Genomic DNA, 57221 nt, shown 5'->3' on the forward strand with positions numbered 1-57221 from the left:
CGGCCCGGTACGTGAGGCCAGAAAAGGGATGGTAGCCGGCAACGGCTGAAGTCAACTGATTAAAGGTACGTTGTCCGCCGCGTGCGGTCAAACCGACGGAGGCCAAAGAGCCATTATCCACATCTGGATAACTCGGGGTTGGTAACGACATGCCGTAGCGAACTAAGGTTATGCACAGTCTTGATCTACGGGGGTAAATCAAGGCTTACAGCGACCCAACATCTAACCACAACCGGTGGATAACGCTGTGGAAAACTTAGACTTCAAAGGATTCGTGGGGACGATGGCAGAACAACCAGACGCGACCGCCGAAATATGGCGCTCGGTGCTTTCCAAGCTCGGCGATGACGAGCGCATCACGCCCCAACTGCACGGGTTCATCAACCTGGTCGAGCCGAAGGGTGTGCTTTCCGGCACCCTCTACCTCGAGGTCCCGAACGAGTTGACCCGCGGCATGCTCGAGCAGCGCATCCGGGTCCCTCTCCTGGGAGCGCTCGGCACCCTCGAGGGCGAGCACAATGTGCAGAACTTCGCCATTGTGGTCAACCCCGAGATCCAGCAGGACCCGTTGGATTCGCCCCAGCAGGAACAGCAGCAGCCGGAACAGCACTACATCGAGCCCACCGTGGTGTCAGCCACCCTGGACGCCGGGGTGATCCGCGGCCGATCGGACAGCCGGCTCAACCCCAAGTACAGCTTCGATAACTTCGTGATCGGTGGCTCGAACCGCTTCGCCCACGCGGCAGCAGTGGCGGTGGCCGAAGCGCCGGCGAAGGCATACAACCCGCTGTTCATCTATGGCGAGTCCGGGCTCGGAAAAACCCACCTCCTGCACGCCATCGGCCACTATGCCGAGAGTCTGTATCCCGGCATCCGGGTTCGGTACGTGTCGAGCGAAGAGTTCACCAACGACTTCATCAACTCGATCGCGAACAACCGGGCGTCGGTATTCCAGTCCAGGTACCGCGAGATCGACATCCTGCTGATCGACGACATCCAGTTCCTGCAGGGCAAGGACTCCACCCAGGAGGCCTTCTTCCACACCTTCAATACACTGCACGACCACAACAAGCAGTTGGTCATCACCAGCGACCTGCCGCCGAAGCACCTGACCGGCTTTGAGGACCGGATGCGCTCGCGGTTCGAGTGGGGCCTGATCACCGATGTGCAGGCACCGGATCTCGAGACCCGCATCGCGATTCTGCGCAAGAAGGCGCAGAGCGAGAAGCTTCAAGTGCCCGACGACATCCTCGAGTTCATGGCGTCGAAGGTGTCATCGAACATCCGCGAGCTCGAGGGCACACTGATCCGCGTCACCGCATTCGCCAACCTGAACCGCACGCCGGTCGACATGCAGCTCGTGCAGACCGTTCTGAAGGATCTGATCACCCTCGACGAGGACAACGTGATCGCGCCGGTGGACATCATCAATCACACGGCCGCCTACTTCAAGCTCACAGTTGACGACCTCTACGGTTCGTCCCGCTCCCAGGCAGTAGCGACCGCTCGGCAGATCGCCATGTACCTGTGCCGCGAGATGACCAACCTCTCGCTGCCCAAGATCGGCCAGCTGTTCGGCAACCGCGACCACACCACGGTGATGTACGCCAACAAGAAGATCAGCGAGCTCATGAAGGAGCGCCGCTCGATCTACAACCAGGTCACCGAGCTGACCAGCCGGATCAAGCAGAACCACCGCTTCAACAAGATGTGATCGCGAGTTATCCCCCATGTGGATAACTTTGTGGAGAGCCGTGGAAAACGCCGAAGACGCATGTTGATGGATCTCAGCTGCTTGTGGATTCGGCGAATGACAAATTTCTTGTCATCCCGTTAACACCCCGGTTCCACTGACAGCTCATCAACAACTCACACCGTTGTAGTTCCCAATGAATCAGCGCTATTAACAGGGTTATCCACATTGTGCACAGCGGTTAACACGATTAATCCTTTAATGAAGATCAGTGCAGCGAGATAACCTGAACAGCGCACGGCGGGCCATCTGTACGGCTGTGCAAGTATTGATCCGCCTACCCAACTTCGTCACGACAGGGGTACATACGTGAAGTTTCAGGTCAATCGCGATGTCTTCAGCGAGGCTGTTTCCTTCGCGGTCAAGCTGCTTCCGCAGCGCACCACATTGCCCATCCTCAGCGGAGTGCTGATCGAGGCAACCGCCGACGGGCTCACCCTGTCGTCCTTCGACTACGAGGTGTCTTCGCGTACCGAGATCGATGCCGAGATCGAAGAACCCGGCACCGTCCTGGTCTCCGGCCGGCTGCTTGCCGACATCGCCAGCCGTCTTCCGAACGCCCCGGTCAGCTTCAGCACCGACAGCGGCCGCATCGTTGTCGCCTGCGGTTCTGCGAACTTCACCCTGCTGAGCATGCCCGTCGAGGAATACCCGACGCTGCCGCAGGTAACCGGCCAATCCGGTTTGCTGCCGGCCGACAGCTTCGCCGATGCGGTGTCCCAGGTGGCAGTTGCCGCCTCCCGCGACGACGTCACCCCTGTGATCACCGGCGTGCAGCTCGAAGTCTCCGAAAACAGCTTGTCGCTCGTGGCCACTGACCGTTACCGCGTCGCCGTCCGCGAGATCGACTGGGACTCCGGCGACACCCCGATCGACACCGTCACCGCGCTGGTTCCCGCGCGCACCCTGGCTGAGATCGGCAAGACCTTCTCGGGCAGCGGCACCATCTCGGTCTCCATCACCGGAGGCGACGACCGCGAGCTGATCGCCTTCTCGGCTGACCGGAAGACCGTCACATCACTGCTGATCAAGGGCAACTTCCCGCCGGTGAAGCGACTGTTCCCCGAGACCGTCGACAATTACGCGGTGCTCAACACCGCTGACCTGGTCGAGGCGGTTCGTCGCGTCTCGCTCGTGCTCGAGCGGGAGGCCGCGCTGCGGTTCACGTTCAACGCCGACGGCCTCACCCTGGAGGCGATCGGCTCCGAGCAGGCGCAGGCCTCCGAAACGATCGACGCCCACCTCGCCGGTGGCGACATCGTCGTCTCGCTCAAGCCGGCCTTCCTGCTGGACGGCCTCGGCGCGGTGCACTCCGAGTTCACCCGCATCTCGTTCACCAAGACCGAGAACCCCAACAAGCCGGGTCCGGTGCTGATCACCAGCCAGACCTCTCGCGAAGAGCCCGGCGCCGACAACTACAAGTACCTGCTGCAGCCCAACCTGCTGCTGCGCTAAGGATCCTCATGCACATCGGGCTCATCGGCCTCGGCAAAATGGGCAACAACATGCGTGCCCGGCTACGCAACAACGGCATCGACGTCACCGGATTCGACCCGAATCCCGAGGTCACGGATGTCGCAACCCTCGCCGACCTCACCGCGGCGCTTCCCACTCCGCGCATCGTCTGGGTGATGGTTCCCTCCGGCGCCATCACTACTGGGGTCATCACCGACCTCGCCGGCGTACTCGATGAGGGTGACCTGGTCATCGAGGGCGGCAACTCACGTTTCACCGAAGACGCCAAGCACGCCGCGCTGCTCGCCCCGAAGGGTATCCACTACGTCGATGCCGGCGTCTCCGGCGGAATCTGGGGCCAGCAGAACGGCTACGGGCTCATGGTCGGCGGCGACCAGGCCGACGTCGACCGGGCAATGCCGGTGTTCGACGCGCTTCGCCCCGAGGGTCCGCGCGACGAGGGCTTCGTGCACGCGGGCGAAATCGGCGCAGGCCACTACGCGAAGATGGTTCACAACGGCATCGAGTACGCGCTCATGCAGGCCTGGGCCGAGGGCTTCGAGCTGCTCAGCGCCCGCGAGGACCTGATCAAGGACGTCCCCGGAACCTTCAAGGCCTGGCAGCGCGGCACCGTGGTGCGCAGCTGGCTGCTCGAGTTGCTGGTGCGCGCACTCGAGGACGACCCCGAGCTAACCGACATCGAGGGTTACGTCGAGGATTCCGGCGAGGGCCGCTGGACCGTCGAGGAAGCCCTGCACAACGCGGTCCCGGTGCCGACCATCAGCGCCTCGATCTTCGCCCGCTTCGTGTCCCGCCAAGAGGACTCGCCGTCGATGAAAGCCGTCGCGGCGCTGCGCAAGCAGTTCGGTGGGCACGCGGTGCGCAAGGCCTGATCGGCCGTGATCGTCACCCACCTGAGCCTCACCGACTTTCGTAACTACAAACAGGCCGAAGTCGAACTTCGCCCAGGGCCGAACCTGTTCGTCGGCAGCAACGGGCAGGGCAAGACCAACCTCGTCGAATCGCTCGGCTACCTGTCAACGCTCGGATCGCACAGGGTGTCGAGTGACCAGGCGCTGATTCGGCAGGGCACGGATGCCGCGATCATCCGCGCCCGACTCGAGCACGCCGACCGGCAGATGCTGGCCGAGGTGCAGCTCAACCGGCAGGGAGCGAACCGGGCGCAGGTCAACCGCTCTGTGATCAAGACCCGTGATCTGCCTCGGTACTTCTCGAGCGTGCTGTTCGCGCCCGAAGACCTGGCGCTCGTTCGCGGCGAACCATCCGGCCGCCGGCGGTTTCTCGATGAGTTGCTCGTCCTGCGCAGTCCGCGAATGAGCGGCGTGCTCGCCGACTACGAGCGGGTGCTGAAGCAGCGGAACACCCTGCTGAAATCCGCCCGATCCTCGGGAATCAAGGCGAACCAGCTGACCACGCTGGAAATCTGGGATGACCGCCTGATCAGCCTGGGATCCGAACTCATTGCCGCCCGATCGGTGCTCGTGCTCGACCTGCAACCCGAAGTCGAGCGCGCCTATGCGGCGATCGCCGGCGACGAACACGCTGCCAGTCTTGCCAGCCACCTCAGCATCCTCGCCGGGAAACCCGCAGACGACGACACCCTCCCGGACACCGCGGCTCGGTCCACCGCGATCACCGCGAAGGAGGCATCCGAAGTCTTCCGCGCCGGCCTGCAGCGGCTGCGACCGACCGAACTCGACCGCGGACTCACCCTGATCGGGCCGCACCGCGACGATCTGGTACTCACCCTGAACGACCTGCCCGCGCGCGGATACGCGAGCCACGGTGAATCCTGGTCATTCGCGCTGTCACTCAAGCTTGCCTCGGCCGAGGTGCTCCGCCGGGACTCGGTCGCCGGCGATCCGGTGCTGATCCTCGATGACGTCTTCGCGGAACTGGACCTGTTGCGGCGGGGCAGGCTGGCCGCCGCCATCGACGGGTTCGAGCAAGTGCTCATCACCGCGGCGGTGTACGAGGATGTGCCCGAGAAGCTGGCCGCGCACACCGTGCGGATCAAGGCCGGCGCCATCGTGGAGAGCGCATGATCGAGGATCCGACCAGCGAGGCGCGGAACGTCTACCTGCGATTCCGGCGAGTCTTCGGCGACCCCGCGCTGCGCACCACCGACAGCAGGCGGCGGGCGAGCAAGGCGAAGGAGCCATCGGTTCCGTTCGGAAGCGGCCGCGATCCACAGGGAGTCGGCGATGTGCTCGATGCGTTGACCGCGAAACTCGGCTGGAACTCACCGCTCGCGCAGTCCGACCTGATGTTGTCGTGGCCGGATCTGGTCGGCGCCGAGACCGCGGCGCACTCCACTCCGACCGGGATCACCGAGGGCGTACTGAACGTCAAATGCGATTCCACCGCCTGGGCGACCCAGCTGCGGTTGATGCGTTCGATGATCACCACGCAAATCATCGAGCGGTATCCGGATGCCGGCATCCAATCGGTGCGCTTCGAAGGGCCGAACGCCCCAAGCTGGAAACGTGGCCCCAGAGCAATTCCAGGGCGTGGTCCTCGCGATACTTACGGTTGACAAGCCAAATCTGATCCTCCCCAGTTGGAAAAGCCGTCAGAAGGGCGATTCTGGCCGTTACTCACAGGCGGAACCGATAAGATTTAGCAAATGGCTGATTTGACTTCTGAAGACTCTTACGGCGCTAGTGCGATCCAAGTTCTCGAGGGTCTGGAAGCCGTCCGCAAACGGCCCGGAATGTATATCGGTTCCACCGGTCCCCGCGGTCTGCACCACCTGGTGTACGAGATCGTCGACAACTCTGTCGACGAGGCTCTCGCCGGGTACTGCGACACCATCAAGGTGACGCTGCTGGCCAACGGCGGTGTCCGCGTCATCGACAACGGCCGCGGCATCCCGGTGGATATCCACCCTGTGGAGAAGAAGTCGACGGTCGAGGTGGTGCTCACCATCCTGCACGCCGGCGGCAAGTTCGGCGGCGGCGGATACGCGGTTTCGGGCGGACTGCACGGCGTCGGCAGCTCGGTGGTGAACGCGTTGTCCCACCAGCTCGATGTCGAGGTGCACCGCCAGGGTCACGTCTGGACCCAGACCTACCACGACGGCGTTCCCGACGCACCGCTCGCCCAGAGCGGAACGTCGACCGACTCGGGTACCACGATCACGTTCTGGCCGAACAGCGACATCTTCGAGACCACCGAATTCGACTGGGACACCCTGCGCGTGCGGTTCCAGCAGACCGCCTTCCTGAACAAGGGTCTGCGGATCACGCTCACCGACGAGCGCCCGACCGAAGACGAAGAAGAGCCGCGCTTCGGTGACTACCACTACGAGAACGGCCTCGTCGACTACGTCGAGTACCTCAACGCCGCGAAGAAGCTCGACCCGGTGCATCCGGAGATCATCTCCTTCGAGCTCGAAGATAAAGAGAAGCAGATCGCGCTCGAGGTGGCGATGCAGTGGACGAACTCCTACCAGGAGAGCGTGCACACCTTCGCCAACACCATCAACACCCACGAGGGTGGCACGCACGAAGAGGGCTTCCGTGCCGCGCTGACGACGCTGGTCAACAAGTACGCGCGCGACAAGGGACTGATCAAGGAGAAGGAAGAGAACCTCTCCGGTGAAGACGTCCGCGAGGGTCTCACCGCCGTCGTGTCGGTCAAGCTCGGCGAACCGCAGTTCGAGGGCCAGACGAAGACCAAGCTCGGCAACACGCTCGCCAAGTCGTTCGTGCAGCGGGTCGTCGGCGACCAGCTCGGTGATTGGTTCGAGCGGAACCCCGCCCAGGCCAAGGAGATCATCCGCAAGTCGCAGCAGGCGGCCGCGGCACGCCTCGCCGCCCGTAAGGCGCGCGAGAGCACTCGTCGCAAGGGTCTGCTCGAGGGTGGCGGCATGCCGGGCAAGCTCAAGGACTGCCAGTCGAAGGACCCCTCGATCAGTGAGGTCTTCATCGTCGAGGGTGACTCGGCAGGCGGTTCGGCGGTGCAGGGGCGCAACCCCGAGACCCAGGCGATCCTGCCGCTGCGTGGCAAGATCCTGAACGTCGAGAAGGCGCGCCTCGACCGCGCGTTGGGCAACGCCGAGATCCAGGCGATGATCACCGCGTTCGGCACCGGCATCGGTGAGGACTTCAAGCCCGAGAAGGCGCGCTATCACAAGATCGTGCTGATGGCGGATGCCGATGTCGACGGCCAGCACATCACCACGCTGCTGCTGACCCTCCTCTTCCGCTACATGCGTCCGCTGATCGAGATGGGCTACGTATACCTCGCGCAGCCGCCGCTCTACCGGTTGAAGTGGTCGAACGCTGAGCACGACTACGTGTACAGCGACCGCGAACGTGACGCCATGCTCAAGGAGGGAATTGCCTCAGGCAAGCGGATCCCCAAGGAAAACGGCATCCAGCGGTACAAGGGTCTCGGCGAGATGGACTACAAGGAACTGTGGGAGACCACGATGAACCCGGAAACCCGCACCCTGCTGCAGGTCACGCTCGATGACGCGGCCGCGGCGGACAGCATCTTCTCCACCCTGATGGGCGAAGACGTGGAGTCGCGCCGGCACTTCATCCAGCAGAACGCCAAGGACGTTCGCTTCCTCGACATTTAGAAAGCCGCGGGTTTCGATAGGCGGCCGCGCACGCTCGGCCGCTACTCACCACCTGAGGGCTCGAACTGGAGAAACACAGAGACATGGCAGATGAAGTAGACACTCCCGAGTCCACGGGCGACCGGATCGCGCAGGTCGACCTGCAGCTCGAGATGCAGCGGAGCTACCTCGACTACGCGATGAGCGTCATCGTCGGGCGCGCGCTGCCCGAGGTGCGTGACGGCCTGAAGCCGGTGCACCGTCGAGTGATCTACGCGATGTACGACGGTGGCTACCGCCCCGACAAGGCGTTCTCGAAGTGCGCCCGTGTCGTCGGCGACGTGATGGGGCAGTTCCACCCGCACGGTGACTCGGCGATCTACGACGCCCTCGTGCGTCTGGTCCAGCCGTGGAGCATGCGCTACCCGCTGGCGCTCGGCCAGGGCAACTTCGGCTCGCCGGGTAACGACGGCGCCGCCGCCCCGCGGTACACCGAGACGAAGATGGCTCCGCTCGCGCTCGAAATGGTGCGCGACATCGACAAGGACACCGTCAACTTCCAGGACAACTACGACGGCCGCACCCAGGAGCCCGCGGTGCTGCCCGCGCGCTTCCCGAACCTGCTGGTGAACGGTTCGGTCGGTATCGCGGTCGGCATGGCCACCAACATCCCGCCGCACAACCTGCGCGAGGTCGCGGATGGCGCGCTGTGGCACTTGAACAACCCGGATGCTCCGCGTGAAGAGCTGCTCGAGGCGCTCATGCAGCGCATCAAGGGCCCGGACTTCCCGACCGGCGCGCAGATCCTCGGCGTCCGCGGCATCCGGGACGCGTACACCACCGGGCGTGGCTCGATCACGATGCGCGCCGTGGTCAACGTGGAGGAGATCCAGGGCCGCACGTGCCTCGTGGTCACCGAACTGCCCTACCAGGTCAACCCCGACAATCTTGCGATCAAGATCGCCGACCTGGTCAAGGACGGCCGGCTCTCCGGTATCTCCGACATCCGGGACGAGACCTCCGGCCGCACCGGCCAGCGCCTCGTGATCGTGCTGAAGCGCGATGCGGTCGCCAAGGTGGTGCTGAACAACCTCTACAAGCACACCTCGCTGCAGGAGAACTTCGGCGCGAACATGCTTGCGATCGTCGACGGCGTGCCGCGCACGCTCGCGGTCGACGGCTTCATCACCAACTGGGTCGCCCACCAGATCGAGGTCATCGTTCGGCGCACGCAGTTCCTGCTGCGTGAGGCCGAGGAGCGCATGCACATCCTGCGCGGTTACCTCAAGGCGCTCGACGCGCTGGACGAGGTCATCGCCCTGATCCGTGCGTCGGCGACCGTTGACGATGCCCGTGACGGCCTGATGTCGCTGCTCGACGCAGACGAACTGCAGGCGAACGCGATCCTCTCCATGCAGCTGCGTCGGCTGGCTGCCCTCGAGCGGCAGAAGATCGTTGACGAGCACGACGAACTCGCCACCCGGATCGCCGACTACCAGGACATCCTGTCCGACCCGACCCGCCAGCGGTCGATCGTCAGTGACGAGCTCACCGACATCGTCGACCGCTACGGCGACGACCGCCGCACCGAGATCATGTACGGCTTCGACGGCGACATGGACATCGAAGACCTCATCCCCGAAGAGGAGATGGTGGTCACCGTCACGCGCGATGGTTACGTCAAGCGCACGCGCAGCGACAACTACCGCAGCCAGCACCGCGGCGGCAAGGGCGTGAAGGGCGCTGCCCTGCGGGCGGATGACGTGGTCGAGCACTTCTTCGTCACCACCACCCACCACTGGCTGTTGTTCTTCACCACCAAGGGCCGGGTGTACCGCGCAAAGACCTACGAGCTGCAGGAAGCCGGCCGCGACGCGAAGGGTCAGCACGTCGCGAACCTGCTGGCGTTGCAGCCGGACGAGGAAATCGCTCAGATCCTCGACATCCGGGACTACCAGGCGGCGACCTACCTCGCCCTGGCCACCCGGAACGGCCTGGTCAAGAAGACCGCGCTCAGCGAGTACGACACGAACCGCACCGGCGGGATCATCGCGATCAACCTGCGCGAGGGCGACGAGCTGGTCTCGGCGATGCTCGTCGACGAGGACTCCGATGTGCTGCTGGTCTCGCGGAATGGCATGTCGATCCGGTTCACGGCGACGGATGCCGCGCTGCGGCCGATGGGACGCTCGACGTCCGGCGTGATCGGCATGCACTTCCGTGATGACGACGAACTGCTGTCGGCGTCGGTGGTCAGCGATGACGGCTATGTCTTCGTAGTCACCGAGGGCGGCTACGCGAAGCGCACTGCGGTCGACCAGTACCGCGTGCAGAACCGCGGCGGACTGGGCATCAAGGTTGCCAAGCTCAGCGACGGGCGCGGCCTCCTGGCCGGCGCACTGATCGTCGACGAGAGCGACGAGGTGCTCGTGGTTCTTGCCAGTGGCAAGGTGGTACGCTCTGCCGTGGCCGAGGTACCGGCCAAGGGACGAGACACCATGGGTGTCGTGTTCGCTCGCTTCGCTGAGGAAGACAAGATCATCGCGATTGCGAAGAACAGTGAACGTAACCTTGTAGAGGTGGATGCCGAGGCGCCCACCGACGAGCAGACCGCCGATGCCGTTACCCCGGCGCCCGGGAAGGACACTGAACTAGATGAGTAGCGTCGCCGAGAAGTTGCAGCGCAAGGCGCAGCGTCAGCCAGCCACCAAGCAGGTGCGGTTGAAGCTCGTGTACATCGACTTCTGGTCGGCGGTGAAGCTCTCGTTCCTGGTCATGGTCTGCGCGGGCATCGTGCTGGTCGTGGCATCCATCCTGATCTGGATCGTGCTGCAGTCGACGGGCGTCTTCGGCGGTGTGGACAGCCTGCTGCAGGACGTGCTCGCCGACCCCACCTTCAGCGTCACCTCGGCGTTCGGGCTCGCGCAGGTCGCACTGTTCTCGGTGATCGTCGCGGTGTTGAACATCGTGGTCGGCACCGCGCTCGGTGCGATCATGAGCGCGTTGTACAACCTCAGCGTGCGTGTGACCGGCGGTCTGCTGGTCGGTTTCACGAATAGCTGAGTGGACTTCCCGATTACGGGAAACGGGCCGAAATAAGGTACAGTCGTATCCGGTTCGGGGGGCTATAGCTCAGGCGGTTAGAGCGCTTCGCTGATAACGAAGAGGTCCCAGGTTCAAGTCCTGGTAGCCCCACTCGCAGTTCCCCGTTCGGGGCCTTAGCTCAGTTGGTAGAGCGCCTGCTTTGCAAGCAGGATGTCAGGAGTTCGAATCTCCTAGGCTCCACAAAATTCAGTCAGAGGGTTATCTCCTCTACTTATTCCACGGTGATCCGAAGGTCTGACTCGGTTGGAACCTGCACGTTCTGCCGACCGGTCGGCCCGCCACAGTGGGCGACGATGTCGTATGAGCCAGAGGGAAGCGTCCAGCTGAACTCGCCGTCGCTGCCGGTGACCTGCGCAACTTCGGGATACGGCGGTCCGCTCACGACTTCAACCACGACCGAGCAGCGGGACTGCGGAGCACCAGCACCGTCGACCACGACGCCGCGGATCTCAGACGATGCTGACTGCGCGCACGCGGTGAGCAGAGCGACAGCAATCACTCCTGCCGACACCGGCCCCGCCACGCGTCTCGCGAGCATCCAGTGGACCTCCCTGCGGTCACTGTCGAGGAGAACTTGATCCATAGCGAGACGTTAGCTTGAATGGCCGGCGCCACTGAGCACCCAAGACGCTGTGCGAGGATTCTCGGCATGGACATCCGCGTCGCGGCCTATGCGGTCATCATCGAAGACGACCAGGTGCTGCTCTCACACTGGAACGAGAACGGCCGGTCGGGCTGGAGCATGCCCGGCGGCGGAATCGACCCGGGGGAGGACCCGGCGGAAGCCGCGGTGCGCGAGATCTTCGAGGAGACCGGCTATCACGCGGTGCTGGACGAACTGCTCGGGATCGACTCACACGTGGTGCCGGCCGAGCAGCGGACGCGAGCGAACGCCGGGCCGTTGCACGCCATCCGGATCGTCTACCGGGCGCACGTGATCGGGGGCGAGCTCACCAATGAGGTCGACGGCAGCTCAGACGAGGCGAAGTGGGTTCCGCTCGCCGAGGTCCCGCAGCTCCGCCGAGTCGGCCTGGTGGATATCGCGCTGGGGATGAACCTGCGCGCAGACTGATTTCGAGACGCGTCACTCGCTTCGCTCGCGGCGCTCCTCAATCACCGGTGAGTCCGCGGGCCTACAAGTCGTCGAGGGTGGTTGCCTCGGGCTCGTCTTCGATCCAGAGGTCCTCGTCGGCGCGCAGGGTCTGCCACACGGCGTAGGCAAGACCCGCTGCGGCCACGACGCCGAGACCGAGCAGGATGTACCCGCCCGGGCCCCTGGAGTTCTTCTTCTCGGCAGCCTTCCGGACCGCCTCACGAACGCGAGGGTCACGGGCGGCCGCCAGAATAGCCATCGCGGAACTCAGCTTGGCGGAGCTGTCCGCCTTGGCGTTGTGGACGACCTGGCGTCCGGCGGCGATGCTAGTGGCTACCGAAGGCTTGATGCGGTCCTGGTAGGTGGATGCCACGAGGGGGCTCACATCTTCTCGAGCGATGAGCTTCGCCTGCCGACTGGCCTCGCGGGCAACCCGTCCGGCGTGGTCCACGACGTCACGCTGCTCGGACCACAGGGCCTCGGCGTCGCCTTGCAGTCGTCGTAGTTCGCGCTTGCGCTTGCGTGACAATTCCATGTCAACCTCCGTCGGTGATAGCCGTGGACTGTGTCCATCGTGGCACGATTCCCCATCCAGACAAACTGTCGAGGCTGGGCGAGGGCTGGGAGCCTGCTCCATTCCCTGTGGAAGAATCAGAGGATGCACACTGCAGTAGCGACTCTCCACACGACTCTCGGCGACATCAAGGTCAACCTGTTCGGCAACCACGCGCCGAAGACCGTGGCGAACTTCACGGGACTTGCCACCGGAACCATCGAATGGACTCACCCGGCAACCGGGCAGACCACGACGGACAAGCTGTACGACGGTGTGATCTTCCACCGCATCATCAAGGAATTCATGATCCAGGGCGGCGACCCGCTCGGTCAGGGCATCGGTGGCCCCGGCTTCCAGTTCGACGACGAAATCCACCCTGAACTCACTTTCGGCGAGCCCTATGTGCTGGCCATGGCCAACGCCGGTATCCAGTTCGGCCGCGGCACCAACGGCTCACAGTTCTTCATCACCACGGTTCCGACCCCCTGGCTGCAGGGCAAGCACACCATCTTCGGTGTCGTCGCCGACGATGAGTCGAAGAAGGTCGTTGACGCCATTGAGGCAGTCGCCACCGACGGTCGCGACAAGCCGCTGGAGGACGTCGTCATCAACAGTGTGACCGTCACCGAGGTCTAGATACGGTGACCGAGGCGCCGCAGACCCGATCGGCGAACTACTGTTACCGGCATCCCGATCGGCCGAGCTGGATTCTCTGCCAGCGTTGCGGACGCACTATCTGCCCTGAGTGCCAGACGCAGGCTGCGGTCGGCGTGCACTGCCCGGACTGCATGCGGGAAACACGCGAGGGTGCCGTGCCGCAGCGACGACCCATCGGACGGATGCTGCGGCCTGCGTCGACCTCGACTCGGCCGATCGTCACCTGGTCGATCATCGGCCTGACGGTCGCGATCTTCCTGCTGCAGCAGTTGACGAACGATTACGTCACCGCGCTGTTCACCTATCGGCCGTTCCTCACCCCGTGGCTGCCGTGGACGATGCTCACCTCGGTGCTGGTGCACGCGGGCATCATGCACATTGCGCTGAACATGCTTTCGCTGTTCGTGCTCGGTCCACCGCTCGAGCAGATGCTCGGCCGCATCCGGTTCGTGCTGCTCTACGTGATCGCGGGCTTCGGTGGCTCGGTTGCGGTGCTCTGGTTGTCGCCGAATGGCGGCGTGCTCGGGGCATCCGGTGCCATCTTCGGACTGCTCGGTGCGCTGCTGGTGATTCAGCGCGGCCTCGGCGCGAATTCCCGGCAGCTGGTGGTCATCCTGGTGCTCAACCTGGCGGTCGGTTTCTTCCTGCCCGGTATTTCGTGGCAGGCGCACGTCGGCGGTCTGATCGCCGGCGGACTGGTCGCATTGATCTACATGCGCACCCGGCGGCGTGACCAGCGGACGATTCAGGTGCTACTGCTGGCGGGTCTTGCGCTGCTCATGATCGGTGGCACCGTTCTGGGCTACGCGGTGCAATTCATGTTGGCCTGAAAGTTATCCACAGGTTAATCCACACTGGGGATAATTACAGGCGTGTAGTTTGTGCCCCGGACGTGGGCCAGCCCGATCGGGCTCAGCGCCACCTGGTGGTCATCAGGAAGCCGATGAACATGATCCCGAAGCCGACCAGGATGTTGAAGTTACCGATGTCGGCGATCGGGAAGCGAGTCTCGCTGACGTAGAACACGATGATCCACAGCAGGCCGACGAGCATGAAGCCGAACATGATCGGCTTGAACCACACCGGGTTCGGCGCATCCTCAGCGGTGCGCTGTTCTGTCTGGTCGTCGGTCTTGTTGCTGCGTGCGTTCGATCGGGCCATGCCGAGGATTCTACCGTGCGACGCCTGCGGGCACCCCTCATCGGGCGCGCCTAGAATCAAGGGAGTCGCCCGGCCGCCCACTCGCGAAGGAAAGAGGTCTCGCAAGTGACCCGTGTCCTTGTCATCGACAACTACGACAGCTTCGTCTACACATTGAATGGTTACCTCCTCCAGTTGGGCGCGGAGACCACCGTCGTGCGGAACGACACGATTCCCGAGAACGATGTCGCGGCCGCGATCGCTGACTACGACGCCGTGCTGTTGTCGCCTGGTCCGGGTACCCCTGCTGCCGCTGGTGCGTCGATTCCGATCGTGCACGCCGCGCTTCACAGCGGGCAGCCGTTGCTCGGCGTGTGCCTCGGGCACCAGGCGATCGCCGAGGCGCTCGGCGCCACGGTCACCCACGCCGAAGAGCTCATGCACGGCAAGACCTCACAGGTCAGCCATGACGGCAGCGCGTTCTACGACGGCGTTCCGCAGCCGTTCACGGCGACCCGGTATCACTCGCTCGCGATCGTCGATGGCACCATGCCAGACCAGCTCGAGGTCACCGCACGCACCGAAGGCGGCGTGATCATGGGCCTGCAGCACCGGGACGCCCCGGTCTATGGCGTGCAGTTCCACCCGGAATCGGTGCTCACCGAGGGCGGTTACCGGATGCTCGGCAACTGGCTGGCCGTCGCCGGACTGCCCGAGGCAGCTGAGATCGCGAAGGGCCTGACCCCGCTGGTCGCGATCCGCTGAGCAGCTAGAACGCTGAGTTGATGGCGAGCTCGATCGCGATCTCGTCCCACCAGGCTCCAGCCTTCGGCCCTCCGTTGCAGGCGCCATCCGATGCGCCGATGGTCTTGATCCACAGGTTGGCGTCCTGGTGGCCGTGATCGGCACGTCCGGGCAGGGCGCCCAGCCCACGGCCCCGCGGATTGCACCACTCGCCGTTGTCGCCCTTGCCATTGCGGCTGGTGTCGATGACATAGTGCTTGCCGCCGAGAAACTCCGAGATCGACTCCGCGTAGTCGCGCACTTGAGCGGTGGGCTTGTAGTTCGACACGTTGGTCGCGAATCCGCGCACGTGCTCGACGCCGGCGGCGAGCAGCCGCTTCGCCATCTCGGCTGCCGGCACCGAGTACGAGGAACCGGCGTCGATGTAGACGGTGGCGCCCGCATCAGTCAGGGTCTTCGCGGCATAGCTCAGCAGGCCGGCACGGTCGCCCTGGATCTCCGGGCAGCGACCGAGTTGCATCAGGGCATCCGGTTCCAGAACGACGGCGACCCGCTTGCCCGCAATGCCCGCAGCGATCTCGTTCACCCAGTCGTCGTACTGGTCAGCGGTGAGTCCGCCGGCCGAGTGGCCACTGCAGTCACGGCCAGGGATGGCGTAGAGCACGAGGGTTCCGGTCTGGCCGGCGTCCTCGGCGTCCTGGGTGTACTTCGCGACGGTGGCGCGGACTTTGGACACCGGGTTCCAGTCGCCCACCCACCGGGTTCCCGCATGGGCGCTGATCCTGTCGACGGCGGCGGCGCCGCACTATTGCCGCGTGCCCGCAGGTCGGCAGCGGCGGCCACCGACGGGTAGGTCGGGTCGACGTACGGGGCGTGCGCGGCGAACGGATTGCTGCCGACCTCGCGGGTCGCGGGCACCATCGGCGTCGGTGAACCCTCGCCACGCCACTGGGCTGCGCTGATCGGCGTGGACACGCCGTTCACCACCTTGTGGATCTGGGCCTCGCCCACCGCTTGCGTGAAATAGGTGTTCACTCGGCGGGTGATCGTCGCCGCGTCGATGGTCTTGTACTCGTTGGCCCAGGCCTGCCGCCAATGTCCCAGGGGCGTGCGCACGAGGATCTCCTGCGGCGCCGAGGCGTAGCTGTAATACTCGATGGCGGGCATCCGGTCAACGATCTTCGGAGTGGGTGAGCCCTCGTAGACCCAGTGCCGCTCGGTGATCGGGGTGACAGCCTCATACGACACCTTGTAGAGCTGGGTTTCGCCGCGGACCTGCATGAACGCGGTGCCGAACCGTACGACGACCGCATCCGCTGGCACCACGGCCGCCTCGGCTGCCGTGAGCTTCTGCCAGCCGGCGCTGGTCTTGCCGAGCACCTCACCCGGTGCCGACGCGTACGCCATGAAGGCCGAGTAGGTTTCGGACGCGTTCGCGGCCGGCGCGTAACCGAGCACGAGCATCACCAGCACGAGCACGATCCCGATCACCTCGAGCACGGCAGTGCGTCGTCGGGTTCCGGTCGCGCCGCGGGTTCCGGAATCGCCGGATGCGACATCGGCGGATGTCGGAATGGTTGCGGTGTTCCCGCGCGAGCGCGCGAAAAAGGGCGTGAAAAGCTGCATGGTCGTGTTTCCCCCGAGACCTGACGGCCGGTCTGCGCTGCATATGCGCGACTCAGAAAATAACCGTCGCTAATCAGGATCACACCGCCTGAACGCGGCGTGAATCCTCCATTCGGGGGTGTTGTCTACCCCAAAGCGAGGGTGTCGAGAGGGTCTCGGCAGGCTCGATCAGCAGGCTGCTCGACCAGCGGGCTGCTCGACGAGCGGGTTGCTGGGTGGACTAGCCGGCGCAGTAGCGCAGGGTGATGTCCGAGCGCTGCGGCTGGTCGCCCACGACGGACTGCGCCACGATCGTCTGACCGCTGCAGCTGAAGTCCCGGGTGAGGTGCACCTGCAGGCCCAACTCACTCTGCATGGTCGAGCTGGCGTCCGCGAAACTCCGGCCGGTGACATCCGGAACCGAAACGAGCCCGTTGCTGACGACCAGGTTGATGGTCTCACCCTCACGGGCCATCGTGGCGCCCTCAGGGTCACTGGACATGACCACACCGGCGGGGACGTCCTTCGAGTAGGACTGCTCGCTCGATCCGTAGATCAGCCCGGCCTCGGTGATCGCGGCGATCGCCGACGCCTCGTCCAGGCGCACCAACTGCGGGACGGCGACCTGACGCTTGCCGATCGAGACGTAGACCTTGATCTCCATGCCAGGTGACACGGTGATACCGGCGCCGGGGATGGTCGAGACGACCTGGCCCTCGGGCACGGTGTCGCTGACCTCACTGAAGCGTTGCGCCACCAGGTCGTTACTGGCGAGGACCTTCTCGGCGTCCTCGTAGTTCTGGCCCGCGACATCCGGAACGCTCACCGACACCGCCTCGGTGAGCGGGGTCCTCTCAAGCGAGAACGTCCAGTACAGGACCGCGGCGACGATGACCGCCATCACGGCGATGCCCGCCCAGATCCAGGCGACCGGTGGGCGGTTCTGCGACCGGTTCGGGCGGTCGGGCACGACTGTCAGCTGGCGAATGGTCGCCTCGGAGCCGGCCGTGGCGTTCGGGTTGACGCCGAACAGGCTCGCATTGAAATCGGGTGCGGTGTCGATCCTGCGGGTCGGCACCTGGCCGGCGGCGGCGGCCTGAACGTCGTTGCGGAACTCGGCGGCGCTCTGGAAGCGCTCGAACCGGTCCTTTGCGAGCGCGTGCAGGACAACCGCGTCGATCGCGGGCGACACCCGCGGGTTGTAGGCGCTCGGCGGGGCCGGAGCCTCGCTCACATGCTGGTAGGCGACCGCTACCGGGCTGTCGCCACGGAACGGAGGCCGACCGGTGAGCATCTCGAACAGCACTACGCCGGTCGAGTAGAGGTCGGTGCGGGCGTCGACGGATTCGCCGCGAGCCTGCTCGGGCGAGAAGTACTGGGCGGTGCCGAGGATCACGCTGGTCTGCGCAACGGTGGCCGAACTGTCGGAGATGGCCCGGGCGATGCCGAAGTCCATGACCTTGACCTGACCGGTCGGCGTAACCATGATGTTGCCCGGCTTGATGTCGCGGTGTACGACGCCCGCTCGATGCGAGTACTCGAGCGCGGTGAGCACGCCCTCGGCGATGCGGGTGGCTTCCTGGGGGTCCATCGGACCCTCGGCGATGATGTCCTTGAGCAGTCGGCCGTCGACGAATTCCATCACGATGAACGGCAACTGCCGTTCGATGCCGTTCTGGTCGGTGACGGTCTCTTCGCCGGCGTCGAACACCCGCACGATCGTGGGGTGCGCCATCCGGGCGGCCGCCTGGGCTTCCTGACGGAACCGGGTGCGGAAGGTGGGGTCGTCGGCGAGGGTGGGCTTCAGCAGTTTGATCGCGACGCGGCGGCCGAGGCGGGAGTCGGTTCCGACGTGCACGTCGGCCATTCCGCCATGCCCGATGAGTTCGCCGACCTCGTAGCGTCCCGCCAGCTGGCGCAGTGCCTGCGTTCCGCCTTCTATCACAACCGCTTACTCCGATCCGGGTCCCACCGACAGCCGTAGTCAGTGTAACCGGCGTCGGATGCCCGACCGGTTATGTACCAGGCGGTGCAGAGGGTGTCGGAATTATCGGTTCGGTAACGTCGATCGTCAGGGTGCCGGATGGCTCGGAGATAAACTCGCCGCAGTTCGCGACATAGCTGATCGTGACGTCCTCGGTACCGCCCTGAATCTGCACGGGAGTGTCTCTGACGTTGGACTGTGCAACGTTGTTGCTCAGCTCGGGGAGTCTTCCGTTCGATGAGATCGTGAACGTGTAACCGGTCAGCGAGGTGCCGCTCGGGCACTGGTTATAGGTATCCCAGCGGATGTCGACGTCATCGTCCGGCCCGACCGGTCCGCCCTGCTGCAAGGTCGGCGCAGCCGGAGCCGGGGGCGACGGAATCTCGGAGTAGAACGAAACCCGCACGGTGGTTCCCGGCTGCAGGTTGCCGACCGGGCTGGCGTCGTAGGCGCGGCCCTGCTGGTCAACGCTCGGAGCGGTGCTGCCGTTCACCGGATCCAGGGCAAGGCCGCGATCGGTGAGCAGACCTTCCACTTCGTCGCGCGTCTTGCCGGTGATCTCGTCGCGGCTGAGAGCGACCGTGGTCGGCGCCGAGGAGGTCGGCGGCGCGCTGGTCTGGGTCGGCGGAGCCGACGTGGTCGTCCGTGACGTCTCCGCTTCCGGCGTCTGCTCTGGGTTGGCCAGCAAGGCGATCAGCACGCCGATCAGGACGATGCCAAGCAGCGTGACCAAGGCGATCAGCGGCCAGGTCCAGGGGTTGCGCTTACGCTCTTCCTCGACCGGGGTCTCCGCCGTGCCGGTGCCGACGGCTTCGTCCTGCGTCTGCAGCAGTCGGGTGGTGGCATCCGCCCCGCCACCGGTGAGGGTGGCCAGGGATGCTGCGCCCGCAATCGCGGGAACGGCGACCGCCGCACCTGCGACGTCTCCTCGACGAAGCGCCTGCGCGGCGCGGGCGAGGTGCGCCGCGGTCGACGGGCGCTCGTCGGGCCGCTTGGCGATGCTCGAGTAGACCAGGTTCTTGACCGGCTCCGAAACGGCGACCGGTAACTCGGGCGGAGCCTCGTTGATCTGCGCCATGGCGATCGCGACCTGCGACTCACCGGTGAACGGGCGGCGTCCGGCCAGCGCCTCATAGGCGACGATGCCGAGCGAGTAGATGTCGGTAGAGGGGGATGCCGGGTGACCGGAAGCCTGCTCGGGAGACAGGTACTGCACGGTGCCCATGACCTGACCGGTCGCGGTCAGCGGTACCTGGTCGGCGATGCGGGCGATACCGAAGTCGGTGATCTTGACGCGGCCATCCGGCGTGATCAGCAGGTTGCCCGGCTTGATGTCGCGGTGCACCAAGCCGACGGCGTGTGCCGCCTGCAGTGCGTTCGCGGTCTGCGCGACGAAGTCGAGTACCCGGTCGGTGGAGAGCACGCGCTCGCGTTCCAGGATCGCGCTGAGCGCCTCGCCGGGCACCAGTTCCATGACGAGGTAGGCGCTGCCCTCTTCCTCGCCGTAGTCGAAGACGTTGGCGATGCCCTCGTGACTGACCAGAGCGGCATGGCGGGCTTCGGCGCGGAAGCGCTCGAGGAAGCCGGGGTCGCCCATGTACTCGTCTTTGAGGATCTTGATCGCGACCGTCCGCCCGATCACCAGATCGGTCGCCTGCCAGACCTCACCCATACCGCCGATCGCGATTCTGGATGAGAGCTGGTACCGTCCACCAAAGGTGAGCCCGCTCGTGGGTCTCATCTGTTCAGCACCGCCTCAATGACCTGCTTCGCAATGGGCGCGGCGACAGTGTTTCCGAAGGCGTTCTGCCCCCGGCCCCCACCGTTCTCCACGACCACAGCAACCGCAACCTGTGGGTCGTTCGCTGGCGCGAACCCGGTGAACCAGAGCGTGTACGGCTCGTCCACATCGTTCTCCGCCGTGCCGGTCTTACCCGCCACATCGACCCCGTTTATTCTTGCATTCCCCGACACGCCATTACTCACCGCGGCAACCATCATTTGGGTCAAGGCTTCCGCGGTCTCGGGGGTGATCGGCTCGTTGTACACCTCGGTCGTCGGACCCTGCAGTTCGGACAGATCCGCGGCGGTGATGCTTTCGACCAGGTTGGGATACATGAGCACGCCGTCGTTGGCGATGGCCGCAGACATCATCGCCATCTGCAGCGGGGTGACCCGGACGCTCGCCTGACCGAATGAGGAGAGCATGAGCTCCGCGTCGCTGGCCGGCAGCGGGTACTGGCTCGCGGTTGTCCGCATCGGAATCTCTAGGCGGTCACCGAAGCCGAACGCCTCCGCGTAATCCGAGAGAGTTTCCTTGCCGACCGCCTGACCGATCTGAGCGAAGCCGACGTTGCAACTCAGGCGCAGGGAATCCGCAATGCTTACCGTCTCGGTGCCGCCGCAATCGCTGTCTCCCGAGTTGGTGACCACCGAGGAGGACTGCGGGAGCGTGATGCTGGGAGGGTTGGGGAACTGGCTGTCGGCGGTGAACTTGCCGGAGTCGATCGCCGCGGCGGCGACGAGCACCTTGAAGATCGATCCGGGGTAATACAGGTCACCGCTGATCGCGCGGTTCACCAGGGGGTCGGCCGGATCGGCCAGCAGCGCCTCGTAGTTCGCGATCACCTCACTGGTGTTGTGCGATGCCAGCAGATTCGGGTCGTAACTGGCTTTCGACACCATCGCGAGGATCGCGCCGGTCTTCGGGTCGAGCGCGACAACGGCGCCGGCGTTATCGCCGAGAGCGTCCCACGCAGCCTGCTGGACAACCGGGTCGACGGTCAGTTCGACCGAGGCGCCCTTGGGGGTCTGCCCGGTGAAGGTCGCGGTGAGGTTGTCGAGGAACTGGGCGTTCGCGGTCCCGCTGAGGTAGTCGTTCAGCGCGCCCTCAACACCGGTGTTGCCCTGGTTGAGCGTGAAGTACCCGGTGACGTGGGCATACAGGTTGGGCTGCGGGTAGGTGCGCAGGAACTTGTACTGGTCATCGACCGGCATGGACTGCGCGACCGGGACACCATCGATCAGGATGGGCCCGCGCTCGGCCGAGTAGCTGTCGAACAGGGTGCGAGAGTTGCGCCCGTCGGCCTTCAGCTGATCGGCCTGAAAGACCTGGATCACGGTCGTCGAGCTGAACAGGGCAAGGAACATCAGCAGGACGACAAAGCTGACGCGTCGGAGTTCTTTATTCATGGTTCCACCACCAGTCGGGGCTGGTTTCGTACAGTGTCGGACAGCCGCAGGAGCAGGGCGATGATCACCCAGTTGGCGAGCAGTGACGACCCGCCGGCGGCGAGGAATGGCGTGGTCAGACCGGTCAGCGGGATGACGCGGGTGACGCCACCGATCACGATGAACACCTGCAGGGCCAGCACGAAGGACAGACCGACACCGAGCAGGCGACCGAAGTCGTCCTGACCGAGGAAGCCGATGCGGAAGCCACGGGACACCAGCAGCAGGTAGAGCCCGAGGATCGCGAACAGGCCGACGAGGCCGAGTTCCTCACCGAGCGAGGCGACGATGAAATCGCTCTCCGCGAGTGGTGTGATGTCCGGGCGGCCGCCGCCGAGCCCGGTGCCCACCATGCCGCCGTTGGCAAGGCCGAACAGGCCTTGCACGAGCTGGTAACTGCCGTGCAGCTGGGCTTCGTAGTTGTCCTGATTGAACGGGTTCAGCCAGGCGTCGAACCGGCCGTTGACGTAGGTCAGCGCCTGGCTGGCCACGACCGCGCCTCCGACGAACAATCCGAGCCCGAGCACCACCCAGCCGGCTTGGCCGGTGGCCACGTAGATCATCACGAGGAACAGGCCGAAGTACAGCAGCGACGTGCCCAGGTCGCGCTGGAACACCAGCACCGCCATGGCGGCTGCCCAGATGATGACAATCGGCCCGAGATCGCGCATCCGGGGGAACCGCAGACCCAGGAACTTCTTACCCATCAGCGAGAGGTTGTCGCGGGCGGTAACCAGGTAGCCGGCGAAGAAGACGGCCAGCGCGATCTTCGCGATCTCACCCGGCTGGAATGAGAACGGGCCGATGCTGATCCAGACCCGAGCGCCGAAGACCTCGCGGCCGATGCCCGGCAGCATCGGCAAGATCAGCAGCACGATGCCGACGAACATGGCGATGTAGCGGTAACGGGCGAGTACCCGGTGGTTGCGAATCAGCACCACAACAGCGCCCGCGGCGACGATCGCGATTGCGGTCCATACGATCTGGCGCACGGCGCCGGCATCCCAGCCGAAATCGCCTTCAGCCAAGTCGAGCCGATGGATCATCGCGATGCCGAGCCCGTTGAGGGTGGTCGCGATCGGCAGGATGAACGGGTCGGCGTCGGGCGCGGTCAGTCGGAGGGCGACGTGCACGCCGAGGATGAGCACGCCGAGAGCGGCCGCGAGCCACAGCACGCTGGTGTCGATGGCACCCTGCGCGCCGAGCTGGACGAGCGCGATCGCGCCGCCGGCGATGGCGAACGCGAGGATGAGCAACAGCAGCTCGAGGTTGCGCAGCCGCGCCGGACGGCGCAGCTTGATCTTGATGTTCTCGGTGAACGTCGTCGACCGGGGGCCGGCTTCATGGATGACCGGGGTGCTACTCACGGCTGGCCACCTCCAATCTTTCGACGATGGCGCGGGCATCTTGCAGGTCGTCGGCGCTGATGGTCTGCTCCACCGTCATCCGCGTGTACTCGGGCAGGTCGTCCAGGTCGATTCCGGTCTCCTGGTACACGCTGGACAGCGAGATCGGTCCGATTCCTTGCTGGACTCCCTGGTAGATCGCCACTGTGCCGTCGCTTTGGCCGACGTAGAACCGGGTCTGGGTCCACTGGTAGGCCGCCACGATTCCGGTGGCGATGCCGGCGACCACGAGAGCGATCGCGACGAGCCAGGTGATCCGCCGCCGCTGAGCACGACGACGGTCTTCATCGATCAGCTCCTTGAAGTACTCCTCGCTCTCTGGCTCGAAGTGGCTGGGGTCAGGCTTCGTGGCCTTCAGCGGGTGCAGCAACAGCGTCGGCAGGCGCAGCGGGCTGCGGCCGGTCTCGCCCTCGTAGGTGAGAGGTTGGGCGGCGGAGCCGACTGTGACCGGCGGGACTGTCGCGGAAGTCGGGGTCTCGTCGATGTCGACGACGACGACCGTGACGTTGTCGGGCGCGCCCTGGTCGAGGCTCTCCTTGACCAGTCGGTTCGCGACATCCTTCGCGTTCGCCTGGGCCGCCACCGCGTTCTGGATCTTGTCTTCCGAGACGTAGCTGCTGAGCCCGTCGGAGCAGATCACCCAGCGGTCGCCGGGCTTGGTTGTCATCACCGTGGTGTCGATCTCGGGTGAAGCATCCACATCGCCGAGCACGCGCATGAGCACCGACCGGCGCGGATGCACGGCGGCCTCTTCCGGGGTGATTCGTCCGCTGTCGACGAGGCGCTGTACGAAGGTGTGGTCGGCGGTGACCTGCTCCAGCTTCCCGTCACGGTAGAGGTAGATGCGCGAGTCGCCGATGTGCGCGAGCGCGACCTCGTAACCCACGCGAATCAGGCCGCTCACGGTGGTGCCCATGCCGGTGAGTTCCTGGTGCTCGAAGACCGCCTCGGCGATCAGCGAATTTGCCGCGATCAGCGCCGACTGCAGGGCGAATTCGGCCTCATGTGCGTTGGCGTGGGGACGGTCGACCTCACGGATCCGCTTCACCGCGATCGCCGAGGCAACGTCACCGCCCGCGTGCCCGCCCATCCCGTCGGCAACGACAAAGAGGTGCTCGCCTGCGTAGCCGGAGTCTTGGTTGTTCGACCGGATCTTCCCGACGTGCGAGACGGCGGCGCTTTTGGGGATGGTGGCCATGACTACCGGCGGAGCTCGAATGTCGTCGTGCCGATCTTGACCGGAGTGTTCAGGGGGACACGGGTGGGCACGGTGACGCGGTTGCCAGCGAGGAACGTGCCGTTGGTTGAGTCGAGATCCTGCACCATCCACTCGTTGTTCCAGAGCATGAGACGTGCATGGTGGGTGGACGTGTAGTCATCGCGGATGACAAGGCCCGACTCGCTGGACCGGCCGATGGTCAGCTGCTCACTGCCGAGCTCGATCTGCTGACCGGTCCGCGAGCCTGAGGTGATCACCAGACGGGTGGCCGCGGAACCGGGCATCGCCATCGCCTCGGTTGGCACGTCCAGTGGCGGGGCAGGCGCCGGGGCGGGGGAGGGGGACGGCGTCGGCGCGGCGGCGGGCGGCGCCGCCGCCGCGGCCGGGAACGGCGACGGGGAGGGCACCTCGCTCTGCGGAAGTTTGCGGGCCTTATGCCCGAACAGGTCGCTGCGCAGCGCGTAGACGATGGCGAAAACGAAAACCCAGAGCAGCGCCAGGAAGCCCAGGCGCAGCACCAGCAGAGTCAGGTCGCTCACCGTTGCGCATCCCCGTCATGGCGCAGGTCACTGAACTGGTCGACCGACGAAGATTGGGCAAGCACTCTGAACACGATACGGGTGCGACCGATGTCGATCACGGAATCCGGCGCGAGTGGCGCGGTCTTCAGGGGTTCGCCGTTCAGCTTGGAGCCGTTCGTGGAGCCCAGGTCGTTGACCTGTCCGCGGCTGCCGTCCCAGAGGATCTCGACGTGCTTCCGCGAGGTTCCCGGGTCGTCCACGGTGATGTCGGCTTCGGATCCGCGACCGATGATGGTGCGGCTCTTGGTCAGCGGGTAACGCTTGCCCGCGACATCCAGCACCGGCGTCCATGACACCTGGCCCTTGACGCCCGCGGAGTCGATCTGCACCATGCCCTCGGCCAGGCCGTCCTGCTCGACCAGCTTGATCGAGATGCCACCCGAGAACGAGTAGTGCTGAGCGGTGGCGTGCCGCTGCACCTGCTGGGTGAGCTCGTCGATCAGCGTCGGGCCGAGCCGCGACATCCGCTCGTAGTCGCGGTGCGAGAGCTGCACGACGAACTGGTTGGGCACCAGAATGCGATCGCGCGCGACAATCGCCGCCTGCGTGTCGAGTTCGCGTCGGAGCGCGCTTGTGATCTCGAGAGGCTGCAGACCGCTCTTGAAAGTCTTCGCAAACGCGCCGTTGACGGCGCGCTCAAGACCTCGTTCGAAGTTGTCCAGTAGACCCAAGGATCTCCCCGTTCGGCCGGATGTACCCCACTGATGTTAGTGGGTTGGGCTGAGGACGCGGTTCCAGACTGTGGTAATCTCGCTGGGTTGGCTCGTGAGGGTCAACGTGAGCGCGAGTGGCGGAATTGGCAGACGCGCTGGCTTCAGGTGCCAGTGCTCGAAAGGGCGTGGGGGTTCAAGTCCCCCCTCGCGCACTCACAGAAATAGAAGGCCGACCGGGGTGACCCGGGTCGGCCTTCTTGCTTTTCAGATGTTCTCCGGCGTTCCGCGTTTCTTGTGCAAGCGGGGCTGTTCGCTCCGCGGAGCGCTGTTAGCATCCGCTCGTGCGCATACTCCGCCGGGCCGTCACAGTCGTCGCCATCGTCGTGCTCGTGCTGATTGCGGCGTTCACGGGTGTCTACCTGTGGCAGCAGCCGATCCTGCTCACCGGAACCGGGTACGCGGCCCACAACGCGTGCGCGGTCACCGTTGTCGCCGGGCGCGATGACCCCGCGACCGACCTCCCGCCGAACCCGCTCGTGCCCTACCTGCAGGTCGATGGCGCGGACGACCCGACGACCGCCAGCCTGATCGCCGGGCTCGCGCGCCAGCGGGCCTGGTTCACCGACGGATTCGGTTGTACGCTCGCCGATTCGCGTCCCGACTTCGGTGCGGCATCCATCATCGAATCCGGCGCCAACGCGTTCACCGATGCGCCCACGCCCCCGCCGAACCCGGCTCTCGACGAGGCGATCGCGCTCGCGTTCGGTGATGAGCTGTCGAGCACCGCCGCTGAGCAACTCGGCACCCGCGCTGTCGTCATCGTGAAAGACGGCGAACTTGTCGCGGAGCGCTATGCCGACGGATTCGACGCCGACACCCGGCAACTCGGCTGGTCGATGTCGAAGAGCGTCGCGAGCCTGCTGACCGGCGTGCTCGTCGACCAGGGCATCGTCTCGCTCGACGATGACCACCTGCGCGCCGAATGGACCGACCAGCGGGCCGACATCACCATCGAGCAGCTCCTGCGCATGACATCCGGCCTGGCATGGGACGAGACCTACGACCTCGGCACCCCGATCACGCGCATGCTCTACCTCGAACCGGACATGGGCGCGTACGTCGCGAGCCTTCCGCTCGCTCACGACCCAGGCGCAGAACAGCTGTATTCCAGCGGCAGTACCACCGTGCTCTGTGCGGTGCTCGCCGAGCGCACCGGCCTCGGCGCCGACCTGCCCCGACAGGCCCTGCTCGGACCGCTCGGCCTCTCGTCGGCCATCTTCGAACCGGACGCCGCGGGCACCCCGGTCTGCTCCTCGTACCTGTGGGCGACGCCGCGTGACTGGGCCACGATCGGGCAATTCGCGCTGCAGAACGGCCAATGGAACGGCGAGCAGTTGCTGCCGGAAGACTGGATGCGGCAGAGCCTGATGATCACCGACGTCGATAGGACCGACGACCCCGGCTTCGGAATGGGATGGCGCACCAACACGATGCCCGACGGATCGCTGCGCTGGCCAGAGCTGCCAGCCGACACCTTCTACGCCGCCGGGCATGACGGGCAGAAGATGCTCATCGTGCCGTCCGAGCAGCTCGTCGTGGTGCGCATGGGGTTCACCCCCGAGGCCGACGCCGAGCCGTCGCAAGTCCGGCTCGTCGAGGACGCGATCTCCGCGCTCGGCTGATCGTTCGCGGCACACGATTGGTGCGGCCGGTCAGCGCACCGCCAGCCACGCAAGCGCGGCGACGACCGCTGCGGCCGTCCCGGTTTGCAGGGTCGGCCCGGGCGCCGGCGCGAAGTCCGGCGAGTGCGGAGCCGGAATGTCGAAGTCGACGGTTCCTGACGCCTCCGCCCTGGCATACAGCTCCGGGTCGATGCATCCGATTCCCCAGTAGGTGTACGGCACCCCGAGCGCATCCGGAATCACGCTGAAATCCTCGCTCGCCGATTGGCGGTCCAGGACGAACGCGCTGTCGCCGAAGTGACGTAGGAAAGCTTCTGAGACCGTGCGCGTCGCCGCCGCATCGTTCACGGTGAACGGGTAGTGGTCATAGAACTCGAAGGTCGGCGGCTTTGGTGAACCGGACGCCGCGCATGCGGCCTCGACGATGCGCCGGACGGCGTTCAGGATCACCGTGCGGGTGGTCTCACTGAACGAGCGGATGTTCACTGCCAGCATCGCGCGATCGGAGATGATGTTGCTCTTCGAGCCGGCCTCAAGGTGGCCGACGGTCAGCACCGCGAACTCACCCGGCCTGATTTCGCGCGACACGATGGTCTGCAGCCGCAGCACGATCGACGCCGCGAGCACCACCGGGTCCACCGACAGCTGCGGCATCGAGCCGTGACTGCCCCGCCCCCACACCGTGATCCGAACACTGTCGCCGCCGGAGAGGAATGCCCCGGCGCGCGTCCCCACCCGGCCGGCGGCGAACGGCAGCACATGCTGGGCGAGCGCGACATCCGGGCGCGGAATCAGCTCGGCGAGACCGCCCTTCAACATCGACGCGGCGCCGTCGGCGAGCTCTTCGGCGGGCTGGAACAGCGCGATGTAGGTGCCGGTCCAGGCATCCGTGCTCGCGGCCAGCAGTCTGGCTGCCCCGAGTGTGCACGCCACGTGCGCGTCGTGCCCGCAGGCGTGCATCAGTGGAACGTCCTTGCCGTCGCGATCGATTACCCGGTCCGCACTCGCATAGGGCAATCCGGATGCCTCGCCAACCGGTAGCGCATCCATGTCGGCGCGCATCAGCACCACCGGCCCGTCACCGTTTCTCATGATGCCCACGACGCCGGTGGTGCCGATGTTCTCGTGAACCTCGTAGCCGGACTCGCGCAGGGCCTCGGCGATCGCGGCAGCCGTCCTAACCTCCTGGTGCCCGAGTTCGGGATGCTTGTGCATGGACTCGTAGAGGTCCAGCTGCCAGTCCGCGATCGCTGGCCACGCGGCAAGAACGCGCGCGGGAGCATCCCCATCGGATTCCGTGACCTCAGGACCGCTCCGCACAGTGTTACGTTACCCACGCCGGAGGTTCTCGACTTATCCCGTCGAGTCGCGGTCGCCGGCGCGGAGTCAGAGAGAATCGAAGCGTGGGATTTTTCCGTCGTCGTCGTTCGGTGAACGTCGGTAAGTACGTCGCTCCCGAAGAGATGCCGCCCCCGCCGGTCGACCGGGTCGTCGATGAGGGTGTGCTGATCGCGATCACCGCGGTGCGGATGCACGTGAAGAACGAGATCATCGTGCGCGCGATCAAGAACGACGCCGACTACAACGTCGCCGAACTGGCCGAGGTAGCGCGCGACGAGTTCGAGGAAGTCGCCAAACAGAACGACGGCTACGCCGCCGGTCCGGTCAGCGTGCGCCACATCGAGGTGTACAGCGCCATGGCCGCCGAGTTGCGCAAGGCCGCCCAGGATCCCGAGCTGATCGCGGCGACCGTGGAACAGGCACGTGAGGACGCCTGGCGCGAGATCAGCGGGGTCGTCGCATCCAGGCTGGAGAAGCAAACCTTCGACCCGTCTAAGGATCCACGGTACGAGAAGGAACGTGCGGCCCGGATGCGGGCCCTGATCAAGGTGGACCTGGCGACGCTGAAAGAGGAATCGCGGGACAGCTACTGAGCGGTCGACGCTGAGCCGGTCTTGGCGGAGGCCATCGAGCGCTCGAGCAGCACCATCACTTCGTGATGCTCGGTGTTCGGGAACATGTCGAACAAGCGGGCCCGGCGCGGGCGCAGCGACGGCATCGCCTTGAGGTCGCGCGCCAGCGAGTGCGCGTTGCAGCTCGAGTAGATGACGTGCTGCACTGGTGAGTCCTCCAGCCAGCGGGCGAGGTCGTCGCCGATGCCGCGACGCGGGGGGTTCACGATCACCAGGTCGGGGACGCTGTCGGATCCGAGGGCGAAGGCCGTGGCATCCGCGGCCTGAAAGGCGACCCCGGCCAGCCCCGCCTCGTCGCGGCTGAGCTCCGCACTCGCGATCGCCTCGACGCTGGTCTCGATGCCGACCACCTCGCGCGACGGGTCGGCGCAGTGCAGGGCGAACCCGCCCACGCCGCAATACAGATCCCAGACCGAGCGCGGCCCGAGCTCGCCGACCCAATCGCGGGCCTGCCGGTAGAGCGCAGCGGCGATTGCCGTGTTGGTCTGGAAGAAGCTCTGCGGCCGCAGGTGCAGCTGGATGCCGTTGAGCGGCATCGACAACGCGGTCTGCTCGGTGAGCGCGATCTCGAGAGCACCCTCGAGGGTGGCCTTGTGCTCCGGGTGCAGGTTCGCCGAGACCACCGTAAGGGTTGGCAGCGCGCTCAGCAGGGTGGCAAGGTGCTTCCGGATGCGAGGCAGCGACTCGTCGGTGCGGAGCACGAACCGCAGCATGAGCTCACCGGTCGGCGACTCGGTGAGCAGCAGGTACTTCAGCTCACCGCGCCGGGCGGGCACGTCGTACGGGGTGAGCTGAGCCCGGGTGATGAAGTTTGCGAGTTCGGGCAGGCAAGCGTGGATCGCCGTGCCGTGCAGGCCGCAGTCACGCAGGTCGATGCCAGCGCCAGCCTTGTCGAGGATGCCTAAAGTCGGCTGCTGAACGGTGCCGGAAACGACAAGCTTTGCCTTGTTGCGGAAGCCCGCTTCGGGGCTGGATACGGGCGGCGCCCAGCGCAGTCCGGCGTGCTCACGCAGCAGATCGCTGCAGAGTTGTTGCTTGCCGGCGAGCTGGCTGTCGTACGACTGCTCGATGAGTGTGCACGAGCGGCACAGGCCGGCGTCGAAGTAAGAGCACTGCATGGGCTCGGCAAGTGTACGTCAACGCAGCACCCGCGCATCCGCAGCATTGAGCCAACCCACGGGAGGGCTCGATACCGTGACGGCGGAGGAGCCGGCAGCTCTCCGATCCTCAATAGTGAAGGGGCGGCAGATGCAATCGCACGTCGAGATCGAACTGAAGTTCACGGTGGCTGACGATTTCGCATTCGGGGCCGTCACGTTGCCCGACGCAGTCCGGCTCGAGGACGGCCGCGATCTCACCCTCGAGGCCGAGTACTTCGACACGGCCGACCGTCGGCTCTTCGCACGCGGGATCACCCTGCGCCGGCGGCGCGGCGGGGACGACGAGGGCTGGCACCTCAAGCTGCCGCGGTCGGCGGGCGAGCGGGAGGAGCTTGCCGAACCGCTCGGCGAGGAGGATGCACCGCCGGTGGCGCTGCAGCGGCTGGTCGCCGTGCACGTGCGACGCGAACCATTCGTGCCGATCGCGCGCATCGCAACCCGGCGCACGGTGCGCCGGGTCGTCGGCGATGGCGGCGTGGTGCTTGCCGAGCTGGCCGACGACGACGTGACGGCCGAGGCATTCACCGGCGGTGAGGTCGAACTGTCCACCTGGCGAGAGCTTGAACTCGAGCTTGTCGACGGGGACCGGCAGCTGCTCGAAACGCTCAGCAAGAGGTTGCAGGCCGCCGGGGCACACCGGTCGAGTGATGCGTCGAAATTGGGCCGGGCGCTCGGCGATCACTCACGCGGCGCTGACCGGGACTCGGCCGGTGTCGACGGCAGCGCGGGCGAGGTCGTGCGCGCCTACCTGGAACAGCAGATCAACAAGCTCAAGGCGGCCGACCCGGGCGTTCGACTGGATGCCGAGGACCAGCTGCACCAACTGCGGGTCGCCTGCCGGAGGCTACGCACCGCGCTGAAGACGTTTCGTCCGCTGTTCGATCGTGAACAGACCGATCCGATCCGTGACGAACTGCGGTGGATCGCCACCTCGCTGGGAGACGCCCGCGACACCGAGGTGCTGCATGGGCGGCTGGTGGACGAGCTGGAAGATGACGGCTCCGGCGGCGATCCCGCCCACAGCCGGATTGATGCTGACCTGGGCAAGCAGTACCGTACGGCGCGCAAGCAGGTGCTCCGGCATCTCGACAGCGCCCGCTACTTTCGCCTGCTCGACCGGCTCGATGCGCTGGTCGAGAACCCTCCATTCACCGCCGACGCGAGTGCCGCAGCAAGCAAACGGATTCCGCGGCTGGTGCGCAAGGCGTTTCGAGCGGTACGGCGGGAGCATGATGCCGCGGCGCGGGCCAGCAGTGACGAGGAGCGCGTGATCGCCTTGCACGAGGTGCGCAAGGCAGCGAAGCGCGCCCGGTACGCGGGCGAGGCTGCCGCGCCGAGTTTCGGTAAGGATGCCACCCGATTCGCCGCCGCCTTCGAAAAGTTGCAGGACCTGCTCGGCGAGCACCGCGACAGTTTCGTGGCGCGCCAGACGCTCGGTGAAATGGCGCCGCGGGCTCACGCGGCGGGCGAGGACACCTTCACCATCGGTGTGCTCGCTGGTCGTGAGGAGGAGCGCGCGGCGGCGGTGCTGCGGCGCTACGACGCGGCGTGGGATGCGGCATCCGCGCGGAAGCTCCGCCGCTGGCTGACGTGATCGCGCTGACGTGCACCTGACCCACGTACAATTCCCGACGTGAAGGGGGCAGGGTTCGGGGTAATGGTGCTGATCGTGATCGGCGCCTGGATCCTTGCGGCGCAGGCACCACCAGTTTCCACCATGCCTGCCGCTCCCGTGTTCTCGGGCGAGGCGCCGCCCGCCGCGTCTTCGCCAATTGCGTCTTCACCGACCGCGCGAGACCGGCCGGCCGGGATCGCGGGCAGCGTCGATAGCGCCTGGCTCGCCAGCACGGCTGTCTCGACCGGAATTCCAGCGCGGGCGCTGGCTGCCTACGCCGGTGCCCAGCTGCGGCTGATCGACGAGCAGCCCGATTGCGGCATCGGCTGGAACACGCTCGCCGGCATCGGCAAGATCGAGTCGGGGCACGGCAGCCACGGCGGCGCGAGCGTTGCCACCGACGGGCAGGTAGCTCCCGAGATCCGCGGAATCCAGCTCGACGGGTCGGCGTCCGCCCGGATCAACGACAGCGACGGCGGCGCGCTCGACGGCGACTCCGAGTGGGACCGGGCGGTCGGTCCGATGCAGTTCATCCCGGACACCTGGAAGCGCTGGGGCGCCGATGGGAACGGGGACACGGTCGCCGACCCGCACCAGATCGACGACGCGGCACTCACCGCGGCGCGGTACCTGTGCGCGGCGGGCGACCTGCTGCAGCCCGATACCTGGCGGACGGCCATCCTGTCGTACAACCACAGCGAGGAATACGTGGCCAACGTCGCCGACGCGGCCAACGGGTACGCCGATCGCGTACGGTGACGCCTGCGGATCGTCGGACGGAACCTGCTCGGTTCGATCGATCCTCCGCTGCCGCGTAACGTGGCTGCATGGCCGCGCGAGCGCTCACCGCCGGCCCGGGGATTGCGGTGCGCCGGGCATTCGGTGCCGCGCGCTTGATTCTCGCCGTCCTCTGGATCATCGCGCTGGTCGGCGACATCCGGTACACCCTCGGATTCCCCACCTCGGTCGTGGGCAACTTCTTCAGCTACTTCACCGTGCAGAGCGCCATCGCCTCCACCGTCGTGTTCTTGCTCGGGGCGGTGTTCGCGGTGCGGCGGGAGATCGACCCGGGCTGGTTCGACGTGCTCCGGGTGCTGGTCACCACTTACACGGTCTCGTCCGGGCTGGTGTCGCTGGTCATCCTGAACCAGTGGGCGGCCCGTGGCATCTACGTCGACGTGCCATGGTCGGCGCAGATGCTGCACTTCTGGCTGCCCGCTCTGGCCTTGCTTGACTGGTTGTTCGCCCCGGGTCGAGTGCACGTGTCGTGGTTGACCGCAGTGCTGGCGGTGCCGTTCCCGTTGCTCTGGGGTGCTTACACCTTCATTCGCGGGCCGCTGGTCGGCTGGTACCCGTACTTCTTCCTCGACCCCGCGCAAGTGAGCGGCGCCTGGGAATCAGCGCTGTACGGTGCCGGTGCACTCGCGGTGATCACCGGGGTCGCGGCGTTGCTGGCTGCGGCGACCCGCTGGGATCCAGTCGGCAACCGCCACCGCCACCGCCATAGTCATCGCCGCCGCTAGGGCTACTCCTCGGGCTCGGGCGTGGCGGCGTCGACGAACGGGTCGAGACTGCGCTGCGCCATCGCGCGAACCTCCTCGTCAGACAACTCGGCCATCCGCTCGGCGGCATCGGCCACAACGATCCCCATCAGCATCGGTTCACCGGTGAACGGTTCCAGGTTGACCCAGGCCGCGACATCCGATTCCGCACCAACCCCCCGCCAGATCGGCGCTTCGGTCTGCCAGAACGGCTCGTCGAACCGCAACCAGATCACCTCGAGCGCGCCAACGCCCAGCGCATCGATGGCCTCCCGGTGCCGGAACGGCAGCGGCGGGTCGAATTCGATGGTGCCCGCCTTGAGTACGCCCAGCGGCACCGTGACCACCACGCGCTCCACGGTCAGGGTCTGCCCGTTGCCGAGACGCAGGCTGACGCCGTCTTCGGCCTCGGCGACGTGGCTGACCGGGCTGGAAACCGCAATATCCAGCCCCTCGGCGAGGCTGTCGATCAGCGTGCTGAAGTTGCCGAGCACGAGGGCCGCCTCGCCCTCCTCCGGCTGTTCCTCGACGCCGGTCACGCCGGTGGTTCCGTACCAGGCGGATATCCGGTCGGCCTCGGCGCCGGTCGCGACGGCCAGTTGGGTGCGCAGGAAGTGCTCGAGCCACGCGGCATCCGAGATGTCACCGGATGTCCCGAGCGCACCGGCCCCGGACCCTTCGAGCGCTTCAGCCACCGACAGGTCGCGCGGCTGCCCGGCCGCCCATGCGACCGCCGAGTTCAGGGCATCGGGACCCACGGCAGGCTCTTCGACGACCACGCCCTCGGCGGTACGGGTCTCGGCTTCGGCAACGGGGAGCGGCTGGGTGGCGATGCCCAGTTCGGTGAGCTGGTCGGCCAGCGAACTGCCTGCTTCCACGATCGACGCGCCGAGCTCGATCGGCTGCGGCCAGTCGTCATTCGGGCCGATGGTGAGAATGCGGCCACCGATGCGATCCCGCCCCTCGATCACCACGACCTCGAAGCCTTGATCGGCCAGCGCCCGCGCGGCCGTGAGCCCCGCCGCGCCCGCGCCGATTACGGCAATCCGGTCACCCTGCGCGGCGGTCGCGGACACCTGTCCGGCGACCCGACGCCCGGAAAGGATGGCGCCGGCGACAGTGCCGGGGAAGGAGGAGGCCGCCTCGCCGGCGAGAAACAGCCGACTGTCAACCGGCTCGGCGAGGGCCTGCCGGTCCTCCGGGCTTGACCCGACCGCCATGAAACTGATCGCCCCGCGCGCAAACGGATCGTCCGACCAGGCACTGCGCCGGAATGCCGTCGGTGTCGGCACTCTGCTGGGCTCGGGGGAGCGGGTCGGCGACGGTGTCGGGGTCGGGGTGTCGCCGGTGCACGCGGTCAGCCCGAAGAGGATCAGGCCAGAGGCTGACCCGACCAGAAAGGTGCGACGGTCGATCGCTGGCACGTGACTCCGGTTCCTCCCCGTCAAACTCCGGACCTCTGCGGCCAACCTACTCCGTCGTGGTCAGGACCCGATGTTGCCGCGTCGCTTCAGCCATTCACTCCTGCGCGCTTGGGCCGTACCCTGTTGCCAGGGAGGTGGGTTCCATGAATGCGAAGCCGGGCGACCGAATCATCATCCGCGGCAGGACTGTCGAGTCTCATGACCGCCATGGCGAAATACTCGAGGCGCGGGGTGCCGACGGCGGGCCGCCGTACTCGGTGCGTTTCGACGATGGCCACGAGAGCGTCGTCTTTCCGGGCGGCGACTTCCAGATCGAAAAGGCCGCCGAGCACTAGGGCGCCGAGCACTAGGGTCAGAGGGTGAGTCCTCGCCCGCGTCGTGTTCCGCCGAGCGATTCACTGGCCGATTGGCCGAACGTGGCGAGCGATGATCCGGTGGTCGATGCCGTCCGGCGTTTCGCGGTGAACCTGCGGGATGCGATCGGGGACCGCAGCCTGCGCGAGATCGCCCGGCTCAGCGGGGTCGATCGCACCACGATCGCCGTGGTGCTCGCCGGTGAGGCGTGGCCGGATGTCGCCACCCTCGCCCGGCTCGAGGTTGCACTCGAACGGCCGCTGTGGCCGGTGTTCGGCCAGGACTGAGCACTCCAGACCGTCAGGGCTCGGGCGTTGTCCCGGCGAGCCGGGTGTGGATGCGGGCGCTGGCCTCGTTCAACCCGGTGATCGTGGCCACCTTGCCGTGCCGCTCGTACTTGGTTGTGATCGCGTCGAGAGCGGCGACGGTGGAGGCATCCCAGATATGCGCCCTCGAGAGGTCGATGGTCACCTCGGCGGGGTCGTCGGCGTAGTCGAACTGCGTGGTGAGGTCGTTGCTCGAGGCGAAGAACAACTCGCCACTGACTCGGTAGTGCGCCGCGTCGTCGGTCACGCTGCGTTCGACGCGGGCGAAGTGGGCGACCTTGCGGGCGAACAGCACCATCGCGGCGATCACGCCGACGACAACGCCGATCGCCAGGTTGTGGGTGATCACGACGACGGCCGTGGTGAGCACCATGAGCAGGGTCTCGCCGACCGGCATCCGCTTCAGCGTCTTCAGCTGCACGCTGTGCCAGTCAAATGTGGCGACCGAGACCATGATCATGACCGCGACGAGCGCCGCCATCGGGATGATCGCGACGAAGTCGCCGAAGACCACGACGAGCAGGATCAGGAAGACCCCGGCGAGGAAGGTCGAGATGCGGGTGCGCGCGCCGGAGGCCTTCACATTGATCATGGTCTGGCCGATCATCGCGCAGCCGCCCATACCGCCGAAGAAGCCGGAGAGCACGTTCGCGGTGCCCTGGCCGAGGGCTTCGCGGGTCTTCCCCGAGCCGGTGTCGGTGACGTCGTCGACGAGCTTCGCGGTCATCAGCGATTCCATCAGGCCGACCAGCGCCATCGCCAGGGCGAACGGGCCGATGATCGCGACAGTCTCCCAGGTGAGCGGCACGTTCGGCAGGAACAGGGTGGGCAGGCTGTCGGGCAGGTCGCCCTTGTCGCCGACAGTCGGCACGTTGATGCCCATGGCGACGACCGCGACGGTGAGCAGCACGATCGTCACGAGTGGTGCGGGCACGGCCTTGGTGAGCATGGGCAGCCCGACCATGATCAGCACGCCGATGGCCACCAGAGGATAGACCAGCCAGGGCACGCCGATCAGTTCGGGAAGCTGCGCGGTGAAGATCAGGATGGCGAGGGAGTTGACGAAGCCGACCATCACGCTGCGCGGGATGAAGCGCATCAGCTTGGCGACTCCGAGCAGGCCGAGGACGACCTGGAGCACGCCGGCCAGGATGACGGTGGCGATGAGGTAGTCGAGGCCGTGATCGCGCATCACCGGGGCGATCACCAGGGCGACGGCTCCGGTCGCCGCGGAGATCATCGCGGGGCGTCCGCCGAGGAAGGCGATCGAGACGGCCATCACGAACGACGAGAACAGGCCCACCCTCGGGTCGACGCCGGCGATGATCGAGAACGCGATCGCCTCGGGGATCAGTGCGAGCGCGACAACCAGACCGGCGAGCACCTCGCGGGTGAGCAGGCGAGGGGAGCGCAGCGCGCTGAGCACGGTGGGGGCGGAGGCAGACATCGACGATCCGATCGGGTGAGGGAAGCGGACGCGTCGTTGCGAGGCATCCGGACCGATCGGATGCCGGTGCGAGTTTACCCTCGCGCCGCATCCGCTGGTCGAGCCTGCCGAGACCTGGGGATCTCGACAAGCTCGATCAGCGGTTAGGCGGCTCCGAGCACCATCAGCGCGGCCTGCAGGTCGAGTGCGAAGTGCACGATCAGCAGGTACGGCAGCACGCTCGGACGCCAGCGCAGCAGCGCCGACACCAGCAACGCGAAGGGCACAAACATCAGAGCCCGCCAGAGGATGAACTCGATGTCGAAGCTCAGCGGAAGTGCCGCGTGCTGTACCGCGTGCATGAGAGCAGGCACGAGCACGACCAGCCAGGCCGAGCGGGTGAGCTGGGCGAGGCGCGGCTGCACGTAGCCGTAGTAGTTCGGCAGCTCGGCCAGAGCCGTGGTGATGGGGAACAGCACGACAGCGGTGATCGCCGCCCACATCGGCAGCGGCTGGACGAACAGGTCGAGGGCGATCTGCGGGTCTCCGAACAGCCAGGTGGCGAGTCCGATACTCGGCAGCGCGGCCAGGGGAGCCGCAATCAGCACCGCCACGAGGGTGGTCAGGATGTCGCGCCCGCGCGCGCCCCGCTGGAACCGGTACAGCGCGCCCAGCGACGAACCGTCGAGTCGGAGGTAGTGGGCAAGCAGGCCAAGGTTGACGAGGTTCGCGGCCGAGGCGGCGAGTGGCCACCAGGCGGCGGAAGCTGCCCAGGCGTTCTCGGTGCCGCCCAGGGCAAGCAGACCGGCGATCACCGCCTGGAACACGGCGAACAGTGCCAGGCGCACGAACAGCAGCTCGACGATCCGGCGCCCGGGAACGCGGACAGTGTCACGGGTCGGGGCAGCTGCGGTCAGGGTGGTCATGGTTCGGGTAGTCCCTTCTCTCTGTGTGGGGCGGTCGGTGTGCGTTGGTTGGTGCGGGTCGTGGGTCTGGAGGGCTAGTCGGGGTTGGGTTCGAACATGTCGAGGGCGGCGCGCCAGGTGGCGTCCAGATCGGCGTCCGCCGGGAATCGGCCGGCCAGCTCGAGGTCGACAAGGCCGTGGGCGAGTGCCCAGAGTGCGCGGGCACGGTTGATGTCTCCGTTCACTGCCGTCAGTAACGGCGCGGCAGCGGCATCCTCGACTCCCGGAGCCAGCCGCTCGCGGTCCAGCGGGTGCCGGGTCACCAGCGCATAAGGCTGCGGGTGGGCGAGCGCCCAGCGCCGGTAGGAGGTTGCGAGGCCCCGCACGCCAGGCTCAGCACCAGCGAGTTCGGCGGCCATGGCGCGCAGCGCGCGCTCCTGCAGGGCGGCGATGATCTCCTCTTTGCCGTGCACGTGCTTGTACAACGAAGGTGCGCGGATGCCGAGCGCCTCGGCCAGCCGCCGCATCGACATCGCCGCGGGGCCTTCGGCCTGCAGCAGCTGCTCGGCGGTGTCGAGGATCTCATCGCGGCGGCTCACAGCGGCGCCACCATCGACTCGGCGCGATCCCGGAGTGCCTTGTTCATCAGGTGGAACCCGGCCTCGGTCTGCACGAACATGCCGGGCATGAGGGGAACCAGCAGGCCGCGGAAGGACTCGGCGTGGGTGAAGAGGCATCCGCCGTCCTCGAGCGGTTCGATCGTGAACGAGTGTTCGCCGTCGAACAGGCCACGGATGCCGAGCGAACCCAGCCAGGCGAGCTTGCGGTTCGGGGTGGCCGCGGTGACCCGTGGACGGAAGGTCATGCCCTTGCCGCCGGGGGGAGAGATGCGGATCCGCAGTTGCTCGCCGACACGCAGTGTGCCTTCGACCTCCGAGACGAACGGGTTCCATTCCGGGAAGCGGGCGGTGTCGGTGAGTGCGCGCCATACGGTCTCGGCGGGGGCGTCGATACGGATTGACGTGGTGATGGTCTTCATGGTCTTCCCTTCGGCTAACGGTGTTAGCGAAACTCTATGGCTAACATTGTTAGCCGTCAAGAGCTGGGCCACGATCACCGCAGTGAGGGCCGTCCCGAGGCCAAGCAGCTGCAGCGGAGCGAGGGCCTGGCCGAGGATCCACCAGCCGAGCAGCGTGGCGACGATTGGGCTGAGCAGCCCCAGGAAAGCGGCGCTCGTCGCGGTCAGCCGGCCAAGCCCCCAGAACCAGATCGAATAGCCGAACACCGAGTTCACCAGCGCGAGGTAGCCAAAGCCGACGAGGTTGGTTGCCGAGATTGTGGTCGGCAGTCCCTCGAGCAGCAGCAACGCCGGCAACAGCATCAGACCGCCCGTGGTGAGCTGCCAGGCGGTGAATGCGGACAACGGCACCGGCCGACCCCAGCGCTTGACCAGCACGAGGCCGGCCGCCATCGAGGCTGCCCCGCCCACGCCGGCGAGCACGCCAACCGGATCGAGAAGGGCCTCGGCCTGCAGTACCAGCAGGCCAACGCCGGTCACCCCGGCAAGGCCGGTGATCGCTGTGTGCAGGCGAATCTTCTCCTGCAGTACGAGCGCCGACAGGATGAGCACGATGATCGGCTGAAGTGAACCAACCGTCGCCGCGACACCGCCGGGGAGCCGATACGCCGAGATGAACAGGAGCACGAAGAACACGCCGATATTGAGCGCGCCGAGCACCGGAGCCTTCCACCACCACGATCCGGTGGGCAGCTGTCGCGCCAGCGCCAGTAGCAGCAGTCCGGCGGGCAGGGCTCGAACCGTCGCGGCGAGGAGCGGCCGGTCGGCGGGCAGCAACTCGGTTGTCGCGAGATAGGTGGTTCCCCAGAGGGCGGGTGCCACCCCGGTCAGCAGCGTGGCACGGAGCGTGTTCATCAGACATCCAATCAATCAGTGATTGCTTAGTAGTAAGCTAAATCTAAGTCAGTCGAATGTCAATGGGCGAGTGAACACTCTCTTAGTCGTAAGCGGGTTAGGGTCAGAGGATGAGCGACGCGGTGGACGACATCCTGAGCCAGTGGCAGCGGGAACGACCGGATCTCGATGCGTCTCCGATGGGGGTCTTCGGCCGGATCGCCCGTCTGGCGGTGCTGCAGCGGGAGGCCAGCGAAGAGCGACTTGCCCCGTTCGGCATCAACGCCGCCGAGTTCGACGTGCTGGCGACCTTGCTGCGCAGCGGCTCACCGTACAGCCTCACGCCGGGGCGCCTGGCGAAATCGGCCATGGTCACCACCGGCGGCATGACCGGCCGGATCAACCGGCTCGAAGCCAAGGGGCTGGTCGTGCGTGACGGGAACGACGCCGACCGCCGCAGCATCCGTGTTCGCCTCACCGAGGAGGGGAAGCGAACGACGGATGCCGCGGTGGCCGCGCATCTCAGCGCGGAGTCGAGCTTGCTCGAGCCGCTCAGTGAGCCTGAGCGGGCTCGGTTGGCAGCGCTGCTGGCGAAGCTGACCGGCGGGCGCTGACCGGGTACTGCCTGGTGACCACCAGGATGGCGATGAGCACAGCCATCACGATCCACCCGGTGTAGCCGAGAGTGCCGGCCGCGGCGGGGTCGATCGGGTGGCCGGCGGCCACAATCAGTGCGCCGAGCCCGGCCGTGCCGTTGATAAAGGCGTGGGCGAGGGCGGCCGCCCAGACCGTGCCCGAGGCATCCGTGATCCATCCGAGCAGCACCGACATCAGCACGCAGGCGACCACCATGAAGGCCAGCGCGGCGACCGCGGGGTAACCGGGGTAGTTGTAACCGAGCAGGACCATGGGTGCGTGCCAGAGTCCCCAGATGACGCCGGTGATCACGGCGCCCGTCCACTGGCCGTAGCGCTCGGACAGGCGCGGCTGCAGCCAGCCCCGCCAGCCGAGTTCCTCGCCGAGGGCGGGAATGACGTTGATCAGCGGCGCGACCAGCATCGTCGCCAGTTGCGCGAAGACGAGCGTTTCAACGGGGAGGGCCTGGGCGGCCGCGGCCGCCGGGACGGGCTGTGAGGCCGCGCCGGAGACGGACTTGAGGACCTCCGCGAACCCGCTGAAGCCCACCAGGTCGGCCTGGAACACGCCGAGCGCAGCGGCAAGGGCGAACACCGCGACGGTGAGCGCGATCGGGCCGAGCCAGGCGATCACGTAGTACGGCAGGGTGCGCCGGAACTTCCGCCGCGGGCGTAGCGTCGTCAACCGGGTGAAGCGCTCACCACTCGGCGCCACCCACTCGGTGATCCGAGCGGCGAGGGCGGGCGCGAACATCAGCACCACGCCCAGGGCGAGGGCGCCCGGAGTGGCGAGGCCCTGGCCGCTCAGCCAGAGCGGCAGGACGATGAGCCAGGCGAGCCCGTAGGCGAGAAGAACGAACAGCACGGTGGGGTTCATACGCCCGATTTTTGAGCGCACTGAAGGAAGGTTTGTCATGGCATGTCCTTAGGTAGGTAGGAGGTGCGTGTACGGAGTGGTGCGGGTTAGTGCGTGGTGCGGTTAGAGCAGAGTGAGGGCGAGACCCGCGCCGAGGGCGAGAGCGCCGACCGCGAGCAGTGCCAGCTCGGTCAAGACGATGTGCGTCTTCGCGAACCGCACGGCGAGCATGTTGGTCACCGAGTGCACTGGAAGCGTGAGCAGCACGAACCACGGCGAGGCGAACAGCAGCAAGGTGAAGCCGATGTGAAGTGCGGTGGCGCTCCCGCGCTCGAGTGCTCCCCAGAAGCCGTTCTGCGGCTCGGTCATGCCGAGGTCGCGCAGGGCCTGCTGAGCCTCAAGCGATTTCGGGTCGTCCTTGGTCATCAGGTTGGCCAGCACCAGCAGGTTGACTACGACGACCAGCACCTCAATGGTTGCCCAGCCGAAGCCGGCCCAGAGTGCGTCGTCGAGCGTGTCGATGACCAGGAGTACCAGGGCGAGCCGGACGAGCTCCTCGGCCGGGCCGGATGCCCAGCCGACGACGGTCATCGCCTTGTCCTTGCCGACCAGCTTCATGGCGATCAGGGCGACGGGCTGGCGCAGCACGAGCGCGAGCAGCCAGCCTGCTGCGCCGAGGGCGAGCGGCAGCCAGTGCGGCGCGCCAATGGCGGCGATCAGGACCCCGGCGGCGATGATCGAGGCGATGAGCAGGGGCGGTGTGTTCCGTCGAGTGTGGGTAGCGAGTACGGCGAGGTCAGTCACGGGATTCTCCGTTCGGGCGGTCGATCGGCATTGATACGGTGCCGATGAGGCGAGGGGTGCGGTCGGCGGTGCGGGGGTTGTCGAGTCGCGCGTGCAGAGCGCCGCGCACCTCGGCGAGAAGTTCAAGAAGTTCGGAGTCGGTGAGGTTGAGCACGATCTCGCGGTAGCCGACGCCGTCGGCGACCAGGTCGATGTCCGGGCGGTCAAGGTAGTGACCGAACTCGCCGAGCAGGCCGGCGAGGAAGGTGGCGAAGTAGCGGAAGTGATCCTCGCGGGTCGCGTTGGCGAGATCCTCGGCGGTCAGGATCGCTGCGCCGCGGGCCATCGCGTAAGTGCGTTCAACGGCCCCGCGAACCTGCGTCTGTTCGACGACCTCGATCAGGCCGGCTTCGAGCATGGCGTTCAGGTGCCGGTACAGGGTCGCCTGCGGCAGCGTTGGCAGCGCCGCGGCGAGCTGCTTAGTGGTGCGAGTCGCGGATCCGAGCTCTCGCAGGATCGCCATGCGCTGCGGGTGCAGCAGCACGTCGGCCTTCTCCAGTGGTTTCGCTCTCATGATTGAGAACGTTATCACGAACGATAATGGTCGTGTCAAGCATCCGTTTTTTCGCTGCCGCTAGCGTTTCGGCCATCCGCGCCGGAACCTTCGCTAGCGCCGGGCCGAAAGGCTAGCGCCACGGTGGGTGGAGAGCTCGGCAGAGGGTCGGGCGAGAGGGGTTGGACGGGACTGCCCGGGCTGGACAGCGGCTCGTCAGTTGACGACGGCCTTCTCCTCCTGCTCGGCGAAGAGCAGTTCGGCGAGCTCAGCGGGGGTCGAGACGACCGCGATGGCGTCGGCGAATTCCTCGGGCGAGCCGTAACCCCAGTCGACGCCGATGGTCGGGATGCCATGGGCTGCTGCGCCCTCCACATCATGGATGCGGTCGCCGACCATCACCGGGTTGGAGACGTCAGCACCGACACTCTCCAGCCGGACGAGCGCCTCGGCGATGACATCAGCCTTCTCGCTGCGGGTCTCGTCGGCGGAGGCGCCGGTGATCACGGTGAAGTGATTGGCCAGGTCGAAGTGCTCGAGCATCAGCGTGGCCGGCAACTCCGGCTTGCTGGTTGCCAGCGAGAACGGGATGCCGCGGCGGTGGATGTCGCGGATGAGCGCAGGCATGCCGGGGAACAGCGTGCTGTCGTAGGCGCCGTCGTCGAGGTACTTGGCCCGGTACACAGCAAGCGCCTCATTGGCTTGCTCGAGGTTCAGCCCGGCGAAGTCGCGGAACGAGTCCATGATCGGCGGGCCCACCCACTTGAGCAGGTCCTCGGCCGGCGGTACCGGCTGCCCGATCTGCTCGAGTGTCCACTTGAGCGTGGAGATGATCCCCGGCGCGGAGTCGGTGATTGTTCCGTCGAGATCGAGCAGGATGCAGCTGTACATAGTGGGTTCAGCCTAGGCCGGTTAGTGCTGCATGGTGTCGTAGCGGGCGAGGGCATCGGCATCCATCGCCCTGGTGGACGCCCGGCGCGCGGCGTCGAGCGCGGCAACCGGGTCGGCCTCGTCGCGGGCCAGCGCAAGCTGGCGTTCCGCCTCGGCCAGTCGGGTGCGGGCATCCGTGCGCACCCGTCCCCGGTGCGCGGCGATGTAGTCGGCCGCGGCTGCGATGTGGCTCTCCGCCTGGCGCATCGCTCCGGTCAGAGCGGCGCGTGCCTGCTCCAGGCGGCGTTCCGCGCTGCGGGCACCGGCGAGGGCGGTGTCGAGCCGGTCGCCGACGCGCTGCAGGCGGTCGATCGCGGCGCGCGGGCCGTGGCTCGCGGCGGCGCTGTCGGCGGCTGCGAGTTCGGCCTCGACCTCGGCGATCGCCTCGTTCACCGCGTCGCGCTGGTCGGGTTCGGGATGCGTGTCACGCACCTCGCGGGCCTCGACCAGGCTCGCCCTCAGCTCGTCGATGAGCGCGTTCAGATCGAGCGTTGCCTGGGCAGCGTCACGCTCGGCGCGGGCGGCCGCGTCGAGGATCCGCGCCGCCCGGGCCGCGGACTGCTCGGCTTCGCGGATGACCGGCCCGACCGGGGCGCGCCCACCGAGTAACTCCTCAGCACGGTTAGCGGCAGCCGTGGCATCCGCGAGCAGTGCCGCCGGGGCGGCCTGGGCGGAGACATCCGGTGCCTGCAGGCGGCCGCGCGTGGCCTCGATCAGCGCGCGCACGCGCTGAAGATCCTGTGGCGCATCCTGCTCACGGCCGCGACGGGCGTCGAAGTCGTGCTTCTGCTCGGTGAGCACCTCGGTCGCAGACTCGCAGAGAGTGATGATGCGGCGGTTCCACTCGCGGCGCTGGCGCTCGGAGTCGGGTATCGAGTCATCCAGCCGTTGCCGCAGCGCGAACGCCTCGCGGGCGATCTGCTTGGCCGAGCGGATCGCGTCGGCGAACTCGGCGGTGTCGGCCACACCGAACTGGGCGATCGCGAAACCGAGCTCGTCTTCGCTGTCGTGGATCAGGTCGTCGAGCCGCACGAGCGCGCTGCCTGCCCGCAGCTCGACCTCACGGACGATGACATCGATCGCGGCAGGCCGCCGATTGCGCCGGGCGATCACGATGATCGAGATGATGGTGGCGGCGGCGGCGAGGATGCCGAGCGTGGCGACGGCCACGGTGAGCGCGCCGACCAGTTCCATCAGAACAACCGGGAGTGGCTGTCGTCCAGGCCGCGCATGGCGTCGTAATCGAGGGTGACGCAGCGGATGCCGCGGTCCTCCGCAAGCGTCCGGGCCTGCGGCTTGATCTCCTGGGCGGCGAACACTCCCTGCACCGGTGCGAGATGCGGGTCGCGGTTCATCAGCTCGAGGTAGCGGGTGAGCTGCTCGACGCCGTCGATGTCGCCGCGACGCTTGATCTCGACGGCGACGCTGGCGCCCGTGTCGTCGCGGGCGAGGATGTCAACCGGGCCGATCGCGGTCATGTATTCGCGGCGCACCAGCGAGTAGCCGTCGCCGAGCAGGTCGATCTGTTCGGCCAGCAGCTTCTGCAGGTGAGCTTCGACGCCGTCCTTGATGAGACCGGGGTCAACGCCCAGATGGTGCTCGGTGTCGTGCAGCACCTCGTGCACGTTCACCACGAGCACGTCGGTGGTCTTGGTCTGGGTGACTTTCCACACCTCGGTGACGCCGGCTTCAGCGGCATCCGCCTCGGGTTCATGCATTGCGATGGTGCACGGCGGGCTCATCCAGTTGAGCGGCTTGTAACTGCCGCCGTCGCTGTGCACGAGCAGGCTGCCATCGCTCTTGAGCATCAGCAGCCGGGTTGCCAACGGGAGGTGTGCACTCAGCCGGCCGGCGTAATCGACGGAGCAACGGGCAATGACAAGACGCACGCGACGAGTTTAGTTGCTGGCATCCGCGTCGGCGTCCAACGGGCGCCGGGAGGGCTCGCGTGCTGCCGGCGCCACCGCTCCGGCGACGCCGATCAGCACCAGCACCACGAGCAGGGCGTTCAGCAGGCCGACCTGCTCGCCGAGGAAACCGATCACCGGCGGTCCGACGAGGAAGGCGCAGTACCCGACGATGGCGACTGCGCTGACGGTGGCCGCGGCGCTGCGCGGGTCATCGGCGGCGGCAGACATCCCGACCGGGAAGCCGAGCGCCGAACCGAGGCCCCAGAGCACCACCCCGGCGCCCGCGACCCAGGGATTGGGCACCAGGATCACCAGCAGCAGCCCGACTCCGGCGAGCACGGATGACACGCGCAGCACCGGAACCCGGCCGAACCGGTCGAGGAACCTCACCCCGACCAGCCGACCCACCGTCATCGCGGTGACGAAAATGCCGAAGACGAACGCGCCGGTGGCGTTGTCGACCCCGTGGCCGTCGACCATGGCCAGGGCGAGCCAGTCGTTCGCCGATCCCTCGGCGAACGCCATCCCGAGCACGATCAGTCCAATCAGCAGCGTGCGCCGGTCGCGCCACACGCCCAGCCTCTCGCGCCACGTGGTGGTCGGCGGCGTGTCATCCTCATGCCCGAGCACATGCTCGGAACCCGCGTAGCGCACGGCGATGATCGCGCCCACCGCCATCACCACCGCGACGGCGCCGATGTGCACGCCGATCGGCACGCCGAGCAGTTCGGCGAGGCCACCGGCTGCAGCGCCGAGCATCGTGCCGATGCTGAAGAACGCGTGATAAATCGGCATCACGGTTCGGCCGAGCACGCGCTCATTCGCCGCGCCGGAGACGTTCATTGCCACGTCGCACGCGGCCATGCCCACTCCGAAGATCGCGAGCCCCATGAAGGTCAGCCAGAAGTTCACCGTCACCGTGACGAACAGTCCGGCGATCACGAGACCAGCCGCGCCGGCGATGATCCCGGTGGCCATGGTGGCGCGCGACCCGAACGTCGCCACGACATGGCCGGCGGCGATGAGCCCCACGATCGAGCCGGCCGACAGCCCGAAGATCAGCCAGCCCATCTCGGTCGTGGAGGCACCGAGCACGTCTCGCACCGCGGGCACCCGGGCAAGCCAGCTGGCGATGCCGATGCCGGAGAGGGCGAACACCACGAAGAGCGCGTTCCGCCACGCGGTGACGTGGGCACGAGTCATCCGGCCCGGATAGATTCGCTCGGTCACGGCGGCATCCTCACGGTTGGTGGTGTGCCCACGCTAACTGACGGGTCGGAGGATCAGGGGTGCCCGGCGACGATCCAGCGGGTACCGCGCGCCCGGAGGCCCAGGGTGAGCGCCCGGACGCCGATGTAGCCGAAACCGAACGCCACCCACAGCCAGGTCAGCCCGGCATCCGTGACCTCCACGGCCCACAGCATCGGCAGGTACATGACGATGTTGACCAGCCCCGTCCAGGCCAGGTACCGGGAGTCGCCTGCCCCGATCAGCACGCCGTCCAGCACGAACACGTAGCCGGCGAGCGGGATGCCGACGCCCATCAGCACCAGCAGCAGGGGCAGCGCCGCCAGAATTCCGGGATCGGTGGTGAACACGGCGCCAAGCACCGGCGCCACGGCGATCACCAGCAGCCCGAGCGCCGCCCCGGCCAGCAGCCCGAGCTGGATCAACCGCCGGGTCACCGCGCGCACCCGGGGAACATCGGATGCCCCGAGCCCGTGCCCGATCATGGCCTGCCCGGCGATCGCGAGCGCGTCCAGCGCGAACGCCAGCGTGGAGAACACCGTGAGTGCGATCTGCATGGTCGCGAGGTCCTGCACGCCGAGGCTGGTGGCCACGACGACGGTGGCGACCATCGCGATCCGCAACGACAGCGTGCGCACCAGCAGCCAGCCGCCGGAGGTGGCCGCTCCACGCACTCCGGCCAGTCCCGGCCGCAGCCCGACCTGGTGCACCCGCGCGGCGCGCACCGCGATCACCAGGTAGACCGCCGCCATGCCCCACTGGGCGACGACCGTTCCTGCTGCGGAACCGGCCAGCCCCCAGCCGAGGCCGTAGATGAACAGCGCGTTCAGCGCGGCGTTCGCCGCGAAGCCGACGGTGGCCACCACGAGCGGTGTCCTGGTGTCCTGCAGGCCGCGCAGCAGGCCGGTTGCCGCCAGCACGATGAGCATGGCGGGCAGTCCCCAGAGCGAGACGGTGAGGTATTCGGTCGCGCCCTGGTTCACGGCATCCGTCGCCCCGAACGCGGCGACCAGCGGGTCGACCGCGAGGTATCCGCCGGCCACCAGCAGAATGCCGATGAACACCGCCAGCCAGAGGCCGTCGATGCCTGCCCGGATCGCCCCGGAGGTGTCGCCGGCGCCGAGCCTGCGCGCCACCGCGGGGGTGGTCGCGTAGGCGAGGAAGATCAGCAGCCCGATCGTGGTCTGCAGGATCACGCTGGCGATGCCGAGGCCGGCGAGGGCGTTTTCGCCGAGATGGCCGACCAACGCGGTGTCGGTGAGCAGGAACAGCGGCTCGGCGATCAGCGAGCCGAGCGCGGGCACGGCAAGCCGCAGGATGTCGCGATCGAGACTCTTCACAAGGGGCATGACGTGATCGACCCTATCGAGGTGCCGCGCCCCCGTGGATCGAGCTTGTCGAGATCTCGACAAGCTCGATCAGCGGATGGAGGCACCTCAGCGGATCAGGCGGTCAGCGGGAGGCGGGTTCGTTTTCGCGGGTGTCGGATGTCTCGACATCCGTTCCCCGCAACCGGCCGATGCTGTTCATCACGTGGTAGACGACGATCGCCGCGACGGTGCCGAGGATGATGCCGCCGAAGCTGAACGAGCCGGCGTTCCAGGTGAAGTCGGCGATCGCGACGATCAGGGCGATGCCGGCGGTCATCTGATTCTTCGGTTTGCCGAAGTCCACGCGGTTTTCCACCCAGATCCGGACGCCGATGATGCCGATCAGGCCGTACAGCGCGGTGGTCACGCCGCCGAGCACGCCCTCGGGGATGGTGAAGATGATCGCACCGACCTTGGGGGACAGGCCGAGCAGGATCGCCACGATGCCGGCGACCCAGTACGCGGCGGTCGAGAAGACACGCGTGGCCGACATGACGCCGATGTTCTCGCCGTAGGTGGTGGTCGGCGAGCCGCCGCCGATGCCGGCGAGCACGGTTGCGATGCCGTCCGCAAACAGCGCGCGCCCGGTCAGCGGGTCGAGATTGCGGTTGGTGAGCTGGCCGATGCCCTTGACGTGGCCGACGTTCTCGGCGATCAGCGCCAGCACGACCGGCAGGAACATCAGGTACAACGCCAGGTACTGGCCGTCGAAGATCGGGGCGGTGAAGGTCGGCAGTCCGACCCAGGGGGCGTCATCCACCGCGCTGAAGTCGACCTCGCCCATCAGCCAGGCGGCGATGTAGCCGATCACCACGCCGATGATGATCGACAGCCGTCCGATGAAGCCGCGGAACAGCACCGTGACCAGAATCACGCTGGCGAGGGTGATCAGGGCGACCAGCGGCGAGGCTTCGAAGTTGTTCTTCGCGGCGGGTGCCAGGTTGAAGCCGATCAGCGCCACCACGGCACCGGCCACCACCGGCGGCATCAGCGCGTTGATCCAGCGGGTGCCCGACAGGTGCACGATCACCCCGACCAGCGCGAGCACGGCGCCGACCACGATCATGCCGCCGAGGGCGACACCGTGCCCTCCGGAGGCCTCGGTCGAGGCGAGGATCGGCGCGATGAACGCGAACGAGGAACCAAGGTAGCTGGGCAGCCGGTTCTGGGTGATCAGCAGGAACAGCAGCGTTCCGATGCCGGAGAACAGCAGCGTCGTCGCCGGCGGGAATCCGGTGATCACGGGCACCAGGAAGGTGGCACCGAACATCGCGACGACGTGCTGGCCGCCGAAGCCGATCGTGCGAAGCCAGCTCAGGCGTTCTTCGGGGTAGACGAGTTCGGAGGCGGCAACATTCTTGCCGTCGCCGTGCAGTTTCCAGGGCAGTGCCATTCGAGTCCTTCGCGTGTTGGGGCCGGAAAGACAGTACCGTTCAGGCGCGCGTCATGCTCGCTGGACTCGCGAAACGATGTTCGACCGGGGTGCCGTCGTCGATGACGATGGTCGCTACGCTCGGCCGTCCGGCGGGCAGAACGCGGACGACGACCGATCCGGATGTCGCTTCCCCGAGCCGCGCGCACGCCCACGCCGCCACCTCCTCGGCCAGATCGGTCGGGAGTGGGTCGGAACGGTCGTCATACAGCGTGACGACGACGCCCCTCCGCCGCGCGGCGAGCACCGCGGCATCCATCCTCGTGGAGCTGAGGGAGTAGGCGCGAACGGCATCACGGAGGGTTGCTTCGATCAGGCCGCATTCGCGCTTCTCTTCCGGGCTGAGGGCAGCTCCGGTGGCGATCCGCTCGAGCAGGGGCCGGGCGATTCTTTCCAACCGGCCGATGCTGGCTCGGCGTTCAGCCAGGCCCGCCTGGGTTGCCGCCTCCTCAGCGTTGCGCCGCTGCTCGACCGCGGTGTACTCGGTGATCAGCGTCGCCATCCGGCGCAGCGTCACGCCGGCGACGGTGATCACCATCAGCGTGCCGGCGTGCCTGCTGACCAGCTCGAGGCCGAAGAACGGCCCCTGTCCGGTGCTCACCGTCCAGCCGACCGTCACCGCCGAGAGCAGGGCGAATCCGAGCCAGGCGATGAGCGTGCGGCCGCGCAGGCACAGCATCCCAAGCAGCAGCGAGATCGCGCCGAAGTGCCATGACGCATGGTCGAACACGCCGTCGGTCGGCAGCTGCCAGGAGACGAGCGCGGGGGCGATGCCGGCGAGGGCGACGATGAATGCCGTCCTGCGTGGGGCCAGGGGAGTGGGCCCGGGGCGGGAACCGAGCACGGCGCCCGCACAGACCAGGATGAATGCGAGGACGGTCGGCCACGGCGACCGCACGTCGTCCAGCGTGGTCATCGCCAGGGTGCCCTGCACGCCGATGAAGAGACCGAGCAGGATGCCGGCTCCGCGCGTGCCGAACCCGAGCAGCGCCGTGATGTCACGGACCTCACCCACCGAGTGCCTCCCAGCTGAGTACGACCTGGCAGCCGCGTCCTGGTGTCGAGGAGACGGCAGCGCTGCCGCCCTGCACGCCGCGCATGCGGCCGAGAATGCTCACCGAGATGCCCAGTCGTGCCGGGTCGACGTTCGAGGGGTCGAATCCGAGGCCGTCATCGAGCACGGCGATCTCGGCGCCGGTGTCCGTGACGTGGATTCGCACCTCGACATTGGCTGCGCTCGCGTGTCGCAGGCTGTTCCGCAGCGCTTCGGCAAGGGCCTCGCTCAGGGCGAGCTGCGCGTCGGCGGGGATCTGCGGCTCGCCGTCCCGCTCGAGCTTCACCACCGCGGTGGGCATGAGCTGGGCGGTGATGGTGCGGGCGGTGGCCACGAAGTCATCCGCGCTCATCGGATTCGCCTCGGTGTCGGGGCCCTTCATCGCGTCGATCCGCTTGAGCGCGGTGGTCGCGTGTGCGGCCAGGTTGGCGGGCAGCGGGCCAGCGCCGGAGCGCCCCGCGAACAGCAGGGTGCTGAACACGGAGTCGTGCAACAACCCGTCCACTCGCACGCGTTGCCGTTCTCGGGCGTCGGCGGCCGCGGCCAGCGCGGTCTCCCTGCGGGCGGCCACGGCCGCGGCATCCAGCCGAATGCTGGCGCGCTGCACCTCGCTCACGATCGCCGAGAAAATCGCACAGAACATCACCACGAACAGCCCGTCCTGGAACGAACGCAGCGGGTCTTCGCCACCGGAAGCGGTGTGGCTGAGCCAGCCGGTGCCAAGGCCCACGAGCCCGACATACGTCCAGGACGGTCCCGGGCGCCAGGCGAGCGCCGCCGCGCTGGTCGGCACGGCGGTCATGCTGAGGATCCAGGGCGACGCCGTCACGGGGGTCGGCGCGCTCGCCGCAGGCATCCACAGCAGAATCAGGCCCAGATAGCCGATCGCCAGCCAGCCCGCGAGCCGGCGGACGCGGTGGATGTCCAACCGGTGCGCGATCGCTCCAAGCAGGAGCGCCACGCCGGGCAGGGCGACCAGGCTCAACACGAAATACCAGCCGGCGAGAGTCGGGGCCTGGTCGGAGATGAGCCCGATGGCGAGCGCCGTGAACACGGCCGCGCCGACCGCGATGCAGATGGCGATCACCCGCACGCTGCGGGCCAGCCAGGGGCTGGTCATCCCCGCGGCGCCGGAAGCAGTCCGTCTTCGATCGCGCGCTTGTAGAGGTCGACCTTCGTCGGCGCCGGCCGGCCGGCCCGGGCGTACTTGGCCCTGATCCGGCGCACGTAGTCCTCGACGGTGTCCGCCGAGATGCCGGTCTGGTGGGCGACGCTGTGCGTCTTCAGCCCCGACGCGTACAGCGCGAGCACCTGTTCTTCGCGGGGGCTGAGCGCGGCGTCCGAGAGTTCTGGGTCGCCGTCGATCGCGGCTGCCCAGTCGGTGGAAACCACGACCTCGCCCCGTGCCAGGTGCTCGACGGTCTCGACGAGCGCGGCAAGCGGCTGCGACTTGCGCAGCACGGCAACGACCCCGGCGCGGGCGGCGAGTCGGATCAGATGGGGGTCATCGCCCGCGGTGTAGGCGAGCACTTCCGCCCCGGCTTCCCGCAGGACCTCGACGTTCCGGTCAGGCTGCGTGCCGTCGGCCAACCGCAGGTCGAGCACGACGAGGTCGGGGTGCGGATGCTGCTCGAGCAGGCTGTCCACGGTGGAAGCGGTGCCGAGCACGGTCACGGACTCGACCTGCCGGAAGGCCTCCCGGAACGCAATCGAGACGATCTCGTGGTCATCGACGAGGGCGATTGTGAACGACGCCGTCATGTGCTCCCCCCGGAACTGGATTGGTTTCAGGATACCGGGTTGTTCTACTCCCCCGTTCGGGTGCCACGGAATGAGGTGACTGGTCATATGTAAGCGCTTTCGGTATCAATAAACAGCAACCCGAATGGGACCCTCCGGGGGGAGGGTGATGAGGAACCCGCGGCCCAGTGCTCGCGTGTTCCTCATCTTCCCGGGAGGCGTCCGCTGGGTAGCCCCAGCAGGGTCTTGGCTCGCAACTAGGCTGGAGCGCATGACCCGCTCATCCGGTATCACTATCGACCAGCTGGATCCCGCCGTCAGTCCTCGCGACGACCTATATCGGCACGTCAATGGCACGTGGATCGCGCGCACCGAGATTCCCAGCGACAAGGCCAGGTACGGCTCGTTCTACCTGCTCGCGGAAGAAGCCGAGAAGGCGGTGCTGGACATCATCACCGAGGCTCAGGATGCGGAGCCAGGCAGCGAGGAACGCAAGTTCGGCGACCTCTACGCGAGCTTCATGGATGAAGAGCGCATCGAGCAGCTCGGCACCGCTCCGATCCAGCCTCTGTTGGCCGAGGTCGGTGCAGTCTCGAGCGTGGAGGAGCTGCTGCGCACGATCGGTCGCCTGGAACGCGCGGGCACGACCGGCTTCCTCCAGCTGTTCGTCGACAACGACCCGGGTAACCCGGAGCGCTACCTGGTCTTCGTCGAGCAGGGCGGAATCGGCCTGCCGGACGAGTCGTACTACCGCGAAGACAAATTCAGCGACATCCGCTCGGCGTATGTCACGTTCCTGCAGAAGATGTTCGAACTGGCCGGCGTCGACGACGCGGCGACCCGCGCCGACCGCGTGATGCGGCTGGAGACCGCAATCGCCGGCCACCACTGGGACAACGTGCGCTCGCGCGACAGTCAGGCCACCTACAACCTCACCGACTGGGCGGAGGTTCCGGCCGTGTTCGGCGGCTGGCTCGAGGCACTGGACGCGCCGGCGGGCACCTTCACTGAGGTCGTGCTTCGTCAGCCCAGTTTCGTCGAGGGGGTCGCTGCCGAGCTCACCGAGTCGCGGCTCGACGAGTGGCGCGACTGGCTGCGCTGGCAGGTCATCCGCTCGAACGCGGCGTACCTGACCCGCGAGATCGTGCAGGCGAACTTCGACTTCTACGGCAAGACGCTGACCGGCACGCCCGAGTTGCGCGCCCGCTGGAAGCGCGGCGTCTCCCTGGTGGAAGGCGCACTGGGCGAAGCGGTCGGTCGGGTCTACGTCGAGCGACACTTCCAGGCGAGCGCGAAGGCGGCGATGGATGACCTGGTCGCCAACCTCGTCGAGGCATACCGGCAGAGCATCGAGAACCTCGATTGGATGACGGATGCCACCCGGGCGCGGGCGCTCGACAAGCTGTCGAAGTTCACGCCGAAGATCGGCTACCCGGTCAAGTGGCGGGACTACTCCACGCTGCAGATCGACGCCGCCGACCTGATCGGCAATGTGCGCGCCACCAGCGAGTTCGAGTTCCAGCGCGAACTGGGCAAGATCGGCAAGCCGATCGACCGGGACGAGTGGTTCATGACGCCGCAGACCATCAACGCGTACTACAACTCCGGGTTCAATGAAATCGTGTTCCCGGCCGCGATCCTGCAGTTCCCGTTCTTCGATGAGAGCCGGGATGCCGCCGCCAACTACGGTGCCATCGGAGCGGTGATCGGGCACGAGATCGGCCATGGGTTCGACGACCAGGGCTCGCGCTACGACGGCGACGGTCGGCTGACCGACTGGTGGACCGAGGAGGACCGCGCCGCGTTCGAGCAGCGGACCGGCTCGCTCATCGAACAGTACAACGCGCTGTCCCCGCAGCAGCTTCCGGGGCACACCGTGAACGGGGCGCTCACCATCGGCGAGAACATCGGCGACCTTGGCGGACTGTCGATCGCGTGGAAGGCGTACCAGCTCGCGCTGGGCGGTGAGGAGCCGCCGGTGATCGACGGCTACACCGGTGCCCAGCGGTTCTTCCTGTCCTGGGCGCAGGCGTGGCAGATGAAGCTGCGCGACGAGGAAGCGCTGCGACTGTTGTCGATCGACCCGCACTCGCCGAACGAGTTCCGCTGCAACCAGATCGTGCGGAACATCGACGCGTTCTACGAGGCTTTCGGCGTCACCGAGTCCGACCGACTGTGGCTCGACCCCGAGAAGCGGGTGACGATCTGGTAGACGCCGCACCGATACGAGAACGCCGCAACCGTCGGGCGAGCACGCCCCGGCACCGCGCCCCTGGTGACGCCGAAAGCTTCATCAGGAGTTTCCGTGCGCTCGCCGAGGTGGCTTACGCCGGCGCGCAGGTGTCGGCGACCGTGATCGACCTCGACAACAGCCGCACCCTGGTTGCGATCGATGACCGAGTGGGCCTGCCGACCGCGAGCGTCGGCAAGGTACTGCTGCTGATAGAGGTCTCGGCACGGTTGACCGAGGGCAGCCTGCAGCCGCTGACCCCACTCGACAAGTCGTCGGTCGAGCGCGTCGGTGACAGCGGGCTCTGGCAGCACATGCAGGCCCGGATCCTGCCGCTTCACGACGTCGCTTCCCTCGTCGGCGCCTCCAGCGACAACCTGGCGACGAACGTGCTGCTGAACGAGGTCGGCCTGGAGGCGGTGCGCAAGCGCGCCGAGCAACTCGGTCTCAGCCGCACCGTGCTGCTCGACCTGGTGCGCGACGAACGCGGACCGGACGACGCCCCACAACTCTCGGTCGGCTCCACCGCGGAACTGGCCTGGCTGTTCGCCGCGCTCACCCGCGGGCAGGTCATCGATTCGATCACCAGCAACCGGGTGCTCGGCTGGCTGTCGTTGAACACCGACCTGTCCCTGGTCGCCGGCGCCTTCGGACTCGACCCGCTCGCGCACCGGCACGGCGATCACGGCCTGGTGCTGGTGAACAAGACCGGCACGGATACCGGGGTGCGCGCCGAGGCAGGCGTGCTGCGAGGCCCGCGTGCCGGGGTGTCGTACGCGGTGACGCTGCAGTTCGATGACGTCGACCTGGCCGCGCGGCTGCGCGTGCTGGACGCCATGCACACCTTCGGCGACGACCTGCTGGAGTACGTGTACTGAGGCCGTTCGTGGCCCGGCGGAGTTGCTCTGCGGCATCCGGCATCCGTGGTTCAAACGCGGTCCGCACCTGCCCGCGTTCCTGAACCACGCGGAGTTTCATACACCGCGCGGTGCTACGCAGCGCCGCATGGTGGGAGAAACCCCGCCTTGTTCGTGGGCGCCCTGTGTCGCTCAGTCGCCCGCAACTTTCCCCCGCGCCCGCGGCTCGTTGTTGCATGGATGCATGGGCCGTTCTGAGCGCGCGGCGGGGAGTTGCACGCGCGGGTGAACGTTCGGTCGCGGCTGCAACTTTCCCCAGCGTGCATCGGCCGGTGTCGCGTCGTCCGCAACTTTCCTACGCGCGCGCGTCCCTGCGCACAACTCGCGATCCGCGAGGGTCTCCCCGACGGCGAACTCGGCAGCAATGCGGGGTTTCATACACCGCGCGGCCCTATGTAGCACCGCATGGTGGGAGAAACCCCGCATGGTTCGAGCGCGCCGCGACCCTCAGTCGATCAGGTCGAGCGCAGCGAGCCGGCGGATGGTCTCGGCGCCTGCGGGCGGGCAGCGGTGCAGGTCTGCGGTGGTGCACCAGTGCAGTTCGCTGACCTCGGCGCTCGGATGGGGCTCATCCGAGGTGGACCCGGTGAACACGGTCATCTGCACCTGACGCCCGTCCGGTTCCCCGTGCGCCTGCGCCGAGAACGCGAACAGCTCGCGGACCTCGTCGAGCACGACACCGATCTCCTCGAGCGACTCGCGGCGCACGGCATCCGTCACGCTCTCGCCCGGATCGATCTTGCCGCCCGGAAGGTAGACGACATCCCGGCCGCGTGCCGTCACCATCAGCAGCCGCCGGTCACGGACGAGCGCGAGCGCGGCAACCTGGATCGGCGTCACGCGGTGGCTTCGTCGGCGCCCTCGGCTGCGGGGGCGGCCGCATCGGCGACCTGGACGCCGTAGACGGCTTCGACCCCGGCGGCGAAGTCCGCCGCGCGTCCGTCGAGCGCGAGTTCGCGGGCCCGCACCGACGGGCCGTGCAGCAGCACGCCGGCGAAGTGGCGCAGGGCGGCCTCTGCCTCGGGCGTTGTACCGCGGCGGGCGAGTTCGCTGTCGAGGATGCCGAGGACGTGCTCACGCAGGGCGACGACGGCGGGTGCGACCGCGGCGTCGGCGACGAATTCGGATGCCGCGGCGCCGACGATCTCGCGGGCGTCGGCGGTGGCGTTCAGCTCATCCAGCGGAGCGTGCAGGCTGATCGTCTCGAGATCGAGCAGCTCAACACCGGAGACACTGGACACGGCCGGGTCAATGTTGCGCGGCAGGCCGAGGTCGACGAGCAGGCGGTGACGGCCGGCGGAAACCTCCGCGGGGGTGATCACGGGTTCGGCGCCCGAGGTGCAGGTGATCACCAGGTCGGCGTCGGCGACGGCATCCGCCAGTCCGGTGCGCGCGGTCAGGCCATGCTTCGTGGCAAATGCTGCGGCTCGGCCGCTCGGTGAGAAGACGTCGATCTGCTCGGCGCCGCGATCGCG

General features: G+C 67.0%; 54 protein-coding genes and 3 tRNA genes (1 of these 57 running past the window's edge). 25 read left to right on the forward strand and 32 right to left on the reverse strand.

Annotation, left to right across the window (positions count from 1 at the left end; all coding sequences use genetic code 11):
* Positions 1–283 precede the first annotated feature (283 nt).
* From dnaA to GO591_RS00050, 10 genes are all read left to right on the forward strand, one after another.
* Positions 284–1714 (forward strand): chromosomal replication initiator protein DnaA, encoded by a 1431-nt coding sequence (dnaA, locus tag GO591_RS00005; protein ID WP_157154935.1) that lies wholly within the window; start codon positions 284–286, stop codon positions 1712–1714.
* Between the two features lie 348 nt (positions 1715–2062).
* Complete coding sequence (gene dnaN, locus GO591_RS00010) at positions 2063–3208, forward strand: DNA polymerase III subunit beta (protein ID WP_157154936.1); 1146 nt, start codon at positions 2063–2065, stop codon at positions 3206–3208.
* Positions 3209–3216: 8 nt separating this feature from the next.
* Positions 3217–4101, forward strand: coding sequence for a phosphogluconate dehydrogenase (NAD(+)-dependent, decarboxylating) (gene gnd, locus GO591_RS00015; protein ID WP_157154937.1), 885 nt, complete (start codon positions 3217–3219; stop codon positions 4099–4101).
* Positions 4102–4107: 6 nt separating this feature from the next.
* The gene (gene recF / locus GO591_RS00020; protein WP_157154938.1) at positions 4108–5274 is read left to right on the forward strand and encodes a DNA replication/repair protein RecF; all 1167 of its coding nucleotides are present in this window, start codon (positions 4108–4110) and stop codon (positions 5272–5274) included.
* Complete coding sequence (locus GO591_RS00025; RefSeq protein ID WP_157154939.1) at positions 5271–5765, forward strand: DciA family protein; 495 nt, start codon at positions 5271–5273, stop codon at positions 5763–5765. Before recF ends, GO591_RS00025 begins: the two co-directional genes overlap by 4 nt.
* 90 nt (positions 5766–5855) lie before the next feature.
* On the forward strand, positions 5856–7817 hold the full coding sequence (gene gyrB, locus GO591_RS00030) for a DNA topoisomerase (ATP-hydrolyzing) subunit B (protein ID WP_157154940.1): 1962 nt from the start codon (positions 5856–5858) through the stop codon (positions 7815–7817).
* A gap of 83 nt (positions 7818–7900) precedes the next feature.
* Complete coding sequence (gene gyrA, locus GO591_RS00035; protein ID WP_157154941.1) at positions 7901–10459, forward strand: DNA gyrase subunit A; 2559 nt, start codon at positions 7901–7903, stop codon at positions 10457–10459.
* Positions 10452–10859 carry a DUF3566 domain-containing protein gene (locus tag GO591_RS00040; protein WP_157154942.1) on the forward strand — a complete coding sequence of 136 codons (408 nt, stop codon included), beginning with the start codon at positions 10452–10454 and terminating at the stop codon, positions 10857–10859. Before gyrA ends, GO591_RS00040 begins: the two co-directional genes overlap by 8 nt.
* 58 nt (positions 10860–10917) lie before the next feature.
* Positions 10918–10991, forward strand: a tRNA-Ile gene (locus GO591_RS00045).
* A gap of 17 nt (positions 10992–11008) precedes the next feature.
* Positions 11009–11081, forward strand: a tRNA-Ala gene (locus GO591_RS00050).
* Between the two features lie 31 nt (positions 11082–11112).
* On the opposite strand, the gene GO591_RS00055 is transcribed toward GO591_RS00050, so the two are convergent.
* Positions 11113–11484, reverse strand: a complete 372-nt coding sequence (locus tag GO591_RS00055; protein WP_157154943.1) for a carboxypeptidase-like regulatory domain-containing protein — start codon at positions 11482–11484, stop codon at positions 11113–11115.
* Between the two features lie 66 nt (positions 11485–11550).
* Here GO591_RS00055 and GO591_RS00060 point away from each other — a divergent pair, with 66 nt between their 5' ends.
* The gene (locus GO591_RS00060; protein WP_157154944.1) at positions 11551–11973 is read left to right on the forward strand and encodes an NUDIX hydrolase; all 423 of its coding nucleotides are present in this window, start codon (positions 11551–11553) and stop codon (positions 11971–11973) included.
* A gap of 61 nt (positions 11974–12034) precedes the next feature.
* Here GO591_RS00060 and GO591_RS00065 read toward each other — a convergent pair whose 3' ends face one another.
* Complete coding sequence (locus GO591_RS00065) at positions 12035–12529, reverse strand: DNA helicase (RefSeq protein WP_157154945.1); 495 nt, start codon at positions 12527–12529, stop codon at positions 12035–12037.
* Positions 12530–12652: 123 nt separating this feature from the next.
* Between GO591_RS00065 and GO591_RS00070 the strand changes: the two genes are divergently transcribed.
* Both GO591_RS00070 and GO591_RS00075 read left to right on the forward strand, forming a co-directional pair.
* Positions 12653–13186 (forward strand): peptidylprolyl isomerase, encoded by a 534-nt coding sequence (locus GO591_RS00070; protein WP_157154946.1) that lies wholly within the window; start codon positions 12653–12655, stop codon positions 13184–13186.
* Positions 13187–13338: 152 nt separating this feature from the next.
* The gene (locus GO591_RS00075) at positions 13339–14037 is read left to right on the forward strand and encodes a rhomboid family intramembrane serine protease (RefSeq protein WP_232466209.1); all 699 of its coding nucleotides are present in this window, start codon (positions 13339–13341) and stop codon (positions 14035–14037) included.
* An 82-nt stretch (positions 14038–14119) separates the two neighbouring features.
* Here GO591_RS00075 and GO591_RS00080 read toward each other — a convergent pair whose 3' ends face one another.
* Entirely contained in the window at positions 14120–14368 is a 249-nt protein-coding gene (locus GO591_RS00080; RefSeq protein WP_157154948.1) for a cell division protein CrgA, read from the reverse strand.
* Positions 14369–14473: 105 nt separating this feature from the next.
* On the opposite strand from GO591_RS00080, the gene GO591_RS00085 reads away from it, so the two are divergent.
* Positions 14474–15112, forward strand: coding sequence for an anthranilate synthase component II (locus GO591_RS00085; RefSeq protein WP_157154949.1), 639 nt, complete (start codon positions 14474–14476; stop codon positions 15110–15112).
* 4 nt (positions 15113–15116) lie between these two features.
* On the opposite strand, the gene GO591_RS00090 is transcribed toward GO591_RS00085, so the two are convergent.
* The 8 genes from GO591_RS00090 to GO591_RS00125 form a co-directional block, all read right to left on the reverse strand.
* Positions 15117–15845 carry a glycoside hydrolase family 6 protein gene (locus GO591_RS00090; protein WP_232466210.1) on the reverse strand — a complete coding sequence of 243 codons (729 nt, stop codon included), beginning with the start codon at positions 15843–15845 and terminating at the stop codon, positions 15117–15119.
* A gap of 1092 nt (positions 15846–16937) precedes the next feature.
* Positions 16938–18641: a Stk1 family PASTA domain-containing Ser/Thr kinase gene (pknB, locus tag GO591_RS00095; RefSeq protein ID WP_157154950.1), complete on the reverse strand. Its 1704-nt coding sequence runs from the start codon at positions 18639–18641 to the stop codon at positions 16938–16940.
* 70 nt (positions 18642–18711) lie between these two features.
* On the reverse strand, positions 18712–20421 hold the full coding sequence (locus GO591_RS00100; protein ID WP_157154951.1) for a protein kinase domain-containing protein: 1710 nt from the start codon (positions 20419–20421) through the stop codon (positions 18712–18714).
* Positions 20418–21872 carry a peptidoglycan D,D-transpeptidase FtsI family protein gene (locus tag GO591_RS00105; protein ID WP_157154952.1) on the reverse strand — a complete coding sequence of 485 codons (1455 nt, stop codon included), beginning with the start codon at positions 21870–21872 and terminating at the stop codon, positions 20418–20420. Before GO591_RS00105 ends, GO591_RS00100 begins: the two co-directional genes overlap by 4 nt.
* Complete coding sequence (locus GO591_RS00110; RefSeq protein ID WP_232466211.1) at positions 21869–23278, reverse strand: FtsW/RodA/SpoVE family cell cycle protein; 1410 nt, start codon at positions 23276–23278, stop codon at positions 21869–21871. Before GO591_RS00110 ends, GO591_RS00105 begins: the two co-directional genes overlap by 4 nt.
* Entirely contained in the window at positions 23271–24515 is a 1245-nt protein-coding gene (locus GO591_RS00115; protein WP_157154954.1) for a Stp1/IreP family PP2C-type Ser/Thr phosphatase, read from the reverse strand. The genes GO591_RS00110 and GO591_RS00115 overlap by 8 nt, the downstream gene beginning before the upstream one ends.
* 2 nt (positions 24516–24517) lie before the next feature.
* Positions 24518–25075, reverse strand: coding sequence for an FHA domain-containing protein FhaB/FipA (locus tag GO591_RS00120; RefSeq protein ID WP_157154955.1), 558 nt, complete (start codon positions 25073–25075; stop codon positions 24518–24520).
* Entirely contained in the window at positions 25072–25788 is a 717-nt protein-coding gene (locus GO591_RS00125) for an FhaA domain-containing protein (protein ID WP_157154956.1), read from the reverse strand. Before GO591_RS00125 ends, GO591_RS00120 begins: the two co-directional genes overlap by 4 nt.
* Before the next feature lie 110 nt (positions 25789–25898).
* Between GO591_RS00125 and GO591_RS00130 the strand changes: the two genes are divergently transcribed.
* Together GO591_RS00130 and GO591_RS00135 are read left to right on the forward strand one after the other, a co-directional pair.
* Positions 25899–25982: transfer RNA gene (locus GO591_RS00130), tRNA-Leu, on the forward strand.
* Positions 25983–26111: 129 nt separating this feature from the next.
* Positions 26112–27452, forward strand: coding sequence for a serine hydrolase domain-containing protein (locus GO591_RS00135; protein ID WP_157154957.1), 1341 nt, complete (start codon positions 26112–26114; stop codon positions 27450–27452).
* 30 nt (positions 27453–27482) lie between these two features.
* Here the strand turns inward: GO591_RS00135 and GO591_RS00140 are convergent, their stop codons facing one another.
* Positions 27483–28772, reverse strand: a complete 1290-nt coding sequence (locus tag GO591_RS00140; protein ID WP_232466212.1) for an amidohydrolase — start codon at positions 28770–28772, stop codon at positions 27483–27485.
* Between the two features lie 83 nt (positions 28773–28855).
* Here GO591_RS00140 and GO591_RS00145 point away from each other — a divergent pair, with 83 nt between their 5' ends.
* Positions 28856–29386, forward strand: a complete 531-nt coding sequence (locus GO591_RS00145) for a hypothetical protein (RefSeq protein WP_157154958.1) — start codon at positions 28856–28858, stop codon at positions 29384–29386.
* Here the strand turns inward: GO591_RS00145 and rlmC are convergent.
* The gene (rlmC, locus tag GO591_RS00150; RefSeq protein WP_157154959.1) at positions 29380–30543 is read right to left on the reverse strand and encodes a 23S rRNA (uracil(747)-C(5))-methyltransferase RlmC; all 1164 of its coding nucleotides are present in this window, start codon (positions 30541–30543) and stop codon (positions 29380–29382) included. The two genes, GO591_RS00145 and rlmC, sit on opposite strands and share 7 nt — an antisense overlap.
* A 130-nt stretch (positions 30544–30673) precedes the next feature.
* Between rlmC and GO591_RS00155 the strand changes: the two genes are divergently transcribed.
* From GO591_RS00155 to GO591_RS00165, 3 genes are all read left to right on the forward strand, one after another.
* A complete protein-coding gene (locus GO591_RS00155) occupies positions 30674–32179 on the forward strand; it encodes a CYTH and CHAD domain-containing protein (protein WP_198295502.1) in 1506 nt (501 codons plus the stop codon).
* Between the two features lie 39 nt (positions 32180–32218).
* Positions 32219–32959, forward strand: a complete 741-nt coding sequence (locus GO591_RS00160) for a lytic transglycosylase domain-containing protein (RefSeq protein ID WP_232466213.1) — start codon at positions 32219–32221, stop codon at positions 32957–32959.
* Positions 32960–33027: 68 nt separating this feature from the next.
* Positions 33028–33723 carry a Pr6Pr family membrane protein gene (locus GO591_RS00165; protein WP_157154961.1) on the forward strand — a complete coding sequence of 232 codons (696 nt, stop codon included), beginning with the start codon at positions 33028–33030 and terminating at the stop codon, positions 33721–33723.
* A gap of 2 nt (positions 33724–33725) precedes the next feature.
* On the opposite strand, the gene GO591_RS00170 is transcribed toward GO591_RS00165, so the two are convergent.
* Positions 33726–35165 carry a flavin monoamine oxidase family protein gene (locus tag GO591_RS00170; RefSeq protein WP_198295503.1) on the reverse strand — a complete coding sequence of 480 codons (1440 nt, stop codon included), beginning with the start codon at positions 35163–35165 and terminating at the stop codon, positions 33726–33728.
* Between the two features lie 143 nt (positions 35166–35308).
* Between GO591_RS00170 and GO591_RS00175 the strand changes: the two genes are divergently transcribed.
* Positions 35309–35500 carry a DUF1918 domain-containing protein gene (locus GO591_RS00175; protein WP_157154963.1) on the forward strand — a complete coding sequence of 64 codons (192 nt, stop codon included), beginning with the start codon at positions 35309–35311 and terminating at the stop codon, positions 35498–35500.
* 24 nt (positions 35501–35524) lie between these two features.
* Positions 35525–35806 carry a helix-turn-helix domain-containing protein gene (locus tag GO591_RS00180; protein ID WP_198295504.1) on the forward strand — a complete coding sequence of 94 codons (282 nt, stop codon included), beginning with the start codon at positions 35525–35527 and terminating at the stop codon, positions 35804–35806.
* 13 nt (positions 35807–35819) lie between these two features.
* Here GO591_RS00180 and GO591_RS00185 read toward each other — a convergent pair whose 3' ends face one another.
* The 4 genes from GO591_RS00185 to GO591_RS00200 all read right to left on the reverse strand — a co-directional run bounded on the left by GO591_RS00185 (position 35820) and on the right by GO591_RS00200 (position 40109).
* Complete coding sequence (locus tag GO591_RS00185; RefSeq protein ID WP_157154964.1) at positions 35820–37292, reverse strand: SulP family inorganic anion transporter; 1473 nt, start codon at positions 37290–37292, stop codon at positions 35820–35822.
* Positions 37293–37435: 143 nt separating this feature from the next.
* Positions 37436–38197 carry a hypothetical protein gene (locus tag GO591_RS00190; RefSeq protein ID WP_157154965.1) on the reverse strand — a complete coding sequence of 254 codons (762 nt, stop codon included), beginning with the start codon at positions 38195–38197 and terminating at the stop codon, positions 37436–37438.
* A 74-nt stretch (positions 38198–38271) separates the two neighbouring features.
* On the reverse strand, positions 38272–38775 hold the full coding sequence (locus tag GO591_RS00195) for a TetR/AcrR family transcriptional regulator (RefSeq protein ID WP_198295635.1): 504 nt from the start codon (positions 38773–38775) through the stop codon (positions 38272–38274).
* The gene (locus tag GO591_RS00200) at positions 38772–40109 is read right to left on the reverse strand and encodes an EamA family transporter (protein ID WP_157154967.1); all 1338 of its coding nucleotides are present in this window, start codon (positions 40107–40109) and stop codon (positions 38772–38774) included. Before GO591_RS00200 ends, GO591_RS00195 begins: the two co-directional genes overlap by 4 nt.
* A 110-nt stretch (positions 40110–40219) precedes the next feature.
* Between GO591_RS00200 and GO591_RS00205 the strand changes: the two genes are divergently transcribed.
* Entirely contained in the window at positions 40220–40702 is a 483-nt protein-coding gene (locus GO591_RS00205; protein ID WP_157154968.1) for a MarR family winged helix-turn-helix transcriptional regulator, read from the forward strand.
* Here GO591_RS00205 and GO591_RS00210 read toward each other — a convergent pair.
* From GO591_RS00210 to GO591_RS00265, 12 genes are all read right to left on the reverse strand, one after another.
* Complete coding sequence (locus GO591_RS00210) at positions 40641–41600, reverse strand: CPBP family intramembrane glutamic endopeptidase (RefSeq protein ID WP_157154969.1); 960 nt, start codon at positions 41598–41600, stop codon at positions 40641–40643. The genes GO591_RS00205 and GO591_RS00210 overlap by 62 nt on opposite strands.
* Before the next feature lie 102 nt (positions 41601–41702).
* Positions 41703–42383 carry a hypothetical protein gene (locus tag GO591_RS00215; protein ID WP_157154970.1) on the reverse strand — a complete coding sequence of 227 codons (681 nt, stop codon included), beginning with the start codon at positions 42381–42383 and terminating at the stop codon, positions 41703–41705.
* Positions 42376–42936 (reverse strand): helix-turn-helix domain-containing protein, encoded by a 561-nt coding sequence (locus tag GO591_RS00220; protein WP_157154971.1) that lies wholly within the window; start codon positions 42934–42936, stop codon positions 42376–42378. The genes GO591_RS00215 and GO591_RS00220 overlap by 8 nt, the downstream gene beginning before the upstream one ends.
* Positions 42937–43131: 195 nt before the next feature.
* Positions 43132–43806, reverse strand: a complete 675-nt coding sequence (locus GO591_RS00225; protein ID WP_157154972.1) for an HAD hydrolase-like protein — start codon at positions 43804–43806, stop codon at positions 43132–43134.
* Positions 43807–43827: 21 nt separating this feature from the next.
* Complete coding sequence (locus GO591_RS00230; protein WP_157154973.1) at positions 43828–45039, reverse strand: hypothetical protein; 1212 nt, start codon at positions 45037–45039, stop codon at positions 43828–43830.
* Positions 45039–45734, reverse strand: coding sequence for an endonuclease NucS (gene nucS / locus GO591_RS00235; RefSeq protein WP_157154974.1), 696 nt, complete (start codon positions 45732–45734; stop codon positions 45039–45041). Before nucS ends, GO591_RS00230 begins: the two co-directional genes overlap by 1 nt.
* Positions 45735–45743: 9 nt before the next feature.
* Entirely contained in the window at positions 45744–46985 is a 1242-nt protein-coding gene (locus tag GO591_RS00240) for an MFS transporter (RefSeq protein WP_198295506.1), read from the reverse strand.
* A 53-nt stretch (positions 46986–47038) separates the two neighbouring features.
* Positions 47039–48352 carry an MATE family efflux transporter gene (locus GO591_RS00245; protein ID WP_157154975.1) on the reverse strand — a complete coding sequence of 438 codons (1314 nt, stop codon included), beginning with the start codon at positions 48350–48352 and terminating at the stop codon, positions 47039–47041.
* Between the two features lie 103 nt (positions 48353–48455).
* A complete protein-coding gene (locus GO591_RS00250) occupies positions 48456–49766 on the reverse strand; it encodes a uracil-xanthine permease family protein (RefSeq protein ID WP_157154976.1) in 1311 nt (436 codons plus the stop codon).
* 40 nt (positions 49767–49806) lie between these two features.
* A complete protein-coding gene (locus GO591_RS00255; RefSeq protein WP_157154977.1) occupies positions 49807–50820 on the reverse strand; it encodes a hypothetical protein in 1014 nt (337 codons plus the stop codon).
* On the reverse strand, positions 50813–51979 hold the full coding sequence (locus GO591_RS00260; RefSeq protein WP_157154978.1) for a sensor histidine kinase: 1167 nt from the start codon (positions 51977–51979) through the stop codon (positions 50813–50815). The genes GO591_RS00255 and GO591_RS00260 overlap by 8 nt, the downstream gene beginning before the upstream one ends.
* Entirely contained in the window at positions 51976–52620 is a 645-nt protein-coding gene (locus tag GO591_RS00265; RefSeq protein ID WP_157154979.1) for a response regulator transcription factor, read from the reverse strand. Before GO591_RS00265 ends, GO591_RS00260 begins: the two co-directional genes overlap by 4 nt.
* A 250-nt stretch (positions 52621–52870) precedes the next feature.
* Here GO591_RS00265 and GO591_RS00270 point away from each other — a divergent pair, with 250 nt between their 5' ends.
* Positions 52871–54811, forward strand: coding sequence for a M13 family metallopeptidase (locus GO591_RS00270; RefSeq protein ID WP_157154980.1), 1941 nt, complete (start codon positions 52871–52873; stop codon positions 54809–54811).
* On the forward strand, positions 54775–55707 hold the full coding sequence (locus GO591_RS00275; RefSeq protein WP_232466214.1) for a serine hydrolase: 933 nt from the start codon (positions 54775–54777) through the stop codon (positions 55705–55707). The genes GO591_RS00270 and GO591_RS00275 overlap by 37 nt, the downstream gene beginning before the upstream one ends.
* Before the next feature lie 486 nt (positions 55708–56193).
* On the opposite strand, the gene GO591_RS00280 is transcribed toward GO591_RS00275, so the two are convergent.
* Both GO591_RS00280 and GO591_RS00285 read right to left on the reverse strand, forming a co-directional pair.
* Positions 56194–56586: an NUDIX hydrolase gene (locus GO591_RS00280; protein WP_232466215.1), complete on the reverse strand. Its 393-nt coding sequence runs from the start codon at positions 56584–56586 to the stop codon at positions 56194–56196.
* Positions 56583–57221 carry the 3' portion of a glutamyl-tRNA reductase gene (locus tag GO591_RS00285; RefSeq protein ID WP_157154981.1) on the reverse strand. The gene runs 570 nt beyond the window's last position, so only the last 639 of its 1209 coding nucleotides appear in the window; its start codon lies beyond the right edge, outside the window — the gene reads right to left on this strand; it ends in the stop codon at positions 56583–56585. Before GO591_RS00285 ends, GO591_RS00280 begins: the two co-directional genes overlap by 4 nt.

It is taken from the genome of Diaminobutyricimonas sp. LJ205, assembly GCF_009755725.1.
In the GTDB taxonomy this organism is placed as follows: domain Bacteria; phylum Actinomycetota; class Actinomycetes; order Actinomycetales; family Microbacteriaceae; genus Ruicaihuangia.

Excerpts from the sequence above, each read along its gene's own strand:
- GO591_RS00185 (WP_157154964.1), bottom strand. The coding sequence starts at position 37,292 with ATGTCTGCCTCCGCCCCCACCGTGCTCAGCGCGCTGCGCTCCCCTCGC.
- GO591_RS00165 (WP_157154961.1), top strand. The coding sequence starts at position 33,028 with ATGGCCGCGCGAGCGCTCACCGCCGGCCCGGGGATTGCGGTGCGCCGG.
- GO591_RS00175 (WP_157154963.1), top strand. The coding sequence starts at position 35,309 with ATGAATGCGAAGCCGGGCGACCGAATCATCATCCGCGGCAGGACTGTC.
- GO591_RS00225 (WP_157154972.1), bottom strand. The coding sequence starts at position 43,806 with ATGTACAGCTGCATCCTGCTCGATCTCGACGGAACAATCACCGACTCC.
- GO591_RS00075 (WP_232466209.1), top strand. The coding sequence starts at position 13,339 with ATGCGGGAAACACGCGAGGGTGCCGTGCCGCAGCGACGACCCATCGGA.
- GO591_RS00245 (WP_157154975.1), bottom strand. The coding sequence starts at position 48,352 with ATGCCCCTTGTGAAGAGTCTCGATCGCGACATCCTGCGGCTTGCCGTG.
- GO591_RS00025 (WP_157154939.1), top strand. The coding sequence starts at position 5,271 with ATGATCGAGGATCCGACCAGCGAGGCGCGGAACGTCTACCTGCGATTC.
- GO591_RS00270 (WP_157154980.1), top strand. The coding sequence starts at position 52,871 with ATGACCCGCTCATCCGGTATCACTATCGACCAGCTGGATCCCGCCGTC.
- GO591_RS00100 (WP_157154951.1), bottom strand. The coding sequence starts at position 20,421 with ATGAGACCCACGAGCGGGCTCACCTTTGGTGGACGGTACCAGCTCTCA.
- GO591_RS00200 (WP_157154967.1), bottom strand. The coding sequence starts at position 40,109 with ATGAACACGCTCCGTGCCACGCTGCTGACCGGGGTGGCACCCGCCCTC.
- GO591_RS00230 (WP_157154973.1), bottom strand. The coding sequence starts at position 45,039 with ATGGAACTGGTCGGCGCGCTCACCGTGGCCGTCGCCACGCTCGGCATC.
- GO591_RS00155 (WP_198295502.1), top strand. The coding sequence starts at position 30,674 with ATGCAATCGCACGTCGAGATCGAACTGAAGTTCACGGTGGCTGACGAT.
- GO591_RS00055 (WP_157154943.1), bottom strand. The coding sequence starts at position 11,484 with ATGGATCAAGTTCTCCTCGACAGTGACCGCAGGGAGGTCCACTGGATG.
- rlmC (WP_157154959.1), bottom strand. The coding sequence starts at position 30,543 with ATGCAGTGCTCTTACTTCGACGCCGGCCTGTGCCGCTCGTGCACACTC.
- GO591_RS00265 (WP_157154979.1), bottom strand. The coding sequence starts at position 52,620 with ATGACGGCGTCGTTCACAATCGCCCTCGTCGATGACCACGAGATCGTC.
- gnd (WP_157154937.1), top strand. The coding sequence starts at position 3,217 with ATGCACATCGGGCTCATCGGCCTCGGCAAAATGGGCAACAACATGCGT.
- dnaA (WP_157154935.1), top strand. The coding sequence starts at position 284 with ATGGCAGAACAACCAGACGCGACCGCCGAAATATGGCGCTCGGTGCTT.
- GO591_RS00080 (WP_157154948.1), bottom strand. The coding sequence starts at position 14,368 with ATGGCCCGATCGAACGCACGCAGCAACAAGACCGACGACCAGACAGAA.
- GO591_RS00070 (WP_157154946.1), top strand. The coding sequence starts at position 12,653 with ATGCACACTGCAGTAGCGACTCTCCACACGACTCTCGGCGACATCAAG.
- GO591_RS00060 (WP_157154944.1), top strand. The coding sequence starts at position 11,551 with ATGGACATCCGCGTCGCGGCCTATGCGGTCATCATCGAAGACGACCAG.
- GO591_RS00260 (WP_157154978.1), bottom strand. The coding sequence starts at position 51,979 with ATGACCAGCCCCTGGCTGGCCCGCAGCGTGCGGGTGATCGCCATCTGC.
- GO591_RS00220 (WP_157154971.1), bottom strand. The coding sequence starts at position 42,936 with ATGAGAGCGAAACCACTGGAGAAGGCCGACGTGCTGCTGCACCCGCAG.
- gyrA (WP_157154941.1), top strand. The coding sequence starts at position 7,901 with ATGGCAGATGAAGTAGACACTCCCGAGTCCACGGGCGACCGGATCGCG.
- GO591_RS00210 (WP_157154969.1), bottom strand. The coding sequence starts at position 41,600 with ATGAACCCCACCGTGCTGTTCGTTCTTCTCGCCTACGGGCTCGCCTGG.
- GO591_RS00065 (WP_157154945.1), bottom strand. The coding sequence starts at position 12,529 with ATGGAATTGTCACGCAAGCGCAAGCGCGAACTACGACGACTGCAAGGC.
- GO591_RS00040 (WP_157154942.1), top strand. The coding sequence starts at position 10,452 with ATGAGTAGCGTCGCCGAGAAGTTGCAGCGCAAGGCGCAGCGTCAGCCA.
- GO591_RS00250 (WP_157154976.1), bottom strand. The coding sequence starts at position 49,766 with ATGGCACTGCCCTGGAAACTGCACGGCGACGGCAAGAATGTTGCCGCC.
- GO591_RS00105 (WP_157154952.1), bottom strand. The coding sequence starts at position 21,872 with ATGAATAAAGAACTCCGACGCGTCAGCTTTGTCGTCCTGCTGATGTTC.
- GO591_RS00205 (WP_157154968.1), top strand. The coding sequence starts at position 40,220 with ATGAGCGACGCGGTGGACGACATCCTGAGCCAGTGGCAGCGGGAACGA.
- GO591_RS00115 (WP_157154954.1), bottom strand. The coding sequence starts at position 24,515 with ATGGCCACCATCCCCAAAAGCGCCGCCGTCTCGCACGTCGGGAAGATC.
- GO591_RS00190 (WP_157154965.1), bottom strand. The coding sequence starts at position 38,197 with ATGACCACCCTGACCGCAGCTGCCCCGACCCGTGACACTGTCCGCGTT.
- gyrB (WP_157154940.1), top strand. The coding sequence starts at position 5,856 with ATGGCTGATTTGACTTCTGAAGACTCTTACGGCGCTAGTGCGATCCAA.